This is a genomic window from Micromonospora sp. NPDC050200 (assembly GCF_040656135.1).
Taxonomy (GTDB): Bacteria; Actinomycetota; Actinomycetes; order Mycobacteriales; family Micromonosporaceae; genus Micromonospora.
Map to the genome: position 1 here is coordinate 1 of NZ_JBFALG010000038.1, position 56,443 is coordinate 56,443.

Annotated in this window: 51 protein-coding genes, 1 tRNA gene, 2 pseudogenes and 1 riboswitch (1 of these 55 cut by a window edge); of the genes and pseudogenes, 25 read left to right on the forward strand and 29 right to left on the reverse strand. The window is 72.3% G+C overall.

Annotated elements, in window-relative coordinates; genetic code table 11:
* Positions 1-845 (reverse strand): annotated as a pseudogene (locus tag AB0I41_RS23145) (hypothetical protein); the annotation flags it as partial.
* A gap of 494 nt (positions 846-1,339) precedes the next feature.
* On the opposite strand from AB0I41_RS23145, the gene pdhA reads away from it, so the two are divergent.
* The 6 genes from pdhA to AB0I41_RS23175 all read left to right on the forward strand — a co-directional run bounded on the left by pdhA (position 1,340) and on the right by AB0I41_RS23175 (position 10,478).
* Positions 1,340-2,518, forward strand: coding sequence for a pyruvate dehydrogenase (acetyl-transferring) E1 component subunit alpha (gene pdhA / locus AB0I41_RS23150; protein WP_357111095.1), 1,179 nt, complete (start codon positions 1,340-1,342; stop codon positions 2,516-2,518).
* Entirely contained in the window at positions 2,518-3,507 is a 990-nt protein-coding gene (locus AB0I41_RS23155) for an alpha-ketoacid dehydrogenase subunit beta (RefSeq protein ID WP_357111098.1), read from the forward strand. Before pdhA ends, AB0I41_RS23155 begins: the two co-directional genes overlap by 1 nt.
* A gap of 5 nt (positions 3,508-3,512) precedes the next feature.
* The gene (locus AB0I41_RS23160; protein ID WP_357111250.1) at positions 3,513-4,967 is read left to right on the forward strand and encodes a dihydrolipoamide acetyltransferase family protein; all 1,455 of its coding nucleotides are present in this window, start codon (positions 3,513-3,515) and stop codon (positions 4,965-4,967) included.
* Positions 4,968-5,186: 219 nt separating this feature from the next.
* Positions 5,187-5,324 (forward strand): hypothetical protein, encoded by a 138-nt coding sequence (locus AB0I41_RS23165; RefSeq protein ID WP_172892449.1) that lies wholly within the window; start codon positions 5,187-5,189, stop codon positions 5,322-5,324.
* 350 nt (positions 5,325-5,674) lie between these two features.
* On the forward strand, positions 5,675-8,527 hold the full coding sequence (locus AB0I41_RS23170) for a hypothetical protein (protein WP_357111103.1): 2,853 nt from the start codon (positions 5,675-5,677) through the stop codon (positions 8,525-8,527).
* A 118-nt stretch (positions 8,528-8,645) separates the two neighbouring features.
* Positions 8,646-10,478, forward strand: a complete 1,833-nt coding sequence (locus AB0I41_RS23175) for an NHL domain-containing thioredoxin family protein (RefSeq protein ID WP_357111106.1) — start codon at positions 8,646-8,648, stop codon at positions 10,476-10,478.
* A gap of 34 nt (positions 10,479-10,512) precedes the next feature.
* On the opposite strand, the gene AB0I41_RS23180 is transcribed toward AB0I41_RS23175, so the two are convergent.
* From AB0I41_RS23180 to AB0I41_RS23195, 4 genes are read right to left on the reverse strand one after another with little or no spacing between them, the layout of a single operon-like run.
* Positions 10,513-10,668, reverse strand: a complete 156-nt coding sequence (locus AB0I41_RS23180) for a hypothetical protein (protein WP_357111108.1) — start codon at positions 10,666-10,668, stop codon at positions 10,513-10,515.
* 49 nt (positions 10,669-10,717) lie between these two features.
* Positions 10,718-11,467: a 5-oxoprolinase subunit PxpA gene (locus AB0I41_RS23185; RefSeq protein ID WP_357111110.1), complete on the reverse strand. Its 750-nt coding sequence runs from the start codon at positions 11,465-11,467 to the stop codon at positions 10,718-10,720.
* On the reverse strand, positions 11,451-12,299 hold the full coding sequence (locus tag AB0I41_RS23190) for a biotin-dependent carboxyltransferase family protein (protein ID WP_357111112.1): 849 nt from the start codon (positions 12,297-12,299) through the stop codon (positions 11,451-11,453). Before AB0I41_RS23190 ends, AB0I41_RS23185 begins: the two co-directional genes overlap by 17 nt.
* Positions 12,296-12,907: an allophanate hydrolase subunit 1 gene (locus AB0I41_RS23195; RefSeq protein WP_357111115.1), complete on the reverse strand. Its 612-nt coding sequence runs from the start codon at positions 12,905-12,907 to the stop codon at positions 12,296-12,298. The genes AB0I41_RS23190 and AB0I41_RS23195 overlap by 4 nt, the downstream gene beginning before the upstream one ends.
* Positions 12,908-13,014: 107 nt before the next feature.
* Here AB0I41_RS23195 and AB0I41_RS23200 point away from each other — a divergent pair, with 107 nt between their 5' ends.
* Positions 13,015-13,692, forward strand: a complete 678-nt coding sequence (locus tag AB0I41_RS23200; protein ID WP_357111117.1) for a hemolysin III family protein — start codon at positions 13,015-13,017, stop codon at positions 13,690-13,692.
* 119 nt (positions 13,693-13,811) lie between these two features.
* Entirely contained in the window at positions 13,812-14,351 is a 540-nt protein-coding gene (locus AB0I41_RS23205) for a histidine phosphatase family protein (RefSeq protein WP_357111119.1), read from the forward strand.
* A 69-nt stretch (positions 14,352-14,420) separates the two neighbouring features.
* Here the strand turns inward: AB0I41_RS23205 and AB0I41_RS23210 are convergent, their stop codons facing one another.
* From AB0I41_RS23210 to AB0I41_RS23225, 4 genes are all read right to left on the reverse strand, one after another.
* On the reverse strand, positions 14,421-14,690 hold the full coding sequence (locus AB0I41_RS23210; RefSeq protein ID WP_067300694.1) for a DUF6458 family protein: 270 nt from the start codon (positions 14,688-14,690) through the stop codon (positions 14,421-14,423).
* 296 nt (positions 14,691-14,986) lie between these two features.
* Positions 14,987-16,843, reverse strand: a complete 1,857-nt coding sequence (locus AB0I41_RS23215) for an acyl-CoA dehydrogenase (RefSeq protein WP_357111124.1) — start codon at positions 16,841-16,843, stop codon at positions 14,987-14,989.
* Between the two features lie 159 nt (positions 16,844-17,002).
* Positions 17,003-18,130, reverse strand: coding sequence for a PP2C family protein-serine/threonine phosphatase (locus AB0I41_RS23220; RefSeq protein WP_357111127.1), 1,128 nt, complete (start codon positions 18,128-18,130; stop codon positions 17,003-17,005).
* Between the two features lie 88 nt (positions 18,131-18,218).
* Positions 18,219-18,839: a septal ring lytic transglycosylase RlpA family protein gene (locus AB0I41_RS23225; protein WP_357111129.1), complete on the reverse strand. Its 621-nt coding sequence runs from the start codon at positions 18,837-18,839 to the stop codon at positions 18,219-18,221.
* A 186-nt stretch (positions 18,840-19,025) separates the two neighbouring features.
* Between AB0I41_RS23225 and AB0I41_RS23230 the strand changes: the two genes are divergently transcribed.
* Both AB0I41_RS23230 and AB0I41_RS23235 read left to right on the forward strand, forming a co-directional pair.
* Entirely contained in the window at positions 19,026-19,577 is a 552-nt protein-coding gene (locus AB0I41_RS23230; RefSeq protein WP_357111131.1) for a phosphoribosyltransferase, read from the forward strand.
* A 33-nt stretch (positions 19,578-19,610) separates the two neighbouring features.
* Complete coding sequence (locus tag AB0I41_RS23235; RefSeq protein WP_357111133.1) at positions 19,611-20,642, forward strand: hypothetical protein; 1,032 nt, start codon at positions 19,611-19,613, stop codon at positions 20,640-20,642.
* Here the strand turns inward: AB0I41_RS23235 and AB0I41_RS23240 are convergent.
* Entirely contained in the window at positions 20,630-21,166 is a 537-nt protein-coding gene (locus AB0I41_RS23240) for an alpha/beta hydrolase (protein WP_357111136.1), read from the reverse strand. The genes AB0I41_RS23235 and AB0I41_RS23240 overlap by 13 nt on opposite strands.
* 86 nt (positions 21,167-21,252) lie before the next feature.
* Here AB0I41_RS23240 and AB0I41_RS23245 point away from each other — a divergent pair, with 86 nt between their 5' ends.
* Positions 21,253-21,684 (forward strand): ASCH domain-containing protein, encoded by a 432-nt coding sequence (locus tag AB0I41_RS23245; RefSeq protein ID WP_357111139.1) that lies wholly within the window; start codon positions 21,253-21,255, stop codon positions 21,682-21,684.
* A 9-nt stretch (positions 21,685-21,693) separates the two neighbouring features.
* On the opposite strand, the gene AB0I41_RS23250 is transcribed toward AB0I41_RS23245, so the two are convergent.
* The gene (locus tag AB0I41_RS23250) at positions 21,694-22,632 is read right to left on the reverse strand and encodes an LLM class flavin-dependent oxidoreductase (RefSeq protein WP_357111141.1); all 939 of its coding nucleotides are present in this window, start codon (positions 22,630-22,632) and stop codon (positions 21,694-21,696) included.
* 34 nt (positions 22,633-22,666) lie between these two features.
* On the opposite strand from AB0I41_RS23250, the gene AB0I41_RS23255 reads away from it, so the two are divergent.
* Positions 22,667-22,987, forward strand: a complete 321-nt coding sequence (locus tag AB0I41_RS23255) for a helix-turn-helix transcriptional regulator (protein WP_357111253.1) — start codon at positions 22,667-22,669, stop codon at positions 22,985-22,987.
* Positions 22,988-23,094: 107 nt separating this feature from the next.
* Positions 23,095-24,198 (forward strand): hypothetical protein, encoded by a 1,104-nt coding sequence (locus tag AB0I41_RS23260; RefSeq protein WP_357111144.1) that lies wholly within the window; start codon positions 23,095-23,097, stop codon positions 24,196-24,198.
* 8 nt (positions 24,199-24,206) lie between these two features.
* Here AB0I41_RS23260 and AB0I41_RS23265 read toward each other — a convergent pair whose 3' ends face one another.
* Positions 24,207-24,359 (reverse strand): hypothetical protein, encoded by a 153-nt coding sequence (locus AB0I41_RS23265; RefSeq protein WP_357111259.1) that lies wholly within the window; start codon positions 24,357-24,359, stop codon positions 24,207-24,209.
* 97 nt (positions 24,360-24,456) lie between these two features.
* A pseudogene (locus AB0I41_RS23270) lies at positions 24,457-24,849 on the reverse strand (NUDIX domain-containing protein); the annotation flags it as partial.
* Positions 24,850-24,931: 82 nt separating this feature from the next.
* Here AB0I41_RS23270 and AB0I41_RS23275 point away from each other — a divergent pair.
* Positions 24,932-25,660 (forward strand): DUF981 domain-containing protein, encoded by a 729-nt coding sequence (locus AB0I41_RS23275; protein ID WP_357111147.1) that lies wholly within the window; start codon positions 24,932-24,934, stop codon positions 25,658-25,660.
* Positions 25,661-25,771: 111 nt separating this feature from the next.
* Here AB0I41_RS23275 and AB0I41_RS23280 read toward each other — a convergent pair whose 3' ends face one another.
* Positions 25,772-27,154 carry a hypothetical protein gene (locus AB0I41_RS23280; RefSeq protein ID WP_357111149.1) on the reverse strand — a complete coding sequence of 461 codons (1,383 nt, stop codon included), beginning with the start codon at positions 27,152-27,154 and terminating at the stop codon, positions 25,772-25,774.
* Between the two features lie 329 nt (positions 27,155-27,483).
* On the opposite strand from AB0I41_RS23280, the gene AB0I41_RS23285 reads away from it, so the two are divergent.
* From AB0I41_RS23285 to AB0I41_RS23305, 5 genes are all read left to right on the forward strand, one after another.
* Positions 27,484-28,725: a sensor domain-containing protein gene (locus AB0I41_RS23285; protein ID WP_357111151.1), complete on the forward strand. Its 1,242-nt coding sequence runs from the start codon at positions 27,484-27,486 to the stop codon at positions 28,723-28,725.
* A complete protein-coding gene (locus tag AB0I41_RS23290; protein WP_357111154.1) occupies positions 28,713-29,345 on the forward strand; it encodes a response regulator transcription factor in 633 nt (210 codons plus the stop codon). The genes AB0I41_RS23285 and AB0I41_RS23290 overlap by 13 nt, the downstream gene beginning before the upstream one ends.
* 141 nt (positions 29,346-29,486) lie before the next feature.
* Positions 29,487-30,368, forward strand: a complete 882-nt coding sequence (locus AB0I41_RS23295; protein WP_357111157.1) for a trypsin-like serine protease — start codon at positions 29,487-29,489, stop codon at positions 30,366-30,368.
* An 898-nt stretch (positions 30,369-31,266) separates the two neighbouring features.
* Entirely contained in the window at positions 31,267-32,268 is a 1,002-nt protein-coding gene (locus AB0I41_RS23300) for a hypothetical protein (RefSeq protein ID WP_357111160.1), read from the forward strand.
* A 307-nt stretch (positions 32,269-32,575) separates the two neighbouring features.
* The gene (locus AB0I41_RS23305; RefSeq protein WP_357111162.1) at positions 32,576-33,136 is read left to right on the forward strand and encodes a site-specific integrase; all 561 of its coding nucleotides are present in this window, start codon (positions 32,576-32,578) and stop codon (positions 33,134-33,136) included.
* A gap of 60 nt (positions 33,137-33,196) precedes the next feature.
* Here the strand turns inward: AB0I41_RS23305 and AB0I41_RS23310 are convergent.
* A tRNA-Gly gene (locus AB0I41_RS23310) sits at positions 33,197-33,270 on the reverse strand.
* 237 nt (positions 33,271-33,507) lie between these two features.
* Between AB0I41_RS23310 and AB0I41_RS23315 the strand changes: the two genes are divergently transcribed.
* Positions 33,508-34,494 (forward strand): zinc metalloprotease, encoded by a 987-nt coding sequence (locus AB0I41_RS23315; RefSeq protein ID WP_357111165.1) that lies wholly within the window; start codon positions 33,508-33,510, stop codon positions 34,492-34,494.
* Between the two features lie 63 nt (positions 34,495-34,557).
* On the opposite strand, the gene AB0I41_RS23320 is transcribed toward AB0I41_RS23315, so the two are convergent.
* Positions 34,558-35,124: a pyridoxamine 5'-phosphate oxidase family protein gene (locus AB0I41_RS23320; RefSeq protein WP_357111167.1), complete on the reverse strand. Its 567-nt coding sequence runs from the start codon at positions 35,122-35,124 to the stop codon at positions 34,558-34,560.
* Between the two features lie 78 nt (positions 35,125-35,202).
* Here AB0I41_RS23320 and dcd point away from each other — a divergent pair, with 78 nt between their 5' ends.
* Positions 35,203-35,781 (forward strand): dCTP deaminase, encoded by a 579-nt coding sequence (gene dcd / locus AB0I41_RS23325; RefSeq protein ID WP_357111169.1) that lies wholly within the window; start codon positions 35,203-35,205, stop codon positions 35,779-35,781.
* Between the two features lie 43 nt (positions 35,782-35,824).
* Here the strand turns inward: dcd and AB0I41_RS23330 are convergent, their stop codons facing one another.
* From AB0I41_RS23330 to AB0I41_RS23355, 6 genes are all read right to left on the reverse strand, one after another.
* Complete coding sequence (locus tag AB0I41_RS23330) at positions 35,825-36,865, reverse strand: NlpC/P60 family protein (RefSeq protein WP_357111172.1); 1,041 nt, start codon at positions 36,863-36,865, stop codon at positions 35,825-35,827.
* 12 nt (positions 36,866-36,877) lie between these two features.
* A riboswitch (cyclic di-AMP (ydaO/yuaA leader) is annotated at positions 36,878-37,014 on the reverse strand.
* Between the two features lie 151 nt (positions 37,015-37,165).
* Positions 37,166-38,182 carry an NlpC/P60 family protein gene (locus AB0I41_RS23335; protein ID WP_357111175.1) on the reverse strand — a complete coding sequence of 339 codons (1,017 nt, stop codon included), beginning with the start codon at positions 38,180-38,182 and terminating at the stop codon, positions 37,166-37,168.
* 163 nt (positions 38,183-38,345) lie between these two features.
* Positions 38,346-39,350 carry a hemolysin family protein gene (locus tag AB0I41_RS23340; protein WP_357111178.1) on the reverse strand — a complete coding sequence of 335 codons (1,005 nt, stop codon included), beginning with the start codon at positions 39,348-39,350 and terminating at the stop codon, positions 38,346-38,348.
* Positions 39,343-40,650 (reverse strand): hemolysin family protein, encoded by a 1,308-nt coding sequence (locus tag AB0I41_RS23345; RefSeq protein ID WP_357111180.1) that lies wholly within the window; start codon positions 40,648-40,650, stop codon positions 39,343-39,345. Before AB0I41_RS23345 ends, AB0I41_RS23340 begins: the two co-directional genes overlap by 8 nt.
* Before the next feature lie 156 nt (positions 40,651-40,806).
* Positions 40,807-43,062, reverse strand: coding sequence for a (Fe-S)-binding protein (locus tag AB0I41_RS23350; protein WP_357111183.1), 2,256 nt, complete (start codon positions 43,060-43,062; stop codon positions 40,807-40,809).
* 296 nt (positions 43,063-43,358) lie between these two features.
* Positions 43,359-43,622, reverse strand: a complete 264-nt coding sequence (locus tag AB0I41_RS23355; RefSeq protein WP_357111186.1) for a cell division protein CrgA — start codon at positions 43,620-43,622, stop codon at positions 43,359-43,361.
* Between the two features lie 230 nt (positions 43,623-43,852).
* On the opposite strand from AB0I41_RS23355, the gene AB0I41_RS23360 reads away from it, so the two are divergent.
* Genes AB0I41_RS23360 through AB0I41_RS23375 form a run of 4 tightly spaced genes read left to right on the forward strand, consistent with a single transcriptional unit; the run spans position 43,853 to position 47,431 of the window.
* Positions 43,853-44,659: a DUF881 domain-containing protein gene (locus tag AB0I41_RS23360; protein WP_357111189.1), complete on the forward strand. Its 807-nt coding sequence runs from the start codon at positions 43,853-43,855 to the stop codon at positions 44,657-44,659.
* Complete coding sequence (locus tag AB0I41_RS23365; RefSeq protein ID WP_357111193.1) at positions 44,656-46,479, forward strand: class E sortase; 1,824 nt, start codon at positions 44,656-44,658, stop codon at positions 46,477-46,479. The genes AB0I41_RS23360 and AB0I41_RS23365 overlap by 4 nt, the downstream gene beginning before the upstream one ends.
* A gap of 5 nt (positions 46,480-46,484) precedes the next feature.
* Positions 46,485-46,775 (forward strand): hypothetical protein, encoded by a 291-nt coding sequence (locus AB0I41_RS23370; RefSeq protein ID WP_357111196.1) that lies wholly within the window; start codon positions 46,485-46,487, stop codon positions 46,773-46,775.
* Positions 46,776-46,780: 5 nt separating this feature from the next.
* The gene (locus AB0I41_RS23375; protein WP_357111199.1) at positions 46,781-47,431 is read left to right on the forward strand and encodes an aminodeoxychorismate/anthranilate synthase component II; all 651 of its coding nucleotides are present in this window, start codon (positions 46,781-46,783) and stop codon (positions 47,429-47,431) included.
* A 73-nt stretch (positions 47,432-47,504) separates the two neighbouring features.
* Here the strand turns inward: AB0I41_RS23375 and pknB are convergent, their stop codons facing one another.
* The 7 genes from pknB to AB0I41_RS23410 form a co-directional block, all read right to left on the reverse strand.
* Positions 47,505-49,304, reverse strand: a complete 1,800-nt coding sequence (gene pknB / locus AB0I41_RS23380) for a Stk1 family PASTA domain-containing Ser/Thr kinase (protein WP_357111202.1) — start codon at positions 49,302-49,304, stop codon at positions 47,505-47,507.
* On the reverse strand, positions 49,301-50,731 hold the full coding sequence (locus AB0I41_RS23385) for a protein kinase (protein WP_357111205.1): 1,431 nt from the start codon (positions 50,729-50,731) through the stop codon (positions 49,301-49,303). Before AB0I41_RS23385 ends, pknB begins: the two co-directional genes overlap by 4 nt.
* A 1-nt stretch (position 50,732) precedes the next feature.
* The gene (locus tag AB0I41_RS23390; RefSeq protein WP_357111208.1) at positions 50,733-52,238 is read right to left on the reverse strand and encodes a penicillin-binding transpeptidase domain-containing protein; all 1,506 of its coding nucleotides are present in this window, start codon (positions 52,236-52,238) and stop codon (positions 50,733-50,735) included.
* Positions 52,235-53,614 carry an FtsW/RodA/SpoVE family cell cycle protein gene (locus tag AB0I41_RS23395; protein WP_357111256.1) on the reverse strand — a complete coding sequence of 460 codons (1,380 nt, stop codon included), beginning with the start codon at positions 53,612-53,614 and terminating at the stop codon, positions 52,235-52,237. The genes AB0I41_RS23390 and AB0I41_RS23395 overlap by 4 nt, the downstream gene beginning before the upstream one ends.
* Positions 53,615-53,754: 140 nt before the next feature.
* Complete coding sequence (locus AB0I41_RS23400) at positions 53,755-55,173, reverse strand: PP2C family serine/threonine-protein phosphatase (RefSeq protein ID WP_357111211.1); 1,419 nt, start codon at positions 55,171-55,173, stop codon at positions 53,755-53,757.
* Complete coding sequence (locus AB0I41_RS23405) at positions 55,170-55,655, reverse strand: FHA domain-containing protein (RefSeq protein WP_357111214.1); 486 nt, start codon at positions 55,653-55,655, stop codon at positions 55,170-55,172. The genes AB0I41_RS23400 and AB0I41_RS23405 overlap by 4 nt, the downstream gene beginning before the upstream one ends.
* Before the next feature lie 6 nt (positions 55,656-55,661).
* Positions 55,662-56,443: the 3' portion of a DUF3662 and FHA domain-containing protein gene (locus AB0I41_RS23410; protein WP_357111217.1), read on the reverse strand. 13 nt of this gene lie beyond the right edge of the window; the window shows 782 of its 795 coding nt (coding positions 14-795); its start codon lies off the right edge, out of view; the stop codon is at positions 55,662-55,664.

The window sequence follows — 56,443 nt, forward strand, 5'->3', positions numbered from 1 at the left end:
GGCGACGGCGGGCGGCCCGGCCGCGGGGCGGGCGGACGGGGACGCGGGCCGTCGGCAGGGTCCGGGGAGGTCTCGGTGGGGCGCGGTCGCGGCCCGGTGGCCGGCGAGGGGGCGGGTGGCGGGGTCCGGGTGGGGACCACGGTCGGCCGGGCCGTCGGGGCCACGGTCACGGTCGGCCCAGGCGTCGGCCCGGGCGTCGGCCCAGGCGTCGCGGTGGGGTCGGCGGTGGGGTCGGCGGTGGCGGTGGACTCCGCGCTGCCGGTGGGCGCCGGGTCCGGCGGCTCGGAGAGGGTGCTGCTCGGCTCGGCGGTCGGGGTGGGTCGCGGGGTCGGCGAGCCGGTCGGCGTGGGACGGGGAGCGGGCGGTGCGGCCGTCCGGCGCGGTACGGGCGGGGTGGTGCGGGCGGGTGGGGGCGGCGGCAGCGGACGGCGGGCCGGGCCGGGACCGGGCGCGGCCGGTGGCGCCGGCGCGGCCACGGGCAGCGGGGGCAGCGGCGGGCCCAGCGGGATCAGGCGGAGCGCGCCGGGCCCCGGCGCGGGGGTGGTCGCCGACAGCGCAGGCTGGCCGGTGGCGGGCAGCGGGACCACCACCGGACCATCGGAGGGGGTGGGCAGGAACGGGGTGCTGCCGTCGGGGAGCGCGCTGCTGCCGACGGTGGCCGAACCGGCGCTGAACGCGGCGAGGATCGGCATGGACGCCGTGCCGGCGAGCAGGGCGACGGTGAACAGGTAGCCCCGGTTGGGGCCGACCGACCCGGGGGCCCGGTGTACGCCGATCAGCCGGCGGTAGCCGCCACCGCCCCGGCCGAGCATCGGAGCGGGCGGACGGTCACCTGACTCGGACACCGGACACTCCCTTGTCGTCGGCCGCTGGCGTACGACATCGCCGGGCTTCCCAACCGGACATACACCCTTAAACTCCCCAGCGGGCACCAGGCCAGCCTGGACCAGTGACGCTCAGTTCACCAGGGATCACAGCGTGTCGACACACAGGTTGTCCGTCAGCATGAACCTTGCAAGCGACAAATACGTCGATGCGTCGTGAAGCAGACGGAACGGCACCGGCAGGGGAGGCCATACTGTGGGACCGCTCACCTCCTCTGCCATCATTCAGGCACGACGGCAACGCAGCCGGCCTCCGCGCACCCTGCGGCAGGTACGGTTCGGCGCCGGCGCTCCCGAACCGGGTTCCTCCCCGAATCCGGCTCACCGCCGCGCGGCAACCCTCACCGGGGCTAGGCGCGGCCGCCAGGAACCAGCCCGGCACCGGCCGGGCCGGCGCACGAGTTGCGCGGACGGGCCACCCCCGGCGCCGACGCAGACACGACAGGGAGAGACGGATGGCAAAGGGCGACCCCGGGGTCACCAGCCGCGGCCGGCGGGCCGCACCCCGGTCCAAGCGCACCGCCGCGGCGGGCGAGCCGGAACTCGTACAGCTGCTCACCCCGACCGGTGAGCGGATCGAGAGCGCGACCGGCCCGGACGGGACGGAATACCGCGTCGACTTCACCGACGAGGAGTACCGCGGGCTCTACCGCGACCTCGTGCTGGTCCGCAAGCTCGACGCCGAGGCCACCGCGTTGCAGCGCCAGGGCGAGCTGGGCCTGTGGGCCAGCCTGCTCGGCCAGGAGGCCGCCCAGGTCGGCTCCGGGCGCGCGCTGCGTACCCAGGACATGGCCTTCCCGACCTACCGGGAGCACGGCGTCCTCTACTGCCGGGGCATCGACCCGATCATGCCGCTCGGCCTGTTCCGCGGCGTCGACCAGGGCGGTTGGGACCCGAACGAGTTCAAGTTCAACATGTACACGATCGTGATCGGGGCGCAGACCCTGCACGCGACCGGGTACGCCATGGGTGTCGCCATGGACGGCAAGACCGGCACCGAGGACGGCGAGGCGGTGATCGCCTACTTCGGCGACGGCGCCACCAGCCAGGGCGACGTCAACGAGGCGTTCGTCTGGGCCAGCGTCTTCAACGCCCCGCTGGTCTTCTTCTGCCAGAACAACCAGTACGCCATCTCCGAGCCGCTGGAGCGGCAGACCCGCGTCCCGCTCTACCAGCGCGCGGGCGGCTTCGGCTTCCCCGGCGTCCGGGTGGACGGCAACGACGTGCTCGCCTCGTACGCGGTGACCCGGCACGCGCTCGACAACGCCCGGCTCGGCCAGGGCCCCAGCCTGATCGAGGCGTACACCTACCGGATGGGGGCGCACACCACCTCCGACGACCCGACCCGCTACCGGATCGCCAGTGAGGTCGAGGCCTGGCAGGCCAAGGACCCGATCGCCCGGATGAAGGCGTTCCTGGAGAAGCAGCAGATCGCCGACGCGGACTTCTTCGCCTCGGTCGACGAGCAGGCCCGCACCGAGTCGGTGCACCTGCGCGAGCGGGTGCTCGCCATGCCCGACCCGGAGCCGGTGACGATGTTCGACCACGTCTACCCCACCGGGTCACCCGAGCTCGACGAGCAGCGGGCGCAGTTCAGCAAGTACATGGAGTCGTTCGAGGGGAGCGCCCACTGATGGCCACGGAGACGCTCACCCTCGGCAAGGCCCTCAACACCGGTCTGCGCAGGGCTCTGGAGAACGACCCGAAGGTCGTCATCATGGGCGAGGACGTCGGCAAGCTCGGCGGCGTCTTCCGGATCACCGACGGGCTCCAGAAGGACTTCGGCGACCAGCGGGTGATCGACACCCCGCTGGCCGAGTCCGGCATCATCGGCACCGCGGTCGGCCTGGCCATCCGCGGCTTCCGCCCGGTCTGCGAGATCCAGTTCGACGGCTTCGTCTACCCCGCGTACGACCAGATCGTGTCGCAGGTGGCGAAGATGCACTACCGCTCGCAGGGCAAGGTCCGGATTCCGATGGTCATCCGGATCCCCTACGGCGGCGGCATCGGCGCGGTCGAGCACCACTCCGAGTCGCCGGAGGCGTACTTCGCCCACACCGCCGGCCTGAAGGTCGTGACCTGCGCCAACCCGCAGGACGCGTACTCGATGATCCAGCAGGCGATCGCCTCTGACGACCCGATCGTCTTCCTGGAGCCCAAGCGGCGCTACTGGGAGAAGGGCCCGGTCGAGCTGGAGGCCCCGCTCGCGGACGCGTACCCGCTGCACTCCGCCCGGGTCGCCCGGGCCGGCACCGACGCCACCGTGCTGGCGTACGGCCCGATGGTGCGGACGTGCCTGGACGCGGCGACCGCCGCCGCCGAGGACGGCCGGGAGCTGGAGGTCATCGACCTGCGCTCGCTCTCCCCGCTGGACCTGACCGCCGCGTACGAGTCGGTGAAGCGCACCGGTCGCTGCGTGGTCGTCCACGAGGCCCCGGGCAACCTGGGCCTGGGCTCGGAGATCGCCGCCCGGATCGCCGAGGAGTGCTTCTACTCCCTGGAGTCCCCGGTGCTGCGCGTCACCGGCTTCGACACCCCCTACCCGGCCAGCCGGGTGGAGGAGGAGTACCTGCCCGACCTCGACCGGGTGCTCGACGCCGTCGACCGCACCTTCGGCTGGTGAGCGGCATGTCACGGATCAAGGAGTTTAACCTCCCCGACCTGGGCGAGGGCCTGACCGAGGGCGAGATCCTCGCCTGGCTGGTCAAGGTGGGCGACGTCATCGAGCTGAACCAGCCGATCGTCGAGGTGGAGACGGCCAAGGCGGCCGTCGAGATCCCGGCGAAGTGGGCGGGCCAGGTGCAGGCGATCTTCCACCCGGAGGGGAGCACGGTCGAGGTCGGCACGCCGATCATCGCGATCGACACCGACCCGGGCGCGGGCCCGGTCGAGTCGACCACCAACCAGCCCGCCCCGTCGGCGGCCGCGCTGGCCGCGGTCGAGGTGGCCCCGGCCGAGGGCGCGGTCGAGCCCGGCCTGATCGGCGGTCCTGCCCCGGGTGGGCGTACCGCCGTGCTGGTCGGCTACGGCCCGCGTACCACCGCGGCGAAGCGGCGGCCACGGAAGGGCGCCGGCCCCGCCCAGGCGCCGGCCGCGCCGGCCCAGGCGGCCCCGGTCGCCCCGGCGCCGGTCTCGCCGGTCTCGCCGGTGTCGCCGGCCCCGGCGGCGAACGGCGCCGGGCAGGTCGGTGGGCTGGTGCTGGCCAAGCCGCCGGTACGCAAACTCGCCAAGGACCTCGGCGTCGACCTGTCCACGCTGACCGGCTCGGGCCCGCTGGGCTCGGTCACCCGCGAGGACGTCCAGCGGGCGGCGAGCGGCACCCCGGCGGCGGCCGAGCCGTTGACGGTGTCGGCCCGGGCCACGGCGGCCGTGAGCTTCGGCGCGGACCGCGAGCAGCGCATCCCGGTCAAGGGGGTACGCAAGCTCACCGCCGAGAACATGTCCCGCTCGGCGTTCACCGCCCCGCACGTGACGGAGTTCCTCACCGTCGACGTGACCCGGGCGATGAAGGCGCTGGACCGGCTGCGCGGCCGGCGGGAGTGGCGCGACGTTCGGGTCTCGCCGCTGCTGCTGGTCGCCAAGGCGGTGCTGCTGGCGGTCAGGCGCCACCCGATGGTCAACTCGACCTGGGCCGGCGAGGAGATCGTGGTCAAGGACTACGTCAACCTCGGCATCGCGGCGGCCACCGAGCGTGGCCTGATCGTGCCGAACATCAAGGACGCCGGCCGGCTGTCGCTGCGCGAGCTGGCGGACGCGATGACCGACCTGGTGCAGACGGCGAAGGCGGGGAAGACCTCGCCGGCGGACATGTCCGGCGGCACCATGACGATCACCAACGTCGGGGTGTTCGGGGTGGACACCGGTACGCCGATCCTGCCCCCGGGCGAGTCGGCGATCCTGGCCTTCGGCGCGGTCCGCGAGATGCCCTGGGTGCACAAGGGCAAGGTGAAGCCGCGTCAGGTCACCACGCTGGGCCTGTCGTTCGACCACCGGATCATCGACGGTGAGCTCGGCTCGAAGTTCCTCCGCGACATCGGGGACTTCCTGGCCGACCCGGAGGCGGCGCTGCTCGCCTGGACCTGACCGTCCGCGACACCAGCAACGGCCGGTGTGCCCAGGGTGAACGCCCGGCACACCGGCCGTTGCCATTGCACGACGAAAAGCACGGCTCCACCCCTTCTCGCACCTACGAATCTTAGGCAGGTGTCTCAGCTCACCTAATAATCGATGGACGTTGGCGGCGTCTTGCGCTTCAATAGAGACACCAGGGGCTGACAACCGAATAGCCGGAGGAGAGACACCATGAGCATGATCGAGCGCATCCGCACCCGCCGCGACGCCAACCGCCGCGCCCGCGCGATCGAGCACGCGCTTCGTTCCGCCAACTCGCCCGCGGTGCGCGATGAGATCCTCGCGATCGCCCAGCGTCACATGAGCTGACGCGGCACAGACCTTCCTCACCTCCTCCAGATCGATGACCCGCCCGGGGCGCCCCGGGCGGGTCATCGGCGTTCCCGGGCCGCCGAGACCGGGATTCCGCCTCGATCGGACGCCCGGTACGGTGGGGCACGGTCGCCACCCGCCGACCCGGGACGAGATCGAGCCTGATGAAAGCCGATCGCCACCGTCCGGCGACGCGGAGTGACGGCCCGGTGCTCCCCGGAGACCCCGCGCGGTCACCGGATACGGTGCGGAGAGCCCGCACGGCCGATCCGCGGGCGACACCGGCGAGCCCGCCGCCCACACCCGGACGGCATCGGCGGCCGACATGTGATGGAGGAGGCGCACCCATGACGTCCGAGGGCCAGCACCGCCCCGGCCAGGAGCCGGACCAGGTGCCGCCGGGCGCCGGTGGACCGGCGCCGTACGGCGACCGGCATCCGCAGCAGGACGCCGGGTACGGCGATCCCGCCGCCCCGGACCTGGGCTGGGCGCCACCACCACCCGCCGGCCGACCGGACCAGTCCGCCCCGGCCTGGGCCACGCAGGACCAGCCCCCGGCATGGGGCGCCGCGCAACCGCCACAGCAGGGCGAGCCGGCGCAGCCCGGCCAGTGGGCCACTCCATCGCAACCCGCCTGGGCCGCCCAGTCCGACCAGCCTGCCGCGTGGTCCGCCGCACCCGTCCCGGGCCAGCCCGCCGGGCAGGGCGAGCCGGCGCAGCCCGCCTGGGCGCAGCCCGAGCAGGCCGCCCCGGCATGGGCGCAGCCCGAGTCCGGTGTTCGCGGCGCCGCCCGGGTGCCGCAGCCGGCCGGGCAGCCGCAGGACGCCTGGTCCACCCCGGCCGACCCGGCCGGCTCGGGCGGGTGGAACGCCGGCGCCGGGCAGCAGGAACAGGCCCCGGCCGCCAACGGCTGGGGTGCCGCGCCGCACGACGAGCCGGCCCGCTCCGGCGGGTGGAACACCACGGCCCAGGACGACCCGGCCCAGTCGGGCGGCTGGAACGCCGGCGGGCAGCAGGAACCGGCCAACGGCTGGGGTGCCGAGGCGGCGTCGCAACAGGACGATCCGGCCCGCTCCGGCGGCTGGACCGCGGCGTCCCACCAGGACGACGCGCCCCGCTCCGCCGGCCGCGCCTCCGTGCCCGTGCCGCAGCAGCCGGAACCGGCCGCGCCCGCCTGGGGCCAGCCCGAGAACGGTGCGCGCACGGCCGCCCAGGTGCCGCCGGCGCCCGACGCCTGGTCCACCCAGGACGATGCCGCCCGCTCCGGCGGCTGGAACGCCACCCAGCCGGCCCAGGACGAGCCCGCCGGCCCGACCGGATGGAACGCCGCCGGGCAGAACGAGCCCGCCGGCCCGGGCGGGTGGAACACGGCGGCGCAGGACGACTCCGTCCACTCCGGGGGCTGGCGCACCGCGCCGCAGGAGGACGAGCGGTCGCCGCAGCCGTGGGACGCCGGCGCCGCGCAGACGTCGGGCCGCTGGGACGCCCGCGAGGAGCAGCAGTCCGGCGACGGCTGGGGCGCTGCCGCCCCGGCCCGGGACGACCAGCGGCCGGACCGGGACTGGCCCGCCGCCGAGGAGCCGGCGCGTACCGGCTCCTGGGGCGGGGCTGCCATGCCCGGGCCGGACGATCGGCCCGAGGTGGGCGGCTGGACGCCGCCCGAGCAGCCGCCCCGGGCGACCGCGTCGGTCGCGGTCCCCGACAATCCGCCCGCCTGGGGAGCGAACGCCGAGAACCCGCCGCAGTGGGCCGGCGCCGACCGTCCGGCCGTGCCGGACGCCGAGCCGTGGGCGGCCGAGGAGGCCTGGGGCCGCGCCGAGGCCGAGCCCGCGCAGCGGTCGACCGGGGACGCCTGGGAGCCCAAGCGCGCCGACGAGACGCCGATCTACCAGCCGGGGCCGGCCCCCGGCATCTCGCCGGCCAACGCGGTGCCCCTGCCGCCGCAGGAGCCGCGGGTGCCGGGCGCCAGCCTGGCCGCCACGCCGCCGGCCGACTACGTCCCGCCGGCCCAGTTCGGCGGGGCCGCCGACCAGTCGTCGTTCGAGCCGGCCGGCCGGGAGGGCGCGCCGCCGGCGTACGAGCCGGAACGGTCGGGCTGGGGCCCGGCCGAGGAGTCGCAGTCGCCCGCCGGACCGGTGGTGCCCGGGCCGCGTACCTCGCCGGAGGCCGGCGGCGCGGAGGCCGGCGCCACCGGTCGGGCGTCGGCGAGCGCGTCGGTACCGCTGGCCAGCCGGGTGATGCCCCCGATCGACCAGGCCGTGCCGCCGGGCGGCACGGGTGCCCCGCAGCCCCGGGTGTACGGCCGGCCGGCCCGCCCCGAGCCGGTGGACGAGCCGGTCGAGGAGTACGACGGTCAGCAGGCCCAGCAGGACTCCCCGCCGCGTTTCGACGACCAGCAGCGCTTCGACGAGCCGGACCGACTGTCCGGCTTCGGCGCCGAGGCCCCCTCGTCCGCCCCGCCCACCTCGCCCGCCGCGCCGCCGGCGTTCCCGGGTGCCATCCCGGCCTTCGCCGATCCGGCCCGCAACAACCGGCCGATGAACGGGAACCGCCCGCACGGCCCGACCGACCGACCGGCGGAGCCGTTCGGCGGTCCGCCCGCCGGCGGCCCGCCCGCCGGCGCGGTGCCCGGGTACGGCCACCCGGCCCACGACCCGGCCCACGGCGGCACCCCGTCGCCGTTCCCCCCGGCGGGGCCACCGTTCCCCCCGGCAGGGCAGCCCTTCCCCCCGGCAGGGCAGCCCTTCCCGCCTGCGGAGCAGTCCTTCCCGCCGGCCAACCAGCCCGGCCCCGGAGCCTGGCACCAGGACCCGGAGCCGGAGCAGGGACGCTTCGACACGTTCAAGCCGGACGCGGAGCCGAAGGCCGAGCAGCCGGTGCCGAAGGTCCGCAACGGCCGGGTGCTGGCCATCGTGCTGATCGCGGCGGTGCTGATCCTCGCCATTCCGCTCGGCCTGCTCAGCCTGCTCGGCAAGATCGGCGCCGACGACAAGCCGGCCCAGTTCAGCCCGGCCGTCGGCTCCTGCGTGAAGCAGTCGGGCAACGGCGCGACCGCGGCAAACTGCGGCGAGCAGGGCGCGTTCACGGTGGTCTCCAAGGTCGACGCGAAGGACAAGTGCGCCGACCCGGCCCAGCCGCACGTTGTGCTGCCGGGCAGCGGCGCCGACCGGGTGCTCTGCCTCAAGCCGGCCGCCGAGTAGCACTTTCCGACGGCGGGGCCACGGTGATCCGTGGCCCCGCCGTCGTACCCGCCCGATGTGATCGACCACGCTCGGGGGCACGCCCGGCCAGCGGTCCGGCGTCCGGCAGACTGGGGCCATGAGCGCACGCGTACGGGCCCCTGAGCTGCGCGGTCGGGGCTGGCTGAACACCGGTGGGCGGGAGCTGAAGCTCGCCGACCTGCGCGGCAGGATCGTCTTGTTGGATTTTTGGACCTTCTGCTGCATCAACTGCCTGCACGTGCTCGACGAGTTGCGTCCGCTGGAGGAGAAGTACGCCGACGTGCTCGTCGTGATCGGCGTGCACTCGCCGAAGTTCGAGCACGAGAAGGACCCGGACGCGCTGGCCGCCGCCGTCGAGCGGTACGGGGTGCATCACCCGGTGCTCGACGACCCCGAGCTGGACATGTGGGGGCAGTACGCGGCGAAGGCCTGGCCGACCCTGGCCGTGGTCGACCCGGAGGGCTACGTGGTGGCCACCATGGCCGGCGAGGGTCACGCCGAGGGGCTGGCCCGACTGGTCGACGACCTGGTCGCCACCCACACGGCGAAGGGCACCCTGCACCGGGGCGACGGCCCGTACGTCCCGCCGGCAGAGCCGGAGACCACGCTGCGCTTCCCCGGCAAGGCGGTGGTGCTCGACGGCGGCAACCTGCTGGTCTCCGACTCGGCGCGGCATTCCCTGGCGGAGCTGGCCCCCGACGGCGAGAAGCTGGTCCGCCGGATCGGCTCCGGCGAGCGGGGCCGGACCGACGGTCCGGCGGGCACGGCCAGCTTCGCCGAGCCGCAGGGGCTCTGCCTGCTCCCCGCGCACGCCGCCGAGGTGGCCGGCTACGACCTGGTCGTCGCGGACACCGTCAACCATCTGCTGCGTGGCGTACGGCTGGCGACCGGCGAGGTGGTGACGGTCGCCGGCACGGGCCGGCAGTGGCGGTCCTCGGTCGACTACCACGCGCACGACGCGCGCTCGGTCGACCTCTCCTCCCCCTGGGACCTGGCCTGGTACGACAACCGCGTGATCATCGCGATGGCCGGCATCCACCAGCTCTGGTGGTTCGACCCGGTGAAGCGGACCGCCGGCGTGTACGCCGGCACGACGGTGGAGGCGCTGCGCGACGGCCCGCTGGCCGAGGCGTGGATGGCGCAGCCCTCCGGGCTCTCCGTCTCGGCCGACGGCAGCCGGCTCTGGATCGCCGACAGCGAGACCAGCGCGATCCGGTACGTCGAGAGCGGCGTCATGGGCACGGCCGTCGGGCAGGGCCTCTTCGACTTCGGGCACGTGGACGGCCCGGCCGATCGGGCGCTGCTCCAGCATCCGCTCGGAGTGTGCGCGCTGCCGGACGGCTCGGTGCTGATCGCCGACACCTACAACGGCGCGGTCCGTCGCTTCGACCCGGAGACGGACCGGGTCTCCACGGTGGCCGACGGCCTCGCCGAGCCGAGCGACCTGGTGCTCACCGTCGAGGGCGACGTGCTGGTGGTCGAGTCCGCCGCGCACCGGCTGACCCGGCTGGCGCCGGGCGCGCTCTCCGCCGCCGGTGCGAGCACGGTGGACGGGCCCCGGCACCGCACCGAGCGGAAGCCGACGGACCTGGCGGCCGGCGAGGTGACCCTGGACGTGATCTTCACGCCGGCGCCGGGCCAGAAGCTGGACGAGACGTACGGCCCGTCGACCCGCCTGGTGGTCTCGGCGTCGCCGCCGGAGCTGCTGGTCGAGGGGGCCGGCACCACCACCGACCTGTCCCGACGGTTGGTGATCGACGGCGCCGTGGCCGGTGGGGTGCTCCAGGTGACCGCCCAGGCCGCGACCTGCGACGCGGACGCCGAGCACGCCGCCTGCCACCTGACCCGGCAGGACTGGGGCGTACCGGTGCGGGTGGTCGACGGCGGCGCGGCGCGGCTGCCGCTGGTGTTGCGCGGCCTGGACGCCTGACCGGGCCGGGTGGCCCGGCCGCCCGCGCCGGCGGTCACCGGAGCGTGCAGGGCCCGACCGTCCCGGTGCCGACCCGGACGGCGAGGGTGCCGAAGTCGGTGCGGCCGCCGACCGTCCGGTAGTTCGGCTGGAGCACCAGCGTCCATCCGTCCCGCAGCAAGTCGGCGAACTCCGTCCGTTCTCGCTGCACGTCCCGTTCACGCCCGACGGGGGCTGTTTCGTTTACCTGGAACGCGAACTCAGACGAAGGGTTTCGGGGTGACTCCCGCGTCGAGCAGCGCGGCCCGCGTCAGCGCCGCCGAGGCGACCGCGCCCGGGGTGTCGCCGTGCAGGCAGATCGAGCCGACCGGGCACGGGATGACGTTGCCGTCGATCGCGACGACGGTGTGCTCGGTGGCCATCCGCACCGCCCGGGCGGCCACCTCCTCCGGGTCGGTGACCAGCGCGCCGAGTGCGGTGCGCGGCACCAGCGCGCCGTTGGGCAGGTAGCCCCGGTCGGCGAAGCCCTCGGCGACCACCCGCAGGCCGGCGCCGACCGCGAGCTGGGCGAGTTTCGTGCCGGGCGCGCAGAGGATCGGCAGCTGGTCGTCGTACCCGCTGACGGCGGCGACCAGGGCGGCGGCCTGCGCCTCCTCGACGGCCGCCGCGTGGTAGAGCGCGCCGTGCGGCTTGAGGTAACGGACCCGGGTGCGGAACAGCCGGCAGAACGCGTCCAGGGCGCCGAGCTGGTAGGTGACCTCGTCACGCAGCTCGGTGAAGGCGTACTCGATGCGCCGGCGGCCGAAGCCGGCGAGGTCGCGGTAGCCGACCTGGGCGCCGACCGCCACGCCGCGCTCGGCCGCTGCGGCGCAGACCCGCCGCATGGTCGACGGGTCACCGCCGTGGAAGCCGCAGGCGACGTTGGCCGAGGTGACCAGGTCCAGCAGCGCGTCGTCGTCGCCGAGCCGCCAGATGCCGAATCCCTCGCCGAGGTCAGCGTTGAGGTCCATGGAACGTCACCGTAGTCCCTGGCCGGGCCTGCGCGAGCGCGGTCACGTCGTCCACCACCCCGATGACGGGATACCCGCCGGTGGTGGGATGGTCGGCCAGGAAGACCAGCGGCTGGCCGTCGGCCGGCACCTGCACCGCGCCGAGCACGATGCCCTCGCTGGGCAGTTCCCCGGCCAACGCGCGGGGCAGCGGCGCGCCGGCCAGTCGCACGCCGACCCGGTCGCCCATCGGACTGACCGTGTACGGGGTGCCGAGCAGCCGGTCGAGCGCGGCCGGGGTGAACCAGTCGGCGCGCGGCCCGGGCCGCAGTGCCAGCCGCAGCTCGCCGGCCGGCGGCCGACCGACGGTGACGTCGACCGGCGCCGGCGGCCCGGGCCACGGGCCGAGCGGGAGCCGGTCGCCGTCGCGTACCGGGGGTGGGCCGAGGCCGGAGAGGGTGTCGGTGGCGCGGCTGCCGAGCACCGGCTCGACCGCGATCCCGCCGCTGGCCGCGAGCCAGTTGCGCAGCCCGTCCCGGGGTGGTCCGATCCGCAGCACCGCGCCGGCCGGCACCGCGAGCGGCCGGCCCACGTCGCCGGGGCGAGGGCCGACCCGGACGTCGGCGTCGGCCCCGGTCACCGCGACCGTGGCGGCCGTGGTCAGCCGCAGCTCGCAGCCGGTCAGGGTGATCTCCAGGCCGGCGGCGGAGGGCGGGTTGCCCACCAGGCGGTTGGCCAGGGCCAGCGCCGCCGGGTCGAGCGCCCCCGACCGGGGTACGCCGAGATGCGCGTACCCGGGTCGGCCGAGGTCCTGGACGGTGGTGAGGGGGCCGGCGCGGCGTACCTCGATCACGCGGCTACCAGCCGGACCCGGGTGCCCGGGGTGAGCCGGGCCGGCGGGTCGGCGTGCACGTCGAACAGGGTCAGGTCGGTGCGCCCGACCAGCAGCCACCCGCCCGGCGAGGCGGTCGGGTAGATCCCCGCGTACGGCCCGGCGAGCGCCACCGACCCGGCCGGTACCCGGGTACGCGGGCTGGGCAGCCGGGGCACGGCCCACTCCGGCGGCAGCCCGGTCAGGTACGCGAATCCGGGCGCGAACCCGCAGAACGCCACCCGGAATTCGGTGTCCCGCAACCGCCGCACCACCTCGGGCACGCCCACGCCCCACTGGCGGGCGACGACGGGCAGGTCCTCCCCGTCGTACCCGGTGGGGACCTCGACCTGGGCGGTGGCGGCCGTCGCGGCGGCCGTTCGGGGCGTCCACCCGGCGATCCGGGCGGCGGCGGCAGCCGGGTCCGGTACACCGTCGAGCAGGACCGTCGCCGCGGCCGGGACGATCTCGACGGCGCTCAGCTCGCCGGTGTCGCGGCGGCGCCACAGCTCGGCCCGCCACGCCTCCACCTGGCCGGGTTCGTCGCAGTCCAGCAGGAGGGCGTGCCGGCCGACGGGTCGGATCCGCATCCCGCCATACTCCCCGATCGATCCGGCGGCCAGGGCCGGTGGGACTGACAAGACAGTGACCGGCGGCACTACCTGCAAGTAACCTACGGTGCCGTAACCTGTATCCCGTGACCACCTCCGCACCGCTCCGGCTCAAGCCGGTCGACATCGGGAAGCCCCGGATGCGCGGCTGGCTGCACACCTACGCGTTCTTCGTCGCGCTCGTCTGCGGCATCGTCCTCTGCGCCGTCGCGGCCACCCGCCCGGGTTGGGCGCCCCTGGTGAGCTGCCTGATCTACAGCCTGACCGTCTGCGGGCTCTTCGGCACCAGCGCCCTCTACCACCGCCGGGTGTGGTCGGAGCGGGGCTACCAGATCATGCGCCGGCTGGACCATTCGATGATCTTCGTGTTCATCGCCGGCACCTACACGCCGTTCTGCGCGCTGCTGCTCGACCGCCGGACGGCCACCATCATGCTCGGCCTGGTCTGGGGCGGGGCGCTGGCCGGCGTGGCACTGAAGCTGGTCTGGCCACACGCGCCCCGCTGGGTCTCCGCGCCGCTCTACCTGGCGCTCGGCTGGGTCTCGGTGGCGATGCTGCCGCAGATCCTGCGGCAGGGCGGGGTGACCGCGCTGGTCCTGCTCGCGGTCGGCGGGGCGATCTACAGCGTCGGCGCGGTCTTCTACGCGCTGCGCCGGCCGAACCCGTGGCCCACCGTCTTCGGCCACCACGAGTTCTTCCACGCCTGCACCCTGCTCGCGGCGATCTGCCACCACATCGCCATCTACTTCGCGCTCTTCGCCTGACCCCGGGTTCCCGGCCTGCCCCGGCCGGACCCGGTGCGGGAGCCCGCACCCATCGGTGAGCGAGCGGCACACATCGACTTACCCAGGCGCTCCGACCGTCAATCAGGCAAGCTGTGCGCATGACGGACGGCAGAGCCGAGGAACGGACACTGGTGCTGCTCCGGCACGCCAAGGCCGAACAACCCGACGGGGACGCCCCGGACGTCGAACGCCGGTTGACCGCGCGCGGGCACGCCGACGCGGCCGCCGCCGGAGCCTGGCTGGCCCGGCACGGCCTGCTGCCCGAGGTGGTGCTCTGCTCGGCGTCCAGGCGTACCCGCCAGACCTGGCACGACGTGGCGATGGGCATGACGGGCTCCCCGCCGGAAGGGGGGCCGACGGGGCCGTCACCCGTGGTGCGCTACGAGGCGACCGCGTACGAGGCGCACCCGCAGGAGCTGCTCGCCCTGGTCCGGGCCGCCGAGCCGGCGGCCCGCACGGTGCTGCTGATCGCCCACAATCCCGGCATCTCGCTGCTGTCGGCGCTGCTCGACCCGGAACGGGCGGATCCCGAAGGGCTGCGGACCACCGAACTGGTGGTGCACCGGACCGCGACGGCCTGGGCGGAGCTGGCACCGGGCGGCGCGGGGATCGTGGACCGCCACACCGCCCGGGGCTGAGCCCGCAGTTCGGCGCGCCCGGCTCGCACCCGGCCGGGATCCTGATCGGCCCGGCGCCGGAGGAGCGGATCAGGACGGCGGTGCGGTGGGCGGCGGCGGGTCGGGCGGCGGCGGCATCATCGCGGTCGGATGGGAGAGCCGGTTCTCTTCCACGATCAGCGTGCGAGCCCGCTTGCGCCGGTCCTGCCAGAACCAGAGCGTGGTGAGCAGGACGGCCAGTCCGGCGAGGATGAACACCCAACCGACCGCGCGCAGGTCGATCCACCAGACGTTGGCCCGGATGGCGAAGGTCATGATCGCGCCCAGCGCGATGAGAAAGATTCCACTACCAATGCCCATGTGCGCTGCACTCCCCTGTGCGATGGCTTCTGGGCGTGCCCTGACGTGGTCCGCGACGGTTACCCGCCAACCTGGCCGCCTACCGGGCCGGGCTCCGCGAATCCCGGCCCGGCCCGGCACCGCCCCGCCCCTGCGGACACGTCGCAGACCGCGCAGGGCGGCAAGGACCGGGACACCGCGACCCGGCGCAAGCCGGGCTGGGCGAGCGGGTCCGGGGACGACGGCGGCGGCCGGCGAGCACGGGCTCGCCGGCCGCCGTCGTCAGGGTCGAACCGGGCTCATCACCCCGAAGGGGATCAGAACGCCTCCTCCGGGAGGTCCATGACCTCCAGGTCGGCACCCTCGATGATCCGTCGGTCGGCGCCGATACGGGGCAGCACCTCGCGGGCGAAGAACCGGGCGGCGGCCACCTTGCCGGTGTAGAACGCCTTGTCGGCGGCGGAGACCTCGCCGGACAGGGCGCGCAGGGCCACGTCCGCCTGCTTCTGGAGCAGCCAGCCGACGACCAGGTCGCCGATGGCCAGCAGGAAGCGGCGGCTGCCCAGGCCGACCTTGTAGAGGCTCCGGGCGTCGCCGCCCTGCGCCTCGCCGAGCCAGCCGGTCATCACGCCGAGGATGTTCTGGATCTCGGCGAGCGCCTTGCCGAGCGCCTGCCGCTCCTCCTTGAGTTGGCCGTTGCCGGCCTCGGTGGCGATGAACTCCTGGATCTCGCCGGCGACCGCCATCAGGGCCTTGCCGTTGTCCCGGATGATCTTCCGGAAGATCAGGTCGAGGCTCTGAATCGCGGTGGTGCCCTCGTACAAGGTGTCGATCTTGGCGTCCCGGACGTACTGCTCCAGCGGGTAGTCCTGCAGGAAGCCGGAGCCGCCGAAAGTCTGCAGCGCCTCGTGGCCGAGCAGCTCGTACGCCCGCTCCGAGCCGACGCCCTTGACCAGCGGGAGGAGCAGGTCGTTGACCCGCTTGGCCAGCTTGGTGGCCTTCTCGTCGCCGGCCGCCTCGGCGATGGCGACCTTGTCCTGCCAGCTGGCGGTGTAGCAGACCAGCGCGCGCAGGCCCTCGGCGTACGACTTCTGCAGCAGCAGCGAGCGGCGCACGTCCGGGTGGTGGGTGATGGTCACCCGCGGCGCGGTCTTGTCGGTCTGCTGGACCAGGTCGGCGCCCTGCACCCGGTTCTTGGCGTACTCGAGGGCGTTCAGGTAGCCGGTGGAGAGGGTGGCGATCGCCTTGGTGCCGACCATCATCCGGGCGTACTCGATGATCATGAACATCTGCCGGATGCCGTCGTGCTTCTCGCCCAGCAGCCAACCCCTGGCCGGCACGCCGTGCTCGCCGAAGGTCACCTCGCAGGTGTTGGAGACCTTCAGGCCCATCTTGTGCTCGACGTTGGTGGCGAAGACACCGTTGCGCTCGCCCAGCTCGCCGGTGTTCTCATCGAAGTGGTACTTCGGCACCACGAAGAGCGACAGACCCTTGGTGCCCGGGCCACCGACGCCCTCGACGCCGACCGGACGGGCCAGTACGTAGTGGACGATGTTGTCACTCAGGTCGTGCTCACCGGAGGTGATGAAGCGCTTGACGCCCTCGATGTGCCAGGAGCCGTCCGGCTGCGGGATCGCGCGGGTCCGGCCGGCGCCCACGTCCGAGCCGGCGTCCGGCTCGGTGAGCACCATGGTGGAGCCCCACTGCTTGTCGATGAAGAGCCGCGCCCACTTCTTCTGCTGCTCGGTGCCCTCGACGTGCAGCACGTGCGCGAAGGACGGGCCGGAGGCGTACATCCAGATCGGGGCGTTGGCGCCGAGCACCAGCTCGGCGAGAGACCACCAGAGGGCGCGCGGGGCGGTGGTGCCACCCAGAGCCTCGGGAAGGTCCAGCCGCCAGAACTCGGCGTCCATGAACGCCTGGTACGACTTCTTGAACGACTCCGGCAGCGGCGCGGTGTGCGTGGACGGGTCGAAGACCGGCGGGTTGCGGTCGCTGTCCAGGTAGCTGGCCGCGAGATCCTCGCGGGCCAGGCGGTCGACCTCGGAGAGGAAGCTGCGGGCGGTGTCGACGTCCAGGTCCGTGTACGGCTCCTGGCCGAACGTCCGGTCCGCCCCGAAGACCTCGAACAGGTTGAACTCGAGGTCCCGAAGGTTGCTCTTGTAGTGGGTCATGCTCGCTGGCCCCGCTTCCGGACAGGTATTACCGATCAGTAACCCCGACTGTATTACTCACCGGTAGCCAGCGACAAGCCGATCTCGGAAGTGACGGCGATTACACACCTGTGGTTCAGCTCCCGTTCGGGCGCGTCCAAGGGCGTGCTGGCCGCCTTCTCAGGCCTCCGCCGCGCCGACCTCCCAGCTCGGCACCGGTACGGTCGCCCCGCTGCGCGGGCCGGTGTACTCCATCAGCACCAGGGCGATGTCGTCGTCCAGCCGGCCGTGCACCCACTCCACCAGCGCGGTCTCCAGCGAGGCGAGCCCGTCGCCGACCGTACCGTGCCCGAGCAGCCGCCAGGCCCGGTCGGCGGTCGGGAAGAACTCCCCGTCGCGGCGGGCCTCACCGAGCCCGTCGGTGAAGAGCAGCAGCCGGTCGCCGGGCTCCAGCCGTTCCACCCGGGGCCGGACCACCGGCATGAAGCCCAGCGGCGGGGCCGGCGCGGGCGGCTCCAGCGGGATCACCGCGCCCCGGCGCAGCAGCAGCGGTGACGGGTGGCCGCAGTTGACGATGGTCAGCGTGCCCCCGCGCTCCTCCACCACCGCCGCCGTGACGAAGTCCTCGTCGCCCACGTTGCGGGCCACCGCCCGGTCCAGGTCGGCCACCACCGCGCGCAGGTCGGCCCGCTCGTACGCGACGTGCCGGTACGACCCCAGCACGATGCTCGCCAGGCGGACCGCGTCCAGCCCCTTGCCCCGGACGTCTCCGATGATCATCCGGACGCCGTACGGCGTGTCGATCGCCTCGTAGAGGTCGCCGCCGATCTCGGCGGTGGCCGTCGAGGAGATGTACCGGGCGGCCACCGCGAGGGTGCCCACCTGCGGGCCGAGCGGCCGAAGCACCGCCTGCTGGGCGACCGACGCCAGCTTGGACAGCTCGGCGATCTGCTCGGCCTGCCGCTGCCGCAGCGCCGCCACCGCCGCCGCGACCCCGCTGGCGAAGGCGATGCCGGCGAGGTCGACCGCGGTGACCAGCGACGCGGTCGGCTCGGCCAGCGCGAAGCTGGCCCCGAGCACCACCGCGACCAGGCCGATCCCGAGCACCACCTGCCAGGAGGCGAACGCGGCGGCCAGGAGGGGGGCGGCCATCATCAGCGCCACGTAGTGCGCCTCCCGGCCGTCGGCCAGCTCCGCCGCCGAGATGATCGCGAGCAGGCCGAGGGCCGCGCCGACGCCGGCGCGGGATCCGGGACTCAGCGGGCCGCGGCCCGACTGGAAGGCATGCGTGCGTACGAGGGACAGCATGCCTGATGGACGTGGACCGGTGAATGAACCTGACCTCTCGATTGAGGGTGTTCCGACCGGCCGGGCGGTCACGGCGAGCCGATCGCCGTCAGCCGAGGACCTCGTACTTCACCGTCAGCTCACCCAGGCTCACCGAGGCGATGGTCTCGAACGCGGCGCGGGACAGGTCGAGGCAGCGCCCCTCGATGAACGGGCCACGGTCGTTGATGCGGACGGTCACCGACTTGCCGTTGTCCGGGTTGGTGACCCGGACCCTGGTGTTGAACGGCAGCGTCTTGTGCGCGGCGGTCAGCTCGTCCGGGTTGAAGGTCTCACCGTTGGCCGTCAGCTGCCCCTCGTCGTAGAAGGACGCGCCGCAGGAGCCGCTGTCCACCACGATGCTCTTCGGGGCGGCCTTCTTCGTTGTCGCGCTCGGCTTCGGGGTGGCGGTGCGGGTCCTGGCCCGGGAGGCCGCCTGGGGGGACCGGGTGGCCTTCGGGCTGGCCGTGACGGTCGGCGACGGGCTGGCGGTCGGGGACGGCGAGGTGGTCGCGCTGGGGCTGACCGCGCCGGGCACGGTGTCGGCGACGACAGGGGTCGCCGCCTCGCCCGAGGTGAGCTGCACGGCCCCGACGGTGCCGCCGACGGCGAGCACGACGCCCACGGCGGCGGTGGCGGCGATGCCGGCCGGCGAGGAGAACCTGCGGGTACGGGAGTGCCTACCAGCCACCGGACCGGTCCTTTCGTCAGCTGAACAAACCGGGTCGGACCGTAACGAGAGAAGCACTTCCAAAGTCAACGTGATCATGGCGGTATGCGCGGAATTGCAGTGATACGTGTAGCCGATCATCCGAGGTCGCGGGGGCCGGACGGGCCAGCACCGTCCACGGTGGCAGTGGTGGGCGAGGATGGGCGAATGGCCGATGAGCTGCGCCGACGGTTGACCGAGTTGTTCCGCTGGGTCGACCCGGGGCCGGGCAGCAGGCATCTGGTCAGCGACACCTCCGGCTGGTGGCGCGACCCGCAGGTGCTGGCCGGGCTCGGGCCGGCCCTCGTCGCGCCGTTCCGGGACGCCCGGCCGACCGTCGTGGTGGCCCCGGCCGTCACCGGGCTGATCCTCGGCCCGCTCGCCGCCACCGCCCTCGGCGTGGGGTTCGTGCCCGCGCACAAGCCGGGGGACGGACGGCTGCCGGCCGGGCCGCTGACCTGGGCCCGGAGCGAGCCCGACTTCCGCGACCGGCAGGTCGACCTGGCCGTGGTGGACCGGCGCCTCGGACCGGACGACCGGGTGCTGGCGGTGGACGACTGGGTGGCCACCGGCGCGCAACTGCGGGCGATCCGGGAGATCTGCGCCGCCCGGGGCGCCACCTGGCTCGGCGCCGCCGCGGTGGTGCGGGACTGCCCGCCCGAGGTGACCCGGGAGCTTCGCCTGCACGGGCTGCTCGACGCCGCCCGGCTGCACGCTTGACCTCAAGCTCGCTTCAGGTCCGAAGATCGGCGGATGGACCACGGCATCCTGGACGAGGCGTACCGACGGCTGCACCGCACCGGCCCCGAGTTCGAGGGCTGGCTCTCCAACCACGGGCCGATGGCGGTCGAGGCCCTGGTCCCGCACGGCCACGACCGGAGCGTGCACCGCTGGCTGGACGACTACCTGCGCGGGCTCGACGAACTGCCGCGCGGCCGGCGGCGAATCGAGGACTGGCGGGAGGCGCTCGGCGACCCGAAACGCGCCGGGGACTGGCTCGCCCACTTCGACCGGGAGCTGCGCGAACACCCCTGGCCCGAGGTGCTGGGCACCTGGTGGCCACGGCTGCTGCCCGGCATCGCGGCCAGCGCGACCCACGGCGTCATCCGGGTAGGTCACGCCGTCCGGGCGCTGCGGGAGGACGGATCCAGCCCGGACCGGGTGACCGAGCTGGGCCAGGCCCTCGGCTACTGGGCGGCCCGCTGGCAGCCGGTGCCGGGCGTCCGCCTTGACGCGCCGTCCCGTCCCGACGGCCCGGACGTCGCTGCCGCGCTGGACGGGCTGCCCCGGATCGCGGATCGCACCGGCGGCATCCGGGAACGGCTGGTGCGGCTGAAGGACGTACCCGAGTGGTCGCAGGCGGTGGCGGCGCCGCACCCGGCGCGGACGCCGGCCGACGCGGAACGGGGGCTGGTCGCGCTGGTCCACCGGGCCGCGCTGGACTACCTGCGGTACGGGCACGCGAACGCGGTGATGCTGGTGCACGCGGTGACCGCGCCCACGGCGGTGCTGCGGACCCTGCCGGCGCTCGACCCGGCGCTCTGGGCGCCGAGCCTCACCGCGGCCTGGTCGGCCACGGCGGCGGTGACCGCGGTGTACGCCCCACCGCACGGCACGTCCACGCCGATCGTCACGCCCGGCACCCCGGCGGAGGTCTTCGCCCGGGCCGCCAGGCACGGCGACGCGCACGTGGTCAAGCTGGCCGACGCCGTCCTCGACGCGCACGCGGCGACCGGCGACGAACGGGTGCTGGCCGCCGCCGGCTACGCCGGTCAGCTGATCTGAAGAAACTTCTCGACGGCGGTGCAGACCCGGCCCAGCACCTCGGCCGAGCGGGCCAGCGGACCGGGCACCAGCATCCCGTGGTCGGCGTCCGGGATCTCCAGCACGTGCGGGGTGAGCCGGCGCGCCGCGTCGCCGTCCCAGGTGGAATCGGCGGTGCCGCCGACCAGCAGGAACGGCGCGCTGGCCCGACCCAGCGCGGCGACCACCTCGGGCCGGTGCAGCAGCGGGGTCAGCCAGACCGCGGGCAGCTCCCGGTCGGCGGCGAGCGGGGCGGCCAGCGAACCGAGCGACTTGCCGACCAGCAGGTCGGTCCGCTCTCCCAGCGCCTGCTCCACCTGCCCGACGACCCACTGGACGGCGGCGGCCGGGCCGTCCCGGTCGGGGGCGAACCGCTCCGGCACGTCCCAGGTGATCTCGTGGACGTTGAAGCCCGTCCGCCGCAGCGCCTCGCCGAGGTACGCGAAGAGCGGATAGCGGGTGTCGTAGCCTCGGCCGGGGATGAGCACCGCGCGCCGGTCAGCCATGGTCGATCTCCTTCCGCCCGCCCTCACCGTAGCCGCCGGCGCCGATTCTCCACCACGGGAAATCGGCGCTGGGTAACGTCGGCAGGATGTGGCCTCGGATCGGTGGACTGCGCACGCTCGCCCTCGGCACCCCCGGGCAGGTGCGGACCAACCTCAACACGCTGGTGCTGGCCGGGGTGAAGACGGCGACCGCCACGCTGCTCACCGAGTACGCCGAGGAGGGTGAGGAGTTGGAGCACGTCGGCGAACGGCTCGTCCTGCTGGACGACGCCGACGCGCTCGCCGGGATCGTCGAGGTCACCGGCGTCGAGCTGGTTCGCTTCGCCGACGTCCCGTGGGACTTCGCCCGCGCCGAGGGGGAGGGCGACCGCTCGATCGAGGAGTGGCGGGAGGGGCACGCCGCCTACTGGGCGCGCGTCGGCACCCCGGTCAGCGACGACACCGAGATCGCCTGCCTGCGGTTCCGGCTGGTCTCCGGGGGCGACGGCGGCGTCGCCACCGGCGACCTGGGGGTGTGACGAGCCCGGTCAGGCCCCGCGCAGCTCGGGCAGCAGACGGGTGGCGACGTCCACCAGGACGGCCTCGTCACCGGCGTACCAGCTGCTGGCCCGGGGCCAGTGCGTGATCACGTCGGTGAAGCCGAGCGCCGCCGCCCGGGCCACCTGCTCGGCGAAGAAGTCGGCGCTGCTCAGCGAGAAGGCCGGCGCCGAGTCCAGCGACAGGTAGCGGTCCAGGGTGGCCGGGTCCCGGCCGGCGGTGGCCAGCGTCTGGTCGAGCCGGGCACTGAGCTCCCGTAGCCCGTCCCACCAGCTCGTCAGGTCGTCGCCACCGGTGCCGGTGGTGACCCAGCCCTGACCGAAGCGGGCCACCAACCGCATCGACCGGGGACCGTTCGCGGCCACCACGAACGGCACCCGGGGCTGCTGCACGCAGCCCGGGTTGTTCCGGGCGTCCACCGCGGCGAACCAGTCGCCCCGCCAGGTGGCGCCGTCCTCCCGCAGTACCAGGTCGAGCAGTTCGGTGAACTCGGCGAAGCGGTCCACCCGCTGCCGGGGCGGCAGGGCCTCGCCGCCCAGCACCGCGGAGTCGAAGCCGATGCCGCCCGCGCCGAGGCCGAGCAGCACCCGGCCGGCGGAGACGTCGTCGAGGGCGGTGACCTGCCGGGCGAAGGCCGCCGGATGCCGGAAGTTCGGCGAGGCGACCAGCGTGCCGAGCCGGATCCGGGAGGTCACCGTCGCGGCGGCGGTCAGGGTGGCCATGGAGTCGAACCAGGGTCCGTCGACCAGGTCGCGCCAGCCCAGGTGGTCGTACGTCCAGGCGTGGTCGAAGCCCCACTCGTCCGCCTGGCGCCAGCGGCGCTGCGACTCCGACCAGCGCTGGTCGGGAAGGATCACGATGCCAATCCGCATGATCGCCAGGGTACGGCCCGACGCCGCCGACGCCGCCCGGGACGCCTGGTCATACATCGATCATCTGTATATGATCCGGCTCATGGCGGCGATGCGTGAACCGACGTTCCTGATCCTCACCACGCTCGCCGGCGGTCCCCGGCACGGCTACGGCATCGTCCAGGACGTCGCCGTCCTGTCCGAGCAGCGGGTGACCCTGCTCCCCGGCACCCTCTACACCGCGCTGGACCGGCTGACCGCCGAGGGCCTGGTGGCGCCCGACCGGGAGGAGACCGTGGACGGCCGGCGACGCCGCTACTTCCGGCTCACCTCCGACGGGCACGCCGCACTCCGGGTCGAGGCCACCCGGCTGCGCCAGCTCGCCACCGCCGCCGAGGCCAGGCTTCGCGCGTTCCGCCCCGGCACCGCCTGACCCGCCACCCACCCGACCGACGCGGCACCACCCCCGCCATCCCGCGAGCGGGCGGACGCACACCTCGCACCGCCTGAGACGAGACCGAGCCCCCCGGAAGGAAGGCCATGGCACCGACCGGCGACCCGCTCGCGCGCCGCTACCGCCGCCTGCTGCGCTGCTACCCGCGCGCCTACCGGCAGGAGCGCGGCGACGAGATGCTGTCCCTGCTGCTCGACACCGCGCCGCCCGGACAGACCAGGCCACGGCTCCGGGAGGCCGTCGACCTGATCCGCAACGGGATGCGCTGCCGACTCGGCCGACCGGCGAGCAGCACCGTCGTCGCCTGGGCGGCGCTGGCCGCGGTCGTCTGCGGGCTCTTCAGCGCGGCGCTCTCCGCCCGGATCGCCTGGGAGACCGCCGAGCTGCTGCCGGGCCGCGCCGAGACCGGGGAGGTCTTCCGGACCGTGCTGCCCGACCGCGAACCCGACGGGGTCACCACCCCGTCGACGTTCTTCGGGTACTACACCCAGCCGATGACCATGCAGGCCCTGGACAACCTGCTCCTCGGTGACGGCGGTGAGTACCAGCAGACCGCCACCGACGCGTGGGCCGCCGGTCCGCCGGCCGCTCCGCCCGAGGAGACGGTGGCGGTGGCCCAGCGCCGGCTCCGGGAGAGCGGCTGGCACCTGGACAAGGTGACGGCAGATACCTCCGACAGCTGCGCCGACAAGCTCTGCGCCTCCGTCGTGCCGGTCACCCACACCACGGTCGACGCCAGCCGGGGGGACACCCTCCTCACCGTCACGGTCAACTCGAACCCCGAGCCCGAGTCCCCGTACCTGTCGATCACCCTGCGCCGCACCACGCCACCGCTGGTCCTCCCCGCCGCGATCGGCGGCGGGCTGCTCGGCGGGCTGGCCGGCTGGCTGGTCTTCGGTTGGGCCAGCCGGCGCACCGAGGCGTCACACCCGGCCCGGGCGGTGGTGAAGGTCCTCTTCGGGGTGACGCTCCTCCTGTGGTGGCTACCGGTGCTGGTGTCCGTGCCGGCGCTGGCGAGCCACCACCGTGGCGAGCCGCATCCGCAGTGGCATCCGCTGTGGGAGTGGCTGGGCCAGCCGACCTTCTCGCTGTTCTTCCTGGTCGGGTCGGTGAGCGCGCTGCTCGGGATCGCCCTGGCCACTCTGCCCCGGCCGGACGCCGACCGGTTGTCGACGCTCGCCAGCGGCTGACCGTCCGGTCAGCCCGCCACCAGTTTGGTCAGCATCCGGGGCAGGTGCGGGTCGAGGGTGCGCGGGTCCGCCGCCGCCACCTCGGCCGGCGTCCACCACCGGACGGCCTGGAACTCGCCCGGGTCGGGGGCGAGCGACTGGTCGCGGCGGCCCTCCAGCAACGTACCAGAGGCTCACGTCGACGTGCCGCTCCTCCGGCGGGCCGACCGTCGGCGTGACGGTGACGAAGAGCGGCCGTTCACCCAGATCCGCCGGGAAGACCGCCGGCACGCCCAACTCCTCGACCACCTCCCGGCGTACGGTCTGCACCGGGTGTTCCCCGGGCTCGACATGGCCGCCGGTGGGCAGCCACCGCCCGGCCTTGAGATGGCCGACCGGGAGGACGCCGCCGTCGGTGGCGTCCCGCAGCAGGAAGTACGCGACCAGGTGCGGCGACGGGGTGCGGGGCTTCGCCCGGCGGAAGACGTCGCCGGTCGCCGCGAGCCAGTCGAGGCACTCCGCGCGGTGCGCCGCCTCCAGGTCGTCGAACGGCGTGATCGACTCGACCAACGCCCGGATCTCGCCCAGCACCCGCATGCCGTGCATCCTGCCAGTCACCGCCGTTGACTTCTGCCGCCGTTGTCCGCGATTTCCGCCGTGGCGTTTCTGCATCCCGATCAGGGGAACTCGCCGTGCCGCTCGGTCGGTGCGGCCGGGTCGACCCGCGCTGGGAGCGCCAACGGAGGGAGGGGCAATGCCTGAGGTATTGGCCCAGCAGGACCTGAAGATCGACTGGGCGCAGATGCCCACCTACAACACCATCATGGCACTCACCGCGGGCGTCGGCCTGCTGCTCGTCGTGGCCCTCGGTTGGCAGATCCTGACGGGCAGGCCGATCGCCGCCGAAGGGTGGTCCATCGCCTTCGGGATCCTGGGTGCAATCCTCACCGTCACAGGTCTGCACATGACGCTGACCTGGCCGCTGGCGCCCGGGGGCTTCGCCTTCGACAACATCATCTTCGGTGAGCCGTCCCTGGGCTTCGGGGTGCTGATGCTCGGCGCGGCGATCATCCTGTGGCGGCGGGGACAACTCTTCGCGGAGGCATCGCTGGAGAATGGCGGCCTGCGGACGGAGCAGGTGCGGCGGTTGCTCTGGCCGGTTTCGATCTTTGTGTTCGCGCTCGGCCTGGCCTGTTTCGGCATCGCGGCGGCCGGCTGGACGTACACGCTCTTCGCGGCGCCACCCCAGGAGCCGATCTCGGGGGCGTTCGCGGAGTACCCGGTGATCGAGGCCACCTTCATCTCCGGCCTGTACGTCCTGGTGGGGATCGGCTCAGTTCTCGCCCCGTTCGCCCTGCTCAAGCTGAACCGCGTGCTGCTGGGGATCATCGGCGTGGCGTGGGCCATCGCCGGTGTCGTCTTCACCCTCTTCGGAGCGTTGAACTACTTCACCCACATCGGGCTGATCGTCAACACGATGTGAGGGAGAGACGAATTCGGCAACTGCTACCGGCTGGCCGGCTGCCCTCGGCTCCGCGGGAAGCGATGGTTGGGCCGTCGTCCTGGACGATGCGGTGGTGGAGGACGCAGGCGGTTACGGGATGAGCAGGCCCCAGTAGGTCGCCCAGGGTAGGAACAGCAGGCCGGCGACAACGAGCAGGCTGAGCCGGACCTGGTCGCCGCGGCTGAGGTCGTGACGGTGACGTCGCCACGACAGTGCGGCGGCGGCGGTGGCCACGACGGTGCCGACGGCGAGGGACTGCAGGCCGAGCCAGGGCACAGGGCGGCCGATCGCAACGGGTCCGATGACGTTTGCGGCGGTGGCCATCACGAAGAAGACGTATATGAGCGCACCCGCCGTGGTCGCCAAGCCGGTGGCGGCCAGCCAGCGCGCCGAACGCCGTACCAGCGGGGCACCGCGGCGGCCGCGGATACGCCGTACGGCGGCGGTCAGCGGGTAGCCGGCGAAGGCCACCAGGAACACGATCAGGATGACGAGTTGGATCCAGGGGGACTCGTACCAGGCGAGCGACGTGAGTCTGGGGGCGGGTGCGTCCTGAGCCGGAGCCTCGGAGTTCGGGCTGGGCGGGGTGTGGGGCAGATTCTCGATCCAGGACGTCTCGTAACTGCCGTACGTGGTGGGGAGGCTGTCGAGCCGGTCGAAGCCGCCGTTGGCCGTCAGGTGCAGGTTGTGCCGTACGCCGGGGACGAAGCGGATCGTGTGGTGGGTGTTGCCGCCGTTCTCCAGTGCCCGCCGGATGATCTGGCTGCTCTCCCGTGGGAGGGCTTCGCGGTCGAGTTCGCCCCACTGCGCGAGTACCGGCTGGTACACCGCCTGCCAGGCCGGTGCCGGTTCGAAGTCGGCCTCCGGGAACAGGCCCGCGCCGATCGTCATCCGCACCGCGTTCACCCGCATCGTGCGCAGTAACGACCCGGACACGCCGGCGTGCCGGAGGTACTCGCCGTACCCCCACGCCGTCTGCGCGCCGGGGGTGACACCGACCGCGCCGACAGTGATCAGGAACTTCACATCGGTGGAGCGGCGCGCGGCGAGCGGCGCGACAAAGGCACCCTCCGACAGTGCCCACAGACCAAGCCGGGTCGGGTCGACATCAGCGCGGGACCGGAGCAGTCGCAGGCCGGCGAGCGCGTCGTCGGCCAGCACCGAGTAGTCGCGGTGCAGCAAGGAGTAGCCCACGGTCCGCTTGTCGTAGATGAGTGTCACGACGCCGCGCCGGGCGAATGCTTCGGCGTCCGCGTACAGCTCCTGCCGGCCTCGATTGCCCGCCCCCTCAATCAGCACCATCGCTGGCCGGCGCGGTGTCGTCGGCGCCGGTGCCAGGACGGTGCCGTGCAGGACCACGCCGCCGTTGCCGGAGAAGGACACCTCCGTGCTGGTCACGCCGTTCGGGGCGGCGTGTGCGGGAGCGGTCGGAAGGACGAGCACCGCAGCAGCGAGGGCTGCCAGAGCTGCCACGATCCGCGGCAACCACCCAGAACCGCCCGGTCCAGCGGCGCCGCATTCGCCGGTTCTACGTGTTGCCCTGACCTGGGCCACCGCATGCTGCATGGGTCCGTCCCCTTCAGATCGTCTGGCCCGCCCGACGGGCCGCCAGCCACGGGGATCAGGTTCGTCTGCTCGCGGGACACGGCCCAGGGCCGTTGCACCTCAGGTCGTAGGGGTGCAGGCACCTGGACGTATCGGGGTACCTGGCTCGTCGCCGCCGAGCGGCACGAAATCTAGGGTTGATCTCGTTCGGAGACGCTTGAGCTGCCGTGTGCGTCACGGCTGGAAGGATCGTGACCATGCGACGGAGGATCGCGCACGGGGCACGGGAGCTCGGCCAACTGCTGGCCGGGGCGGCCATCGGGTTGCCCGCACCGCTCCTACTGTTCCTGATGGCGGCCTCGGTGCCGGCGAGCCTTGCGGCAGGTCTGGGCGTCCTGCTCTTCGTCGCCGCGGTATGGCTGACTCGCCGCCTGGCCGATCTGCAGCGCCGCCGGGTCGCGGCGGTGCTGGGCGAGCCGGTCACCTCCCCTTACCTGCCGTTGCCCGCAGGCGTACCGGCCCGAGCCCGCACCTTGATCGGCGACCTGGCCACCTGGCGCGACCTGACCTGGCTGGTATGCCAGTTCGTGCTGAGCGTGATCGGTGTGACGCTGGGACTGGGACTGTGGTTGGCGGCCGCGGAGTGCCTGGCCGCGCCGTTGCTTCGGGCTCTGCTGCCTTCCCAGACCGTCTTCGACCCCGCAGTGCTGGAGATCACCGGAAGGTCCGGCCCGCTCGCGTGGGCGCTGGTGCCGGTCGGCGCCGGGCTGGCAGGGCTGGCCTACCGCACGCCGCGACATCTCATCGCCGGTCAGGCGCGGCTCGCGGCCGTGCTGCTCGGGCCCACGTCCGCCGCCAGGTTGTCCGCGCGGGTGAACCAGCTGACCACCACCCGGGCCGCCGCCGTTGATGCCTCCGCCGCCGAACTCCGCCGGGTCGAACGGGATCTGCATGACGGGGCGCAGGTACGCCTCATCGCCGTGACCATGAATCTCGGCATGGCCGAGGACGTCATCGACGCGAATCCGGCCGGTGCCAAGGCGCTGGTGGCCGAGGCGAAGGCCAGCGCGAGCGCGGCCCTGACGGAACTGCGCGACCTGGTGCGCGGCATTCATCCGCCGGTGCTGGCCGACCGGGGGCTGGCGGGGGCGGTGCAAGCTCTGACGCTGACCAGCAACCTCCCGGTCGAGCTGGATCTTCGGCTTGACCGACGCCTGAGCGCGCCGGTGGAGTCCGCGGCATATTTCGTCATAGCCGAGTCGTTGGCCAACGCGATCCGGCACAGCGGCGCCGGTGGTGTCCAGATCGCCATCGCCGACAGTGGTCCGGCACTGCGCATCAGCGTGCGCGACGACGGACACGGCGGAGCCGATCCATCCCGCGGCAGCGGACTGCGGGGCATCCAACGTCGGCTGTCCGCCTTCGACGGAACCCTCCGCATCGCCAGCCCGCCGGGCGGGCCTACCGTGCTGGACATGGAGTTGTCGTGCGTGTCCTGATCGCCGAGGATCAACTGCTGCTGCGCGACGGGTTGACCCGGATGCTGACCGCGTACGGCTTCGACGTCGTGGCCGCCGTCGATGACGGCGTGCAGCTCGCCGAGGCGCTCGTCTCAACCCGGCCCGACGTCGCCGTGGTCGACGTGCGCCTACCACCCACCTTCACCGACGAAGGACTGCGCGCCGCCATCGCCGCCCGCCGCGAGGTGCCCGGCCTGCCCGTCCTGGCCCTCTCCCAGTACGTCGAACGGCTGTACGCCCGTGAGCTGCTCTCCGACCGCTCCGGGGCGGTCGGATACCTCCTCAAGGACCGGGTCGGTGACGTACGGCAGTTCGTCGACGCGATCCGCCAGGTCGCCACCGGCGGCACGGTCATGGACCCAGAGGTCGTCGCGCAACTGCTGCACCAGCGCGACACCCTGACCAGCCTCACCCCACGAGAACGAGATGTGCTTCGTCTGATGGCCGAGGGCCACTCCAACGCCGCCATCGCCGCAGACATGGTCATCACCGAGAAGTCGGTCAGCAACCACATCAACACGCTCTTCGCCAAACTCGGCCTACCACCATCGAGCAGCCACCACCGCCGCGTACTCGCCGTTCTGGCCTACCTCGATTAGTAGACCCGGGTCAGCGGGCGCGTGAGGACGCTGCTCAGGAAGCCACCCGCGCACCGATCAGCTCACGACTGCCGATGTCTTCCAATCACACAGCCGATGTGGTCAGCTACTGGCACACCCACGTCCCTCACTGGAGGAGATTTGCGTCGTCGAACCGCACTTGCCGCACTGACCGCCACCGCCACCGCGGCGCTGCTCAGCGTCGCCGCCCCCGCCTCGGCGATCAATTCATACAACGCGCAGCCTGCCCCTGAGCGCGCCGAGGTCGGAGCGCTCGTCGTGCAGTACGACCGCGACGGCAATCCCGCCACGCCGGACGTCGTCCGGTGGAGCTGCTCGGGCACGATGATCTCGGCGGACGTCTTCCTCACGGCCGCCCACTGCACCGCCAACCGGCCCACCGGCACCAAGTTCTACGTCTCGCTCGCTCAGGACGTACAGGGCTCGATCAACGCCTCGAACACGCTCGGTGGGACGCCGGAGCAGATCGCGGGACGAGTGGGTGTCGAGGGCACCGCCCACTCCGACCCGGCATACCCGGGCAACTCGGCTGACTCCCACGACATCGCGGTCATCAAGTTGGCAGGGGCGCAGACCACGGAGCTCGCGAAGCGCTGGCCCTTCACGCCGGCCACCCTGCCGAGCGCCAACCAGCTCTCCGGGCTCGGTTCGCGCGCGCTCGACGCCGCACACTGGCAGGTCATGGGGTACGGCACGCAGGAGGCCCTGAACCAGCCTGGTGGCCAGACCCACCCGGGTGGTGGCGTACGGATGAAGGGGACGCTCGACTTCGACGCGCTCAACAAGACGTGGGTGCGCCTGGCGATGAACGAGAGCCGGGGCCTCGGCGGCGCCTGCTACGGCGACTCCGGCGGCCCGAACTTCGCCACCCTCGACGGCAAGCGCGTACTCGCCGGCACCACGATCACCGGTGACGGCCCCTGCTACGCCACCAACGTGGCGTACCGGATGGACAGTGCCAGCGCCCGGGCCTTCCTCGGGCAGTACGTCACCCTGCCGTAACCAGCGATGATGACGGCCGGTCGGGGATGTCCCCGACCGGCCGTCGTTCTTCACGCCGCGATGCCCAGGTGCACCTGCGACCAAGCGGCGGCTCGGCGGGGACGAGCGCCCGCGACTTCAGCGGATGCGAAAAGTCCCCGACCTCGCCGTTGTGACTGACCGGGGCTCGAAGGCCCTGGTTGGGACTGTCGTCCTGGCCAGGGCCTTTCGCGTGGAGCGGGTGACGGTAATCGAACCCGCACTGTCAGCTTGGGAATTGGACAACATCCGGTCAACCTGCGGCGTGGCCCCTGTTCGCTTTGGTCCTGGGCGGCCTGGCTTGGCCCCTGGTGGCACCCGCTTGTGGCCCGTGGATGGCCCGGCAGCTTCGACTGTCGTTGACGGAACTGGCTCAGCGACGGTTACGAGATCGGCGGACCGCCCAGACGCCGCCAACGATCGCCGCAGCAGTCGGCAAGAGGCAGCAGATCGTCAGGACCAACAAGTGCCACGGCTTGAGAGCTCCCATGGCCGAGAGGATAGGCACCGCTTCCCAACGCTGCTGTCCCCGCTCCGAGGCCGCAGCGAAGTTGGAGCTGTGCCAGTCTGCGTGGAGCCCAGTTTGGAAGGACGAAGATCAGGGTGGACAAGGACCTAATGGGCCAGGTCAAGCCAGGAAGTGCGTGTCCGTTCGTGCCCCCCTGGTAACCGTGCAAGGCACCGGCTACTGGCACGTGGATGGCACAGCGGCCTCGGGATTGTAAGATCAAGTTGCCCCTTGACGCCTGCCGCAGATCGACATCCTCAGTAGGCACGAGCTTGTGTAAGGATCCCGACACTGACGGGGCCTGGCTGGCATCTAACTCCTTCCTACGATGGCTTCATGTTTGCAGGCCGCCAAGGTTAAAGGGATCTGCTCTTGCTCCGGGAGTTCCTTTACGTCGACACGCAAAAGGTCAGGTCGTTGCTTGCTCAGCTTGGGGATGGGGGGGTTAGCGAAGAAGTCAAAATTACGGAAAAGACGCAGAATAAGCTCAGCATCGGAGCTCGTAACATTGCGAATCGCGACTGGGACTCGGGCTCTGAGTCAAGCACAACACGCTCGCTGGCCGATGCAGTCTTTCCGGCGCTCGAAGATGCAATGGAAACCTCTGGCTACTTGGTCGATCTATCGGATGAGTTGCAGCGGCCCGAATTCTGGAAGGACGATCTGCAGGAGGCGTACCCGGAGGGGTCTTTCGTTCGCATTACAGCGCCGGCGCGCCTCTTTGACTCCCGCTATGTGAACCGGATTTTCGCGGGGCTTTCGTTCGCCGCGAACGGCTTTACAGCCCTCAATCCAACTCCGGGGAGCGAGGCGAGCAAGCGGAACAAGGGGCGTCCAACGACGACGCCTAAGGCGAAGGCAGCCTCTCCTCGGGAGTCGCCGGAAGATGACATTGAGGACTTTCCCGCAGCACTCTTCGGGGATGCCCTGACCGGCGAACAGTTGCGCGGCTTCGCAAAAATGACTCGCGGCCTGTTTCACACGGGGCTACACCTCATCATGAACCCGGCTGACCAAGAAGGGCTTTCGGTTTCTGTTCGCCTTGAGGAGGGGCGGTCATTCCTTGAGAGCGAGGCCGACGTGCTCTTCGCTCGCTACGGAGTCCAGGAGCAGGAATGGACCATGGTCGGCACGATTGGCAGTCATTCCGCACCAGAAATCGACGAAGACTCCAGCACTCCATTTGACGTGCGGCCTGGCGGGATCGATCGAGCTGCCCTAACGGGGATGATAAGTACTCTCGTGGGCGGTGTGGCTAGCTTCGGATTCGCGGATCTTCCTCAATATCCGGGATTCTCTATCGTGCCCTTTGCGGTCTATAGGACCATCCTTCGTTCGGTGCAGGAACCGCCGACGGACGGTGCTGTCGTGTAGCAAACGATCCCCTGGAGTAGCTAGCGGATCTCCTCGTCGGGCAGTCGTAGACCGTCCAGCCTCCCCGGACGGGGACAAGGTCGTTCGTCCGGTAGGGCGCTCCACCTTGTCCCCGTCCGGGGAGGCTGGTAGCCCTTGTGGTGCCCGGCGAGGTGATCCGCTCCCGGCCGATCTCCGAGGAGGGCCGGGGTTCGGGGCGGAGCCCTGAGCTCTTCGAGGGCCTGGTCGTCCCTCAGTGTGGCCGGCCGGCGCGGCCCGCTTGCGGGCCGCCTTGATCTGATAGAGCGCAATTCGGCAACGTCATCCGATGAGCTGCGCTAGGCGCTCGTGCACCTGCCTGGCAGCTTCATCTGGAACGACGGTAGATGTGCGACCGCATCCCCCAGTCCCTGCCGGTCTACGGGCAGTGTCGGTGCCAGCGGCGATCCTCCCGGCCGTGCGCGAGCACCTGGCGGCGTTCGTCGATGCCAACCCAGAGGCGTTGGTGTTCACCACTCCGACCAGCCGGCCGATCTGGCAAGGCAACCTCAACCAGGTGATCGGGTGGCCAGCGGCGATCGGCAAGCTCGGGGTGCCCGACCTGCACTTCCACGATCTGCGGCACACCGGGAACACGATCGCGGCCCGGACCGGCGCGAGCACCCGGAAGCTGATGGCGCGGATGGGTCACGACTCGCCCCAGGCGGCCATGATCTACCAGCACGCCACGTCGGAGGCGGACCGGGCCATCGCCCAGGCGGTGAGCGACGCGGTGAAGGCGGAGCGGAAGAAGGTCGACGGCCAGCTCGTCCGACAAGGCCAAGAGCAAGGGCAAGAGGGCGGGCAAGAAGCGTGGTTGGTCGCCCGTGGATGGCACGCCGGGCGCTGATGGCCGGTGGAACGGCGAAAGCCCCAGCCAGGAAACCTGTCCTGAGCTGGGGCCTCGCGCTGGAGCGGGTGACGGGAATCGAACCCGCACTGTCAGCTTGGGAAGCTGATGTTCTGCCATTGAACTACACCCGCAGGCGGCACCACTGTACCTGAGGTCACCGCCGCCGTGCATCCAGGTACCCCCGGCGCGCCCGGCGCACCCCTCCCCCGTAATCGATCTTGGACGCAACGCATTCACGAGAAGCAGAAAGTTTCACAGCGGCAACACATGGCCATTCTCAAACCTGTCGATCGGTTGTAACGTCACGCCCAACTTTTCGACCACGGTGCGACACACCCCCTGTCGCATCGCCAGAAAGAGGTGGGCCCATGGGACTCCGTCCCAACCTGCTGACCCGGCGTACCGCCGGTGTCGCGTCGACGACCCTCGCGCTTCTGCTCAGCACCGCCGCGGTGGGCGTCGTCCCCGCTGCTTCCGCCTTCTCCGCTGCCCCGGCCGAGGTGTGCGCCGAGCCGGCCGACGTCCACTCGGACGCCCGGATCAAGGCCGGCGGGACCGCCAAGCACGAGCCCAACGAGCTGACCGCCCAGCAGGTCCGGGAGCGCGAGGCCGACCTCGCGTCGGCGCTGCGCGAGCGGGCGAACTTCCGCGCCGGTGCCCAGGCCGCCGCCCCGCTGGCCACGGTCACCATCCCGGTCGTCGTCCACGTCATCCAGCGGGACAGCACCCGGGCCGGCGGCAACATCCCGGACTCGATGATCACCTCGCAGATCAGCGTGCTGAACCAGGCCTACAGTGGCGCCACCGGCGGCGCGGCCACCGCCTTCGGCTTCCAGCTCACCAAGATCAACCGGGTGACCAACCCGGCGTGGTACCCGATCGTGTCGGGCTCCTCGGCCGAGCGGTCGATGAAGACGTCGCTGCGCGAGGGCGGCAAGAACACCCTGAACGTCTACCTGGGCGAGCTGAGCGACAACCTGCTCGGCTGGGCGACCTTCCCGCAGAAGAAGCTGAACAGCATGGACGGCGTGGTCGTGCTGAGCGAGTCGCTGCCCGGCGGCACCGCCACCAACTACAACCAGGGCGACACCGGCACCCACGAGGTCGGCCACTGGCTGAACCTCTACCACACCTTCCAGGGTGGCTGCGCCGGTTCGGGTGACAGCGTCGACGACACCCCGGCCGAGGCCTCGCCGGCGTTCCAGTGCCCGACCGGGCGGGACACCTGCACCGCGGCCGGCCTGGACCCGATCACCAACTTCATGGACTACACCTACGACTCGTGCATGCACCAGTTCACCGCTGGTCAGGCGAGCCGCATGCTGACCGCGTGGAACGCCTACCGCGCGGCGTAACACCCCAGCAGACGCCGGTGCCGGCTCCGTCGCAGGACGGGGCCGGCACCGGCGTCTTCGGATTCAGGCGGCGGGGCGGCGGGTGTCGAAACCGTGGCGGCCGTGGCGGGCCGGGCGCCGATCGGGTACGCCGGCGGCGTCACCTCCGCGGTGGGCCGCGCCCGGGTCGAGCCAGACCTGGACGCCGGGCCGCCACTGGCCCTCGCCGGGCTGCCCGAGCCCACCCTGGTCGTGGCGGGTCAGCATCGCCACGTCGACGCTGAACTCGAAGAGTCGCCAGTCGACCTGCGGCGCCGCCCGCCCGATGCGGGCCACCCGGGCGACCCGGGCCGGGTCGGTCACCGGTTGCGCCCGGCCGGCGACGTACGCCTCGTCGTCGCTCTCCTCCGGCGGGAACGAGTGCAGCGCGTACCGCCCGTCGCGTTCGAGGTCGCGCCGCTTGGGCGAGTCGACGACGAAGCAGAACAGTCCCTCGTCGGTGATCACGGGGCAGACCGGGTGCACCCGGGGCCCACCGTCGGCGCGGACGGTGGCCAGGTAGCCGAAGCCCGGCCCGTACTGCTGCAGGAGAAGGCGGATCCCGTCGGCGAGTCGGGGCTCGTCAGCGGCGAATTCGGACCAGGAAGCCATACGGACATCCTATCGAACACGTGTACGAATGCGCAGTCCGACACGCAGGTCACCCGGTCCGCTCGATATGGTGTGCCGATGCTGCTCTCCGACCGCGACCTGGTCTCCGAGATCAAGACGGGCACGCTCGGGCTGGAGCCCTTCGAGCCCACGCTGGTGCAGCCGTCCAGCATCGACGTGCGCCTCGACCGGCTCTTCCGGGTCTTCAACAACCACCTGTACACGCACATCGACCCGGCGATGCAGCAGGACGACCTCACCTCGATGGTGGAGGTCCCCGAGGGCGAGCCGTTCGTGCTGCACCCCGGCGAGTTCGTGCTCGCCTCCACGCTGGAGGTGATCTCGCTCGGCGACCAACTCGCCGGCCGGCTCGAAGGGAAAAGTTCCCTGGGCCGGCTCGGCCTGCTCACCCACTCGACCGCCGGCTTCATCGACCCGGGCTTCTCCGGGCACGTGACGCTGGAACTGTCGAACGTGGCGAACCTGCCGATCACGCTCTGGCCCGGCATGAAGATCGGCCAGCTCTGCATCTTCCGGCTCTCGTCCCCGGCCGAGCACCCGTACGGCTCCGCCGTCTACGGGTCGCGCTACCAGGGCCAGCGCGGGCCGACCCCGAGCCGCTCCTGGCAGCACTGGCGCACCTGGCCCACCCGCTGACCGCCGCGCCGGGCCCCCGGAACCCGAGGAGCCCGGCGCGCGCTCAGCCCGGCCGGCCGTAGCTGTGGACCGGCCCGTCGTCGACGCGCTTCATCTTGATCGGCACCCCGGCCTGGGAGGCGTGGACCACCCAGCCGCCGCCGACGTACATGCCGACGTGGTGCAGGTCGGCGTAGTAGAAGACCAGGTCGCCGGGGCGCAGGTCGGCCCGGCTGACCCGGGCGGTCACCTGGCGCTGCTGGCGGGCGTTGTGCGGGAGCGAGACACCGGCCTTGGCCCACGCCGCGAGCATCAGGCCGGAGCAGTCGTACGAGCTCGGGCCCTCGGCGCCCCAGACGTAGGGCTTGCCGATCTGGGCGCAGGCGAACTTGACCGCCGTTCCGGCGGGGCCGCCGGGGTAGCCGGCCGGGCACGGGGCCGGGCGCAGCGCGCCGCCGCCACCGTTGCCGTACACCTTGAGCCGCAGCTTCTGCAGCCGGTCGATCTCGGCGTTGATCTGCTTCTTCTTCGCGGCCAGCTGGGCCTCGGTGCGGGCGAGCTGGGCCACCATCTCGTCCAGCGGCGCCTTCTTCGCGGCGAGCTGGTCGCGCAGGTCCTTGACGGCCCGCACGTCGCGCTGCTGCCGCTCGGCGAACCGGTCGAGCAGTTCGAGCTGGTCGACCAGCTCGCTGGGGGAGCTGCTGCCGAGCAGGGCGTTGACGGCGGAGAGGTTCTCCCCCTTGTACGCCTCGGCGGCGAGGCCGCTGACCTGGTTCATCGCGAGGTCGACCTGGAGTTGCAGCGGTCCGATCCGCTTGGCCAGCGCGTCGGCCTGCCGGCGCTTGGCGGCCAGATCCTGCCGGGTGGCGTTGTGCTGCTCGATGATCGGTTCGAGGGTGTTCCAGTCCTGGTCGATCTGCCGCTCGATCTCGGCGACCGAGGGTTCGGCATGGGCCGCCGTGGCGCCACCGGTCAGGACGACGGCGGCACCGGCGAGGGCGGCGAGGGTGGTGGTAAAGCGGGACCAGCGTGGGCGCGGCGCAGCCGTCGGCCGGGTGACCTGGGTCGACCGGTACGACGGTGGCCGCGGGGCATGGTGTGCCACCGGGCTCCGTACTCCTTCTTCCGCGACCGCCTACCGGGTTAGCTGACGGGTTCGGGCGGGAAGGGAGCGCCCTACCGCAGTGGCTGCGGATTCACCCCGGCGTACCTGGGTCCCCGGTTCACCCGGAGGCGACTCGGCGGTGCCGGCCGCTGCCGCCCGGGTTGGACGGACCGTCGGCGGCCGACGAAGGACCAGAGTAGAGAGGACCGTTATCGATCCGCAACCCGCCATGCCGGGACAGGTCCGGATACGCGGAACCCCCGGTCGGGGTGACCGGGGGTTCGCGGTGGGTCGGACGGGTCAGTTCGGTCGTCGGAACCCGGCGACCGGCATGTAGTCGATGCTGGCGACCTGGACCGGCTTGCCGGTCCGGGGCGCGTGGACCATCAGACCGTTGCCGAGGTAGAGACCGACGTGGTGCAGGTCGCTGAAGAAGAACACCAGGTCCCCCGGGCGCGCCTCGGAGCGCGGGATGGACTTGCCCTCGTTCCACTGGGCGCCGGTGTGGTGGGTCAGGTAGATCCCGGCGGCCTTGTAGGCGTACTGGGTGAGGCCGGAGCAGTCGAACGAGTCCGGCCCGTCAGCGCCCCAGACGTACGGCTCACCCACCTGCTGGCAGGCCACCCGGATGGCGGTCTGCGCGGCGGAACTCACCACGCCCTTGATGGTGGGACAACCGGCCACCTTGACCACGGTCTTCGGCATCGCCGCCTGGAGCCGCTTGATCTCGGCGTTGATCTGCGACTTCTTGGCGGCCAGCTCCTTCTCCTGCTTGACCTCCGCGGCGATCAGCGTGTCGAGCTTCTGCTTCTCGGCGTCGTACTTCTGCCGGGCGTCGATGACGACCTGGAGCTCCTTGCGCTCCTGCGCGGCGAGGCGGTCCAGGATGGTCAGCTGCTCGGTCAGGGTGCCCGGCTTGGCGCTGATCAGCAGCGCGCCGATGTCCTGCGAGGGGCCCGTCATGTAGTAGCGGGAGGCGAGGTCGCCGACCCGGTTCATGGCCAGCTCGGTCTGCAGGGCCAGCGGCTGGATCTTCTTCTCCAGCTCGGCCGACTTCTTGCGGTTGACCTTCAGCTGGGCGCGGACCTTGTTGTACTGCTCGATGGTCGGTTCCAGCTGTTCCCACTGCTTGTCGATCGCCGCCTCGATCTCCTCCGGTGTGGGCGCGGCGTACGCCGGCACGGCGAGCATCCCGGCGCCGACGGCCACGGCGGCGACCAGTGTGAGCAGGCGGCGAGCGACCCGCCGCAGGCCGGCCGGGCGAGCCGGCGGACGACCCTGGGCGTGACGATGTAGGGGCATGGTTGCCACCGGCACCGACTCCTTAGCGACCGACCGCCGGGCGCCTCGCTGAGGGGAAGACGGAGGCAGACGACCCACAGCGGTCGGTGCCCCACCTTAGGGAAACGACGGGTCGAATTCAAGGTGGGCCATCACCCCATTACATTTGCGCAACCATCCGCACACAACGGGTGTTCGCTCATTTTCCAACGACAGCGGTCAATACATCGTCCAATGTCACCACGCCCAGGGGTCGACGACCGTCGCTCACCAGCACCATGTGCCGCCGCTCGCGCCGCATCGCCAGCAGCAGGTCGGCCAGCGTACGGTCCGGCGGCACCACCGCCAGCGGGCGGTAGACGTCGGCGGGCACGGGGGCCCGGCGGGCCACCCCGGCGTACCCGAGCACGTCCTTGACGTGCACGAAGCCGAGCACCCGCCGGGTCGACCGCTGCACCACCGGGAACCGGGAACGGCCGGTCCGGGTGGCCAGCACCTCCAGCGACGCCGGTGAGACGTCCTCGGCCACGGTGGTCACCGTCGACCAGGGTTGCAGGGCGTCGGCCGCGGTACGCCGGTGCAGGGCCAGCGCCCCGGTGATGCGGGCGTGCTCCTCCGCGTCCAGCAACCCCTCGGTGCGCGCCTGCGACACCAGCCCGGCCAACTCCTCGGCGGTGAAGACCGTCTTCACCGCGTCGGTCGCCTCGACCCGCCACAGCCACAGCACCTGACGGGCCGCCCACTTCATCGCCACCAGCAGCGGCTTGGTCGCCACGCAGAAGGCCAGCATCGCCGGCCCCAGCCAGAGCGCGGACAGCTCCGGCCCGGCCAGCGTGATGTTCTTCGGCACCATCTCGCCGACCACGGTGTGCAGGAAGACCACCACACCGAGGGCGATCAGGAACGAGACCGGGTGGATCGCCCCGGCCGGCAGCCCCAGCGCGTGGAACGCCGGTTCCAGGTTGTGGGCCAGGGCCGGTTCGGCGATCGCCCCGAGCCCCAGCGAGCAGACGGTGATGCCGAGCTGTGCCCCGGCGATCATCAGCGGGATCCGGTTCATCGCCGACAGCGCCCAGCGGGCCCGCCGGGAGGTCGCCGCGAGCGGTTCGACCACGGTACGGCGGGACGCGATCAGCGCGAACTCGCTGCCCACGAAGAACGCGTTGCCGAGCAGCAGCGCCACGGCGACCAGCAGCTCAGTCATCGCCGTCCGGCTCCTCCGGGCGGAGGACCCGGACCTGCTCGATCCGGTGCCGCTCCACCTCGACCACCGTGAACTCGTACCCGGACTCCTCGACCGTCTCGCCGGGCACCGGGATGTGGCCCAGGCGGGCCATCAGGAACCCGGCCAGCGTCTCGTACGGGCCCTCGGGCAGCCGGAAGCCGGTCTGCTCGGCCAGCTCGTCCTCGCGGAGCATTCCGTCGAGCAGGACGGTCCGTTCGCCCCCCGGCACGGTCAGCTCGGCCGCGACGGCATCGTCCACCGCGTCCGGGTCGAACTCGTCGGCGATCTCGCCGACCAGCTCCTCGACCAGGTCCTCGATGGTGACCACGCCGTCGGTGCCGCCGTACTCGTCGACCACGATGGCCAGGTCGGCGCCGGCGTCCTTCAGCGCGGCCAGCACGCCGTCGAGGTCCAGGCTCTCCGGCACGTACACCGGTTCGCGGGCCACCGCCGCGACAGTGGTGGAGGCGCGCCGCGCCAGCGGCACCCCGAGCGCGTCCGGCACGCCCGCGACCCCGGTGACCAGGTCGAGGGTCTCCTCGTACACCGGGAAGCGGGTCCGTCCGGTCTGCCGGGACGCCTCCAGCAGCTCGGCCACGGTGGCGGTGGCCCGCAGCGCGACCACGTCGACCCGCGGGGTCATCGCCTCCGCGGCCCGCTTGTCGCCGAAGCGGATGGTGCGGCGCAGCAGCATGGCGGTGTCCGGCGGCAGCGCGCCAGCCCGGGCGGAGATGGCCGCCAGCAGCCCCAGTTCCTCCGGGGAGCGGGCGCTGGCGAGCTCCTCCTGCGGCTCGACGCCCAGCTGCCGGACCAGCCGGTTCGCCGAGCCGTTCAGCGCCCTGATCAGCCAGCCGAAGGTGCGGGAGAAGCCGTGCATCGGGCCGGCGGTGGCCAGGGCGGCGGGCATCGGCCGGGCCAGCGCGAGGTTCTTCGGCACCAGTTCGCCGAAGAGCATGGAGATCAGGGTGGCCAGGGCCAGGGCGAGCAGCGGGCCGAACCGTTCCGCCCCGCCCACCGGCCGCAGCAGCGGGGCGAAGAGCCGGGCCAGCGCCGGCTCGGCGAGGTAGCCGGTGAGCAGCGCGGTGAGCGTGATGCCCAGCTGCGCCCCGGAGAGCTGGAAGGACAGCTCGCGCAGCGCCCGGCGTACCGTGGTCGCCGCACCGTCCCCGGCGTCGGCGCGCCGGTCGATCTCCGCCCGATCGACGGTGACCAGGGCGAATTCGGCCGCGACGAAGAACGCGTTGCCGGCGGTCAGCAGGACGAAACCGACCAGGGGCAACAGCGTGGTGAACAGCAGGCCGTCGATGATCGCCTCACCTCGGGCGCGATTGTTCCACGGGTGGGCCCCGGGGCACGAGTCGGCGCAGACGGCGACGGCGGTGACACCCGTGGGGTGCCCACCGCCGTCGTGGTGCCGGTGATCCGGGGGTACGCCTCAGCCGGCGACCGGCTCGGTCTGCTTGTCGCCCTGGGCGTTCTCCGGCTTGACCGAGCGGAGCAGCACGCTGGCCACGTCGATGACCTCGACCTGCTCGCCGGCGCCCTTGCCGTTGACCCCGTCGTTGAGCATCGTCGAGCAGAACGGGCAGCCGACGGCGACCGTCTTCGCCCCGGTGGCCATGGCCTCCTCGACCCGGTCCACGTTGATCCGCTTGCCGATCTTCTCCTCCATCCACATCCGGGCGCCGCCGGCACCGCAGCAGAAGGAGCGCTCGCTGTTGCGCGGCATCTCGATGAGGGCGCTGTCGTGCCCCGCGCCGGACGGGATGGCCGCACCACCCTGGCCAGCTCCGGCTCCGCCTGCGATGGCACTGCCCAGCACCTCACGGGGCGCGGCGAAGACCCGGTTGTGCCGGCCCAGGTAGCAGGGGTCGTGGTAGGTGACCCCGCCGTCCACCGGCTGCACCGGGGTCAGCTTGCCGGTCGAGACCAGGTGGGCCAGGAGTTGGGTGTGGTGCACGACCTCGAACTCCCCGCCGAGCTGGCCGTACTCGTTGCCGAGGGTGTTGAAGCAGTGCGGGCAGGTGGCCACGATCTTGCGCTTGGCCTTCTCCCGGCCCTCGAACGCCTCGTTCAGGGTCTCGACGTTCTGCTGGGCGAGCATCTGGAAGACGAACTCGTTGCCGATCCGGCGGGCCGGGTCGCCGGAGCAGGTCTCGCCCTCCCCGAGGATGGCGAACTTGACGCCGGCCTCGTTGAGCAGCGTGGCGACCGCCCGGGTGGTCTTCTTGGCCCGGTCCTCGAACGCGCCGGCGCAGCCGACCCAGAACAGGTACTCGAAGTCGTCGACCTCGCCGACCCGCGGCACCTCGAAGTCGAGGCCCTTGGTCCAGTCCTCGCGGGTGTTCTGCGGGGCGCCCCACGGGTTGCCCTTGTTCTCCAGGTTGCGGAGCATGACGCCGGCCTCGGACGGAAAGCTCGACTCGATCAGCACCTGGTAGCGGCGCATGTCGACGATGTGGTCGACGTGCTCGATGTCCACCGGGCACTGCTCGACGCAGGCACCGCAGGTGGTGCAGGACCAGAGCACGTCGGGGTCGATGACCCCGCCGGACTCGGCGGTGCCGATCAGCGGCTTGTCGGCCTCGGCGAGCGCCAGCACGTCGACGTGGGCGAGCTGCGCGGCGGTGGCCTTCTCCTCGCCGGTGAGGTCCTTGCCGCCGCCGGCCAGCAGGTACGGCGCCTTGGCGTACGCGTGGTCGCGGAGGCTGAGCACGAGCAGCTTCGGCGAGAGCGGCTTGCCGGTGTTCCAGGCCGGGCACTGCGACTGGCAGCGCCCGCACTCGGTGCAGGTGCTGAAGTCCAGCAGGCCCTTCCAGGTGAACTGCTCGACCTGGGCGACGCCGAACTGATCGGACTCCGGGTCGGCCTCCTCGAAGTCGAGCGGCTTGCCCTCGCTCATCATCGGCCGCAGGGCGCCGAGGCCGGAGCCGGCGGGCTTGGCCGGCTCGCGTTTGAAGAAGATGTTGAAGAACGCCAGGAAGCGGTGCCAGGCGACGCCCATCGTCACGTTCAGCGCGATGACGATCAGCCAGGTCATCGAGATGGCGATCTTGATGAACGCGGCGATGCTGACGCCGGCGTCCCAGTCGGGCAACAGCCCGCCGACGGCGTGGCTGACCGGGGTGGCCCAGACCGGGTACTCGAAGTGGTCGGTGGCGACCTTGAAGCCCCGGATGACGAAGCCCATGATCAGCACGGAGAGGACCACGGCCTCGACGAAGTAGCCCTGCCACATCGTGGAGCCGGTGAACCGGGAGCGGCCCCGGGGCCGGGTCGGCCGGTTGCGGACCCGGATCGCGATCAGCACCAGGATGCCGACCGTGCCGAGGATCGCGATCAGCTCGGTGACCAGGCCGTAGACGGTCAGGCCGCCGATCAGCGGCAGGCCGCCGGTCGGGGAGACGACCTCGAAGTACGCCTCCAGCACCAGCAGCGACAGCACGATGAAGCCGACCATCACGAACCAGTGCGCCGCACCCACCACGCTCCACTTGAGCATCCGGGTGTGGCCGGCGGTCTCCACCAGCATGGTCCTGGTGCGGGTGCCCCTGTCGGCGAACCGCTCCGGTGCCGGTTGACCCAGCCGGATCACCGCCACCATCTTCATGACCGCGCGCACCGCAAGCCACACCGCCACGGCGGTGATGGCGGCCGCGAGGATCGTGGTGACGATCTGGACGCTGCCCATCGAGTTGGCCTCCCGGTCTGCTGCCTGTCGAGCGGCTCGGCGACCGGGGGCCGGTGTCAGGGCGCGGCCGGCGTCACGCCGTTGCCGCACCCTCGACCGGGCCGGTCGATGACCTCGCTCCGCTCGGTCATGCAGAGCAGCCTACGCGCAAGGTTACCCAGCGGTAACGTGAGTCTTCTCGCACCCGGCCACGCCGCCCTGCGCACACCATAGGGTGCCCGGCGCCGGAGCGCCGGGCAGGGTTCTGCGAAGGTGACATGGATCTGTCCCCGGCGGCGCCGCCGGCGCCGCCCGGCTCAGCGCCAGCGGGAGAGCAGGATCAGCGAGGCGACCATCGCGCCGAAGCCGACGGCGAGGTTCCAGTAGCCCCACGTGGCGACCGGGTACTCCTGCTCGGAGAGGTAGTAGACCACCAGCCAGCCGATGCCACCGACGATCAGCGCGATCGCGCTGGCCGGCAGCCACACGGGGCTAGGCTTGCGCGTCGCCGCCGTCGCCGTCGGACGCACGTCCGTCGGCGGGGTGTACACCTTCTTCTTGCGGACCTGAGACTTGGGCACGACGCTCTCCAGAGGGGTGACGACCTCGTCCGGCCTGACAACCGGGCGCGGGGGCGACGGTCCATGGCCAATAATGTTCGACAGCTAGCGTAGTCCGGACGAGCCGTCCAAGCCACGAATGGGGTCAGGCCGGTGCGCGGAGTGACCGAAAAAAGGGAAACCGCCCCGGGGCGTACGCTCCCGCAGGCATCGTGGCGGGGATCAACCAGACGAGGCGGAAGGAACGCTCGGTGGAGTACACATCCGGCGCGGCGTCCTGGCAGAAGGTCATGCGGCGCGCGGTCGCCGCGCTCCTGCCACGGCGTCCACGGCAGCGGCGACCGGGCTGGTCGATCGGGGTGCCACTGATCGCCGCCGCGGCCGGGCTGCTCTTCACCACCACCGCCACCACCGCCGGCGGCACCGTCCTGCGGGAGGACCGGCGGCCCCAGCTGACCCAGCTCATCGAGGACCGCCGCGAGCAGGTGGCGGCCAGCGAGCTGCGGGCCGCCCGGCTGCGCGCCGAGGTCGAGAGCCAGACCGCCACGCTGGCTGACACGGACGCCCCCGTCAAGGAGCAGCGCGACCGGGCCGACCGCAGCCGGGAGGCCGCCGGGTTCACCGCGCTCTCCGGCCCGGGCGTGATCGTCGAGCTCGACGACGCGCCCCGCCGCAACGACCAGACCCTGCCCAAGGGCGCGACCAACGACGACCTGGTCGTCCACCAGGGCGACGTGCAGGCGGTGGTGAACGCGCTCTGGGCCGGCGGCGCGGAGGCCATGTCAATCATGAACGTCCGCGTGCTGTCCACCAGCGCGGTACGCTGCGTGGGTAACACCCTGCTGCTGCACGGCCGGGTGTACTCCCCACCGTTCAAGATCGTAGCAATCGGCGATCCCGCTGCCCTCCAGCAGGCCCTCGCCGGCTCTGAGGGAGTCGGGTTGTTCAAGCAGGCGGCCGAGCACTACCAGTTGGGATACAAGGAGACCGTCTCCTCCGTGACCGTGCCGGCCTTCGAGGACTCCACCGCCCTGCGATCGGCGAAGGTGCCCCGATGAGTCCCGACGGCAGGGACCCGCGCCACCACGACCGGAGCGACGACCCGACCGCGGTCATCCCCAAGGTCGACGACTCCACCCCGCCGGCCCGTCGCAACACCTGGCCCGACCCGGTGCTGCCGCCGCGCTCGCCCGCGAACCGGCCCCCGGCGCACCCCGGCCCGCCTCCGGACCCGGCCCCCCGACCCACGGCCACGGACCCGACGCCCGGCCACGCGAACGCCGACCCGACGCGCGGCCGCCCGGCCGCCGACCCGACGCCCGACCGCGCTGCCGTCGACCCGTTCTCCGGTGGCTCACCGACGGCCCGATCCGCCGACGGCCCGACCCGGCCCGCGCCACCCGCGTGGCCAGGCAACGCCGAGGTCCGCCCGGCCGCGCCCGCCGCCACCCAGCCGCCGTCGGCCCCGCCAGCCGCCCACCGGCCGCCGGCCGGGCCGGAGCGCCCCGCCGCGCCGGGCCCCGCCACCGCGGCCGCCGCCGACCACCAACCCCGATCGGGGGTACGGCCACAGCCCGCCACCGAGGCGCCCACCGCCTTCCTCCCCACGATCGCCGCCCGTCCCACGGACCGCCCAGCCGCCGCACCCGACGCCCGGCGGGCCGGCGAGCCCACCGCCGACGACCGCGCCACGGGCCCGGGCGGCCCCGGACACCCGTACCCGTCGCCGCCCGGCGGAGCCCGTCCCGGCGTACCCACGCCGGAGGCCGGGTCCGGTGGGCCCGGACTGCCCCGCGCGGCCGCTCCCGAGGGTGGACCCGCCCATTCCGCCGCTCCCGGCGGACAGCCCGGCGCCCAGCCGGCCGCTCCCGGCGGCCTGACCGACCCCCACTGGACCGGTGGCGGTCTGCCGGGTGCCCGCCCGGCCGGCGACGGGCCGGACCGGTCGGCGGACCCGGCGGCCACCGCGATCATCCCGGCGGTGGCCGGACGGCCCACGCCTCCCCGGCCGGCGCTGGACTCGACGGCGCTGATGGGCGCGGTGCCGCCCGTGCCCGAGCGCGACGGCACGGCCGGCGACGCGCCCGCCGAGCCGCCGCAGCCCCGGCGCGGCGAGCGGGTGGTCCAACTCCGGCCGCACCAGACCGGCGAGGGCTACAAGAGCATCTACTCCGAGTTGACCAGGCCGTCCGTGGCGTCCCGGTTGCGCACCGGCATCCGGGCCACCGGCGAGGTGCTAATCACCTTCGGCCTGGTGGTACTCCTCTTCGCCGGGTACGAGATCTGGGGCAAGTCGGCCATCGTCGATGCCCACCAGGGCGACCTCAGCAGCCAGTTGGCGCAGGAGTGGGGGCCCAGCGGCGACCCCACCGTCGCGCCGTCCGCCGGGCCGACGGCCAAGCCCAAGCCGCCGGTGGAGGGCAAGCCGATCGCGGGGCTCTACATCCCCAGACTCGACAAGAACTGGGTCGTGGTGGAGGGCGTCACCCAGAAGGACATCCGGTACGCCCCGGGCCACTACCCGAAGAGCGCCATGCCGGGCGAGGCGGGCAACTTCTCCGTCGCCGGGCACCGCAACCGGGCCACCTTCTGGCGGCTGGACGAGCTCGACGACGGCGACGCGATCGTCGTCGAGACCAAGACCGAGTGGTACGTCTACAAGGTCATCAAGACCCGGATCGTCCGGCCCGACCAGGTCGAGGTCGTCGCGCCGGCACCGATCAAGCTGGCGCCGGGAGAGAAGCCGAAGAAGCTGCTCACCCTGACCACCTGCAACCCGAAGTTCGACAACTACCAGCGCCTGATCATCCACGCCGAGCTGGACGCCAAGGCCAGCATGCCCAAGTCCAAGGGCCGCCCGGCGGCACTGGGAGGCTGACGACGATGTACGCCTGGATCTGGCGCAGGCTGCCCTTCGGCCTGGCCGGCAAGATCACCGGTTCGCTGCTGCTCGCCGCCGCGACCGTCGCCCTGCTCTGGTACGTGGTCTTCCCCTGGGCCGAACCCCTGGTGACCCCCTTCGACGACGTGCAGGTCACCCAGCAGGACTCGGGGGTCCCCGGCAACGAGGGCGGCGACACCACCCCGGTCGGCGACGAGCCCCCCGGCGACGAGCACGACATCCAGTACGACACCGAGCAGAACAACACCCCGCCCCCCTCCCCGGACGAGTGAGCCCCATGCGTGTCCTGGTCATCGACAACTACGACTCGTTCGTCTTCAACCTGGTGCAGTACCTCGGCCAGCTCGGCGTCGACTGCGAGGTCCGCCGCAACGACGAGATCGACATCGCCGAGGTCGGCCGGCTCGGCTCGGCGGGCGTGCTGCTCTCGCCCGGCCCGGGCAGCCCGGACCGCGCCGGCATCTGCCTCGACGTGATCAAGGAGTACGGCGGCAGGCTACCCCTCTTCGGCGTCTGCCTCGGCCACCAGGCCATCGGTGAGGCGTTCGGCGCCACCGTGACCCGGGCCCCCGAGCTGCTGCACGGCAAGACCTCGGAGGTACGCCACCGCTCGGTCGGCGTGCTGGCCGGGCTGCCGGACCCGTTCACCGCCACCCGCTACCACTCGCTCGCTGTGCTCCCCGAGACGCTGCCCGACGAGCTGGAGGTCACCGGCTGGACGGAGTCCGGTGTCGTGATGGCGATGCGCCACCGGACGCTGCCGATCGAGGGCGTCCAGTTCCACCCGGAGTCGGTGCTGACCGAGGGCGGTCACCTGATGCTGGCGAACTGGCTGGCCGCCTGCGGCCACCCGGAGGCGCTGGACCGCGCCCCGGAGCTGGCGGCCGAGGTGGACGCCCGGCGTAGGGCCGCCTTCGCCAACGCCTGACAGCGTCGCCGAGCCGTAGCCGGAAGGCCCGGTCCCGCAGGGGGACCGGGCCTTCGTCAGTGCTGTGTCCAGTTCATTCGGCGGGGACGTTGTCCGGAGGCGGGGGGAACAGACCGCCACCGTTGCCGGTGCTCGGGGGCGGGCTGGTCGGAGTCCCGGTGGGCGGGGTCGGCTCCTGGCTGGCCTCGGGGACGCTGACCACGATGGTCACCGTGCTGCCACGCGTCTTCTTGCTGTCGCCCTTGGGATCCTGGCTGACGACCTTGCCCGCTTCGTCCGCCGGCACCTCCCGACCAAGCTCGACATCGACCTTGAAGCCGGCGTTCTGCAGGGAACGGGTAGCCTCCGCCTGGCTGAGACCCACCACGTCCGGCACCTGCCGGACGTTGCCCTTGGAGACCGTCAACGTCACCTCGGTGCCCTCCGGCACGAGCTGACCTTCTGCTGGCGAAACCGAGAGGACGATGTCCTCACTCTCGGCGCTGTCCTTCTCGACGACCTTGACCTTGAACTTCTCGTCCTTCAACCGGGCCTCTGCGCTCGCACGCTTGCTTCCCTCGAGACCGGTCGGGACCTTGACCTCCGGCTTTCCGCCGCAGATCTTGACCGTCACCTGGCTGTTCTGCTCCAGGCTGCTGCCGGCGGGTGGGTTCTGCTCGGCAACCGTGCCCTCCGTGCAGGTGCTGTTGAAGACCTGGTCGCCCAGCACCGGATTCAGGCCGGCGTTCTGGACCTCGGTGAACGCGGTGGCCTGGTCCTTACCCGCCAGGTTGGGCACCTGGGTCTTCTCCGGGCCGCTGCTCTGCATCAGCAGCGCCGTCACCAGGGCGATCACCGCCAGCACACCGACCGCCGCGAACGCGGCGATCACCCAGGCCGAACTCTTGCGCCGACCCGGATCGCCGACCCGCGCCGGCACCTGCTGCCGGGTCTGCGCGCCGCCGACCTGCGTCGGGTACCCGCCACCGGCGGCCGGAGCCAGGTGCGCCGTCTCGTCCTGCGGCATGACCGGGGTGGCCAGCACCGGGCGGCCGGCGGCGGCCCGGAGCAGGTCGGCCCGCATCTCGCCGGCGCTCTGGTATCGGTTGAGCGGGTTCTTCGACAGCGCCTTGAGCACGATCGCGTCGACCGCCGGGTTGACGTCCGGGTTGATGTCGCTCGGCGTCGGCGGGGCCTCCCGTACGTGCTGGTAGGCCACGCTCACCGGGCTGTCCCCGACGAACGGCGGGTGCCCGCAGACCAGCTCGAAGAGCACGCAACCGGCGGCGTAGACGTCGGAGCGGGCGTCCACGGCCTCGCCGCGCGCCTGCTCCGGGGAGAGGTACTGCGCGGTGCCGATGACCGCGCTGGTCTGGGTCATCGTGGTGGCGCCACTGGCCAACGCCCGGGCGATGCCGAAGTCCATCACCTTGACCTGGCCGGTCTGGGTGAGCATCACGTTGCCCGGCTTGATGTCCCGGTGGATGATCCCGTGCCGGTGGCTGAACTCCAGCGCGGCGCACATGTCGGCGCAGATCTCCAGCGCCCGGCGCGGCTGGAGCCGGCCCTCGACCCCGAGGACCTCCTTCAGCGTCCGGCCGTTGACGAACTCCATCACGATGAACGGCAGCGTCTCACCGGTCGGCGCGGTCTCCTCGCCGGTGTCATAGACGGCGACGATCGCCGGGTGGTTCAGCGAGGCGGCGTTCTGCGCCTCCCTGCGGAACCGCATCTGGAAGGTGGCGTCCCGGGCCAGGTCGGTACGGAGCATCTTGATCGCGACGTCCCGGCCCAGCCGGAGGTCACGACCACGGTGAACCTCCGCCATGCCGCCGTAGCCGAGCAGCTCGCCGACCTGGTACCTGCCACCGAGCAGGCGGGCCTGCGCTGTCATCGCGTTCGTCGTCCTTCGCTCGTCGTCGTCTCGTCGCCACCCGGTCGGAGCCGTTCCACCCGACGGTACGGCGTCTGGGCCAGATCGTCGCGTCCAGACGCGCTCACCGCGCCGGACGTCACGCTCAGCGGGCCGGACGCGCCGGGGTCACCGGCGTGCGCGTCCTGCCGCGCCCTGTAGGAAATCACGCCGGAGCAGACCAGGACCAGTACGGCCAGCAGGATGGCCACCGTCACCATCCCTGACCTGGAACGACGCGGAACGGAAGCCGGAACCGGCTGCCGGGCGTACCCGACGGGGCGGTCGGACCGGGTGGAGGCCGGCGGCACGACCGCGGCCCCGCGGGGCGGCACGGGCTGCGCGACCAGCGGCCGGGCCTGCGGCACGGCCGGGGCCGGCGGGCGCTGCGCCGCCACGGGCGGCTGCGGTTGTCGCGCGGCAACCGGCGGGCGGGCCGGACCGGCGGCCGACGGTCGGGGTTGCTGGGCCAGCGCGGGTGGGCGGTGCTGCTGACGGGCGGTCGGCACCTGGGCGCGGGCGACCGGGGCGGCCGGCGAGGCCGGCGCCGCCGAGACCGGGTTGGCGTGACCACCGGCCCGCGCCTGCTGGGAGAGCGCGAGCTTCGCCTGCCGGGCCACCGAGGCCAGCGCGGCGGCGCTCGGCCAGCGGGCGGACGGATCCTTGGCCAGGGCCCGCTCCACGATCGCCTTCACCTGCGGCGGAATGTCGCCGGGCAGCGGCCGGGGGGGCTCCTGGACGTGCTTCATGGCGATCTCGAGGGGGTTGTCCCCCTCGAACGGGCGCCGGCCGGCGAGGCACTGGTACGCCACGACGCCGAGCGCGTACACGTCGGAGGCGTGGGTGGCGACCGCGCCGGTGGCCTGCTCCGGGGAGATGTACGAGGCGGTGCCGAGCACCGAGCCGGCGGCCGTGAGCTGGCCGACCAGGTCGGAGCGGGCGATGCCGAAGTCGGTCAGCACCAGCGTCCCGTTCGGCCGGACCAGCAGGTTGCCCGGCTTCACGTCCCGGTGCACGATGCCCTTCTCGTGGGCGGCGTGCAGCGCGTCGGCCGCCTGGGCGACCAGCGCCATCGTCCGGGCCGGGGTGAGCCGGCCGACCCGGCTCAGCGTCGCCGACAGGGCGTCGCCTTCGACGTACTCCATCACCAGGAAGGCGATGTGCTGGTCGCTGCCGAAGTCGTAGACGTCCACCACGCCCGGGTGGTTGATGGTGGCCATGGTCCGCGCCTCGCCCCGGAACCGCTCGGCGAAGCCGGGCTCGTCCAGCAGCGCCGGGAGCAGGCTCTTCACCGCCACGGTACGGCCCAGCACCTGGTCGGTGCCGCGCCAGACGTCACCCATGCCACCGCTGGCGATCCGCTCGTCGAGGCGGTAGCGGTTGCCGAGCTGGACGCCGGGGTGGAGCATGTCAGCGGCCCCCGGAGTCGGCGATGGCGGCCTGCATGATCTTGCCGGCGATCCGGGCCGCCTCGCCGCTGCCGCCGCTGCCCGCCTCCTCCAGCATTACGCACACCGCGGAGACCGGGGTGCCGTTCTTGTCGAGGGCGAAGCCGATGAACCAGCCGTGGTCGGGCCGGTTCGGCGCGGACTGGGCGGTGCCGGTCTTGCCGCCGACGGTGTAGCCGCGGAGCTGCGCCTTCTGGCCGCTGCCGTTCTCCACGACGCTGACCATCATCTCCCGCAGGTCGGCGGCGACCGTGCCGTTGACCGGCTGGCGCAGCTCGCGGGGCTTGGCGGTGTAGTAGCTGGTGGTGCGATCCGGCGCGAGCAGCTGCTTCACCAGGTACGGCCGCATCTGACTGCCACTGTTGGCGACCGTGCCGGCGATCAGCGCGCCCTCCAACGGGGTCATCTTGACGTCGCGCTGCCCGATGGAGGACTGGGCCAGCGCGGCCGGGTCCGTGCCGCCGCCGGGGGCCTCCATCGCGCCGGTCCGGCTCGGTGCGACGGTGAGGCCGCCCTCGCCGAGTTGGCCGACGGTGAGGTCGTCCTGCTCGAACCCGAACTGCCGGGCCTTCTCCTTGAGGGTGTCCGCGCCGAGCTTCACGCCGAGCTGGGCGAAGCCGGTGTTGCACGAATGGGTGACCGCGTCCATCAGAGTGACCTGCGACTGGGGGCAGATCGACGGCGCGGCGTTGCGGATCGGGGAGCCCGAGGTCGGCGGGGTCCAGCTCGACCCGGCCGGGATCTGGGTGTTCTTGCCGACCCCGTTCTCCAGCGCTGCGGCGGCCACCACGATCTTGAAAGTCGAGCCGGGTGGCAGCGTCTCGGAGAGCGCCCGGTTCTTCAGCGGCTCGTCCGGGTCCTGCTCCAGCTGGTTGTACGTGGCGGTGGCCTTGTTCGTGTCGTGGTCGGCCAGCGGGTTCGGGTCGAAGCTCGGCATCGAGACGAGCGCCTGCACCGCCCCGGTACGCGGGTCGATGGCGATCGCCGCGCCCTTCTTGACCCCGTTGTTGTTGTTCCGCAGCTGCTCGTACGCGGTGTCCTGGGCGCGCTTGGAGATGGTGAGCAGCACGTTGCCACCACCGGTCTTGTCGCCGGTGAACATGTCCTTGATCCGGTTGGCGATCAGCGCGTCGCTGGTGCCGGCGAGGAAGTCGTTCTCCACCCGCTCGATGCCGGTGTCCGCGAGGTTGACCGGCTCGTAGCCGAGCACGTGCGCGTACTTCGGTCCGCCCGGATAGTTGCGCAGGTACTTCAGCTTGCCGCTGGTCGCCTTGCTGGTGGCGAGGGCCGTGCCGCCGGCCTCGATGTTGCCGCGCGGGCGCTCGTACAAGGCCACCTGGACCCGGCCGTTGTAGTCGCTGGTGCGGTATTCATCGGCCTTGTAGGCCTGGATCCAGTTGAGGTTCGCGAAGAGCAGACCGAACAGGATCATGACGACGACGCCGACGCGGCGCAGGGGTGCGTTCACGGGCGGATCACCTCCGTGGGGGCGCCGTGCAACTGCTCCGGCGGGCCGCCGGCGGGTCGGGCCGCCGGACCGGAGCCCTGGGTCACCGGGCGGCGGGCCGCGTCGGAGACCCGCAGCAGTACCGCGATGAGCAGCCAGTTGGCCATCAGCGACGAGCCACCGGCGGAGAGGAACGGCGTGGTCTGGCCGGTCAGCGGAATGAGCTTGCTGATCCCGCCGACGATCACGAAGACCTGGAGCCCGAGGGTGAAGGCGAGACCACCGGCGAGCAGCTTGCCGAACGAGTCCCGGACGGCGAGCCCGGCCCGCAGGCCCCGCTCGACGATCAGCAGGTAGGTCACCAGCAGTGCGGTGAGCCCGAACAGGCCGATCTCCTCACCGATGCCGGCGAAGATGAAGTCGTTCTGCACCTCGGGGATCAACAGCGGCTCGCCGGCGCCCGGCCCGGCGCCGAAGAGGCCGCCGCTGCCCAGCGCCAGCAGGCCCTGGACCAGCTGGTAGCCCTTCTCGTACGGGTCGGAGAACGGGTCCAGCCAGATCTCGGCGCGCAGGTGGAAGTTGGCGAACGGCCCCCCGATCGTGCCGCCCAGCACGTACGCCAGGTAGGCGCCGCCGAAGAACAGCAGCAGACCGATGAGCAGCCAGCTCACCCGTTCCGTGGCGATGTAGAGCGTCACCACGAACATGCCGAAGTAGAGCAGCGAGGTGCCGAGGTCCTTCTCGAAGACCAGCACCAGCAGGCTGAACGCCCAGACCGCGATCACCGGGCCGAGGTCCCGGCCGCGCGGGAAGTCGATGCCGAGGACCCGGCGGCTGGCCAGCGAGAGCACCTCGCGCTTGCGGACCAGGTAGTAGGCGAAGAAGACCAGCAGGGCCAGCTTGGCGAACTCACCCGGCTGGATGCTGAAGCCGCCGACCTTGATCCACAGCTTGGCGCCATAGATCTCCGAGTATCTGGCGGGCAGCACCGCCGGGATCATCACCAGGACGATGCCGGCCAGGCCGAGGGTGTACGCGTACCGGGAGACCGCCCGGTGGTCCTTCATGATGAACAGCAGCACCGCGGCGAGGATCACCGAGGCGAGCGTCCAGGCCAGCTGGCGCCCGCCGTTGCCGGCGAAGATGGCCAGCGTCTCCCGCTCGGCCGGCGCCGCCTTGCCCAGGTCGAGCCGGCGCAGGAAGCCGACCCCGATCCCGTTGAGCAGGGCGACCGCCGGCAGCAGGGCCGAGTCGGCGAAGGGCGCCAGCCACCGGATGACCAGGTGCATGCCGAGGAACAGCGCGCCCAGCACCGCCGCCGGCATCCAGAAGTCCGGGGTGACCGTGTCGAGCATGTTCGCCTCGATGATCGCCCCGTACGCCGCCACCAGCACCATCGCCAGCAGCAGCAGGGAGAGCTCCGAGTTGCGCCGGGACCGGGCCAGGCGTACGCCGGGCTGCTCGCCCGTCGTGGCGGGCGAGACTGCCGGTGTGGCCGCTGCGGTCACGGATCGATCCTCGGGCTCTCAGCCGACATTCAATCGGTCGACCGGCAGCCCGCCGGGTCCACGACCGGCGGTACCGGGTCGGAGGCCGAGGCGTCGGGCGTGGTGGTCGGCGCGGGGGTGACGGTGCCGGCCGGTCCGCCGCTGGCGGCCGGGGTGGGTGCGGCCGGGCTGGCCGTCGGCGCGACCGCGGAGGCGCTCACCGCCACGGTCGGGCTCGGCGGGCAGACCGGCTTGAGGTTGGGGTTGGCCGGGTCGTCGCTGGTCAGCTCGGCCAGCCGGCGGACCGCGTCCGGCTCGCTCTTGGCCTGGATGCCCTGCTTGACCTGCTCCTGCGCGGCGAGGGTGAGGTCGTCCAGCTTGGCCTGGCTGGTCGAGTGCACGCTGGACAGGTCGAGCCCGGCGACCTGGCCGGGGACCCCGCGGAAGACCGCGAGCTGCCCCTGCTCGGTCGCCCCGACGTAGTACTGCCGCTGGGTGTAGGTCCAGCCGGCGAAGAGACCGCCGCCGAGGATCACCAGCAGCGCCGCCAGCATCGCCACGGTACGCAGCGGCCGGCGGCGGGGACGCTCCGGCTCGTCGTCCCGGTCGGCGGCCGGGTCCTCGGGCACCGGGGGACGCGGCGCGGAGAGCGCCGAGGCGCGGGCCGCCGGGGTGGAGACGTCGGCGGAGGTGGCCATGCCCCGGTCCCGGGACGCGGCGCCGCCGACGATCGGGCTCGCCTCGACGATGTCCTGGTCGGTGGCATCCGCGATGATCACGGTGATGTTGTCCGGGCCGCCGCCGCGCAGCGCGAGCTGGACCAGCCGCTCGACGCACTGCTGCGGGTCGGTGTACTCCCGCATGGTGTCGGCGATGGTGTCCGCGCTGACCACGCCGGAGAGGCCGTCGCTGCAGATCAGGTAGCGGTCACCGGGCAGCACCTGGCGGACGCTGTACTCCGGGTCGATGTCGCGGCCGTCGAGGGCCCGGGTGAGCAGCGAGCGCTGGGGGTGGCTGCTCGCCTCCTCCGCGCTGATCCGCCCCTCGTCCACGAGCATCTGGACGTAGGTGTCGTCCTTGGTGATCTGCGCGAACTCACCGTTGCGCAGGAGATAGGCCCGCGAGTCACCGATGTGGACCATGCCGAGCTTGCTGCCGGAGAAGAGGGTCGCGGTGAGCGTGGTGCCCATCCCCTCCAGCTGCGGATTGGCGTCCACGGTGTCGCGGAGCTGCTGGTTGGCGGTGCCGACGGCCGAACGCAGCGCATCGACGAGGGCGTCCCCTGGGACGTCCTCGTCGAGCGGCGCCATGGCACCGATGACGATGTTGCTGGCGACGTCACCGGCGGCCATGCCGCCCATGCCGTCGGCGACGGCGAGAAGCCGCGGCCCGGCGTAGACGGAATCCTGGTTTCCGTCTCGGATCAGACCGCGGTCGCTGTGGGCCGCGTAGCGCAGGGTCAGAGTCATGGCCGTAATTCGAGAGAAGTGCGGCCGATCCGGATCGGCACGCCGAGGGGGACGGGGGTTGGTCCGGTGACCTTAGCGCGATCCAGGTAGGTGCCGTTAGTCGAGCCGAGGTCCTCGACGAACCACTGCCCGTCGCGTGGCACGAGCCGGGCGTGCCGCGCGGAGGCGTAGTCGTCGGTGATGACGAGGGTGGAGTCATCGGCCCGCCCGATGGTGATCTGCGCTTCGCCGAGGGTGATCCGGGTGCCGGCGAGCTGGCCGGCGGTGACCACCAGCTGGTGGGCGGCCCTGCCCCGCTTCACCTTGGCCGGTTTCAACGCCTGCCCGCTGGAGGCGCCCACCGCGCGCGGCGCGGCCACCAGCCGGCCCGACCGGGCTCCCGCGAAGAGGTCGCGGCGGATGACGCCGACCACCGTGAACACGAAGATCCACAGCAGGATGAGGAATCCGAACCGGGCGACGGTGATGACGAGCTCCGGCAAGGCGGGTCAGCCGTCCACGCGGAAGGTCAGGGTGGTGGTGCCGAGCTGGACCATGTCGCCGGGGTTGAGGGCGACCGCGGAGACGCGCTGGCCGTTGACCATCGTGCCGTTGGTCGACCCGAGGTCGGTCAGCACGACCTGGCCGCCGTCGAAGTCCAGCCGGGCGTGTCGCCGGGAGATGCCGACGTCCGGCAGGCGCAGGTTGGCCTGGTCGCCGCGACCGATCACCGTCGACCCCATCTGGAGGGGGTAGGTGCGGCCGTCACCGGAGACCAGCCGGACGTTACGGGCGCCGCCACCGTGCCCCGGCGGCGGGCCGTAGCCGCCACCCTGGTCGTACGACGGGTACGCCGGCGGGCCGGCGTCGTAGCCGCCGGGCGCGGAGACCGGGGCGACCTCGCCACCGGTGTAGACCTCGGCCGTGACCCGGAACATGCCGGTGTCCAGCCCCTCGCCGCGCTCGATCTCGACGATCACGTCGCCGTAGACCGTCCACGCCTGCTCGCCGATGAACTCCGCCTGCGACTGGGCCAGCTCCTGGGCCAGCGCGGCGGCGTACGGCGCCAGCCGACTGTGGTCGTACGGCGAGAGATCGATCACGTAGCGGTTGGGCACCAACGTGCGCCCACCAGCCAGGATGGCCTTGTGCGCCTCGGCCTCCCGCTGCATGGCGTTGAGGATCTCCACGGGGTGGACCACCCCTTTGAAGACCTTGGCGAAGGCCCCCTCGACCAGGCCTTCCAGACGCTTCTCGAAGCGTTGCAGCACGCTCACCGGCTCCTCCTCGG

Coding starts and splice junctions, on each gene's coding strand:
- AB0I41_RS23205 (WP_357111119.1), top strand. CDS start 13,812: ATGACGGACGGCAGAGCCGAGGAACGGACACTGGTGCTGCTCCGGCAC.
- AB0I41_RS23285 (WP_357111151.1), top strand. CDS start 27,484: ATGCGACGGAGGATCGCGCACGGGGCACGGGAGCTCGGCCAACTGCTG.
- AB0I41_RS23160 (WP_357111250.1), top strand. CDS start 3,513: ATGTCACGGATCAAGGAGTTTAACCTCCCCGACCTGGGCGAGGGCCTG.
- dcd (WP_357111169.1), top strand. CDS start 35,203: ATGCTGCTCTCCGACCGCGACCTGGTCTCCGAGATCAAGACGGGCACG.
- AB0I41_RS23240 (WP_357111136.1), bottom strand. CDS start 21,166: ATGGCTGACCGGCGCGCGGTGCTCATCCCCGGCCGAGGCTACGACACC.
- AB0I41_RS23370 (WP_357111196.1), top strand. CDS start 46,485: ATGTACGCCTGGATCTGGCGCAGGCTGCCCTTCGGCCTGGCCGGCAAG.
- AB0I41_RS23260 (WP_357111144.1), top strand. CDS start 23,095: ATGGCACCGACCGGCGACCCGCTCGCGCGCCGCTACCGCCGCCTGCTG.
- AB0I41_RS23220 (WP_357111127.1), bottom strand. CDS start 18,130: ATGCTGTCCCTCGTACGCACGCATGCCTTCCAGTCGGGCCGCGGCCCG.
- AB0I41_RS23305 (WP_357111162.1), top strand. CDS start 32,576: ATGAGCTGCGCTAGGCGCTCGTGCACCTGCCTGGCAGCTTCATCTGGA.
- AB0I41_RS23350 (WP_357111183.1), bottom strand. CDS start 43,062: ATGGGCAGCGTCCAGATCGTCACCACGATCCTCGCGGCCGCCATCACC.
- AB0I41_RS23275 (WP_357111147.1), top strand. CDS start 24,932: ATGCCTGAGGTATTGGCCCAGCAGGACCTGAAGATCGACTGGGCGCAG.
- AB0I41_RS23185 (WP_357111110.1), bottom strand. CDS start 11,467: ATGGACCTCAACGCTGACCTCGGCGAGGGATTCGGCATCTGGCGGCTC.
- AB0I41_RS23235 (WP_357111133.1), top strand. CDS start 19,611: ATGGACCACGGCATCCTGGACGAGGCGTACCGACGGCTGCACCGCACC.
- AB0I41_RS23315 (WP_357111165.1), top strand. CDS start 33,508: ATGGGACTCCGTCCCAACCTGCTGACCCGGCGTACCGCCGGTGTCGCG.
- AB0I41_RS23195 (WP_357111115.1), bottom strand. CDS start 12,907: ATGCGGATCCGACCCGTCGGCCGGCACGCCCTCCTGCTGGACTGCGAC.
- AB0I41_RS23250 (WP_357111141.1), bottom strand. CDS start 22,632: ATGTATGACCAGGCGTCCCGGGCGGCGTCGGCGGCGTCGGGCCGTACC.
- AB0I41_RS23365 (WP_357111193.1), top strand. CDS start 44,656: ATGAGTCCCGACGGCAGGGACCCGCGCCACCACGACCGGAGCGACGAC.
- AB0I41_RS23385 (WP_357111205.1), bottom strand. CDS start 50,731: ATGCTCCACCCCGGCGTCCAGCTCGGCAACCGCTACCGCCTCGACGAG.
- AB0I41_RS23165 (WP_172892449.1), top strand. CDS start 5,187: ATGAGCATGATCGAGCGCATCCGCACCCGCCGCGACGCCAACCGCCGC.
- pknB (WP_357111202.1), bottom strand. CDS start 49,304: ATGACAGCGCAGGCCCGCCTGCTCGGTGGCAGGTACCAGGTCGGCGAG.
- AB0I41_RS23400 (WP_357111211.1), bottom strand. CDS start 55,173: ATGACTCTGACCCTGCGCTACGCGGCCCACAGCGACCGCGGTCTGATC.
- AB0I41_RS23255 (WP_357111253.1), top strand. CDS start 22,667: ATGCGTGAACCGACGTTCCTGATCCTCACCACGCTCGCCGGCGGTCCC.
- AB0I41_RS23340 (WP_357111178.1), bottom strand. CDS start 39,350: ATGACTGAGCTGCTGGTCGCCGTGGCGCTGCTGCTCGGCAACGCGTTC.
- AB0I41_RS23320 (WP_357111167.1), bottom strand. CDS start 35,124: ATGGCTTCCTGGTCCGAATTCGCCGCTGACGAGCCCCGACTCGCCGAC.
- AB0I41_RS23230 (WP_357111131.1), top strand. CDS start 19,026: ATGGCCGATGAGCTGCGCCGACGGTTGACCGAGTTGTTCCGCTGGGTC.
- AB0I41_RS23245 (WP_357111139.1), top strand. CDS start 21,253: ATGTGGCCTCGGATCGGTGGACTGCGCACGCTCGCCCTCGGCACCCCC.
- AB0I41_RS23170 (WP_357111103.1), top strand. CDS start 5,675: ATGACGTCCGAGGGCCAGCACCGCCCCGGCCAGGAGCCGGACCAGGTG.
- AB0I41_RS23395 (WP_357111256.1), bottom strand. CDS start 53,614: ATGGTGCTGGTGGCGGCGTACGGGGCGATCATCGAGGCGAACATGCTC.
- AB0I41_RS23210 (WP_067300694.1), bottom strand. CDS start 14,690: ATGGGCATTGGTAGTGGAATCTTTCTCATCGCGCTGGGCGCGATCATG.
- AB0I41_RS23375 (WP_357111199.1), top strand. CDS start 46,781: ATGCGTGTCCTGGTCATCGACAACTACGACTCGTTCGTCTTCAACCTG.
- AB0I41_RS23215 (WP_357111124.1), bottom strand. CDS start 16,843: ATGACCCACTACAAGAGCAACCTTCGGGACCTCGAGTTCAACCTGTTC.
- AB0I41_RS23155 (WP_357111098.1), top strand. CDS start 2,518: ATGGCCACGGAGACGCTCACCCTCGGCAAGGCCCTCAACACCGGTCTG.
- AB0I41_RS23175 (WP_357111106.1), top strand. CDS start 8,646: ATGAGCGCACGCGTACGGGCCCCTGAGCTGCGCGGTCGGGGCTGGCTG.
- pdhA (WP_357111095.1), top strand. CDS start 1,340: ATGGCAAAGGGCGACCCCGGGGTCACCAGCCGCGGCCGGCGGGCCGCA.